We start from the raw sequence: 56,458 nt of genomic DNA, 5'->3' as shown, positions 1-56,458 counted from the left end.
TGTACCGGGTAGGTGCGGAACTTGTCACCCGACGAGAAGGTGCCGGTGATCATGTCGCGCGATACGTTGACGGTCTTGACCGTGCCCTCGTCGACCTTGTCGAGGAAGGTCGAATAGGCGACCGTGTTGCCCTGCGCGCCGCCGGTGCGACCGTCGAACATGGTCACGACTACCGCGAGTGCGAGCAGGATGCCTACCCAGATCAGCAGGCTTTTCATCCACGGGTTCGGACCGCCGGGATTGCCGCCGCCGTCACCGTTACCAGACTGCTTCTCGTTGTCGTTCATTCGGGAGCCTTTCGTCCACGAATATGTAAGTGCGCCGGGGTTAATGGCAATGGAACAAGACCACTCACGATGATCGACGCGGTCGCGCCTTGGCGAAGTGCCAGACCGGTTCGTCGCTCGCATCGCGTCGGGGACGACATAGCACCTCGCCGAGCGTAATCGTCGCGCCGCGCGCGAGCATACCGACCGCGTCCGCCACCGCCGCTCCGCGCGGATCGCTCGCCGGGTCGACCGCGGCGACGCAGCGCGCGACCAGGCGGCGTTGCAGGTCGAACGGCAATCCTGCAGGCGAGAGCGTCACGATCCCTTCCTCGGCCCGGCAGCGCTCGTGCCACAACTTGATCGCCGTCCAGTCGAGCGCCTCCTCCGCATCCGCGAGCGCGCGTGCGCTGCGCGACCAGCCTTCCGCCGCGATCCAGGCCGCGTCGCCGATCGCGCTGCGCAGCCGCGCGCGGTCGAAACGCGCGTCGCAGTTGCTCGGATCGTCGACCGGCACGATCCCGCACGCGATGACGATCTCGCGAAGCTCGGCGCGTCGCCACGCCAGCAGCGGCCTGACGGTGCCGTCGCCGCGCGCGCGAACGCCCGCGAGGCCCGCCAGACCCGCCCCGCGGTTGAGCCGCATCACCAGCGTCTCGACCTGATCATCGGCGTGGTGCGCGGTCGCGATCGCGGTGGCGCCGATCCGCTCGGCCTGCGCGCGGAGCAATGCGTAGCGCAGCGCGCGTGCGCGTGCCGACACGTTGCGCGTCCGCCCGTCTCGCTCGGGCAGCGTCCCCGTCAATACCGCGTGCGACACACCGAGCATCGCGCACAGCCGCGCGACCCACGCCGCCTCGCCCGCCGCCTCGGCGCGAAGGCCGTGATCGACCGTCGCCGCGACAGAGCGCGACCCCAGCGCCGCGCGCGCCAGCAGCAGCAGCGCGACGCTGTCAGGCCCACCCGACACCGCCACCAGCAGCGGGCCTTCCCCCGGCACCTTGACACGCGCGAGATCGGCGGCGAACCGCGCGACCGTCGCGGGGTCGGGCGCCAGCGGCGGCGTCAGCGCCCCGTTACTTGCATTTGGCGGTGACACGCGCCCTTGCGATATCGGCCTTCATGGTGGCGGAGATCTTGTCGCCGTACACGTCGGTCAGCTCGCCGTAGACCTTGCACGCGTCCGCGGGCTTGTTGAGCTTGGTCAGCGATTGCCCGAGATAATACAGGCTGTCGGGCGCGCGCTCGCCCTCAGGGAATTTCTTGTAATTGTCGTAGAATGCGATCGAGGCGAGGCTGGGCTTGCCCTCGTCGAGATAAGCGCGCCCGAGCAGATTCTGCGCGAAGCTGGCGCGACGATGCTTGGGGTAGGTCGCCACGACCTGCTTCAATTGCGCCTCGGCCTCGGGATATTTCTTCGCGGTGTAGAGGCGGTAGCCGTAGGTGTAGGCATCCTCGGCCGCGTCACCCGTGCTCGGCTTTTCGACGCCCGCCGCCGCGGCCGCCCGCACCGGTTCGCTCGCCTCGCCCCGCGCGTCTGCGGCCTTGCCCGGCGTCGTATCGCCCGCGGCACGGACCGCGCCACGGCTCGGCGGCGGGATCGCGGGGTCGCCGGCGTCCGCCGTCGCAGGCGGTGCAGCGGACAGCCGCGCGTCCGTCGCCTTCTTGTAAGCGGTGAACTGATCCTCGAGCTGGCGCAGGCGATATTGCGCCTGCTCGATCTGCCCGGTCATCGTCGCCATCTGCTGTTCCAGCGCGGTGACGCGATTGGTCAGATCGGCAACCGGACTGGTCGCGGGTACGCCGTTCGGTACCGAAGCCGCCGTCTCGGGCGCGATCTGCGGCTCCACCATCGCGGCCGCGCCGCCCGGGAACACCTTGCGCTGGACCGCGCGCATCTCGCTCTCGAGCTTGCCGACGCGCCCCTCGACGTTCGACTGCGCCACCGCGGGCGCCGCCGCACTCACGAGTGCCGCCGCGGCCAGCACTCCACCCGTCCCCAACCGATACCTGCTCATGCGTCGCCCCCGACCCTCGATCATCATGCGTCGTACCTCGTCGATCGCACCTGTCTACACGCTGAAGCGCATCACTGCGCCGCGGGCGTCGGCGCGGGTGCCGGCGTCGACGATGCCGCAGCGGCGCGGTTCGCGCCCGCGGCCTCGTCGGCGCTGCTGGTGGGTGACGCGAAGGCGCGCGGCAGCGCACGCCGCGGCGTGCGCGTTTCGCGGTTCGGGGTGGCAGGCGCGGCCACGCTCGGTGTCGGCGCGGCCACGGGTGCCGAACCGCTCGCGCGACCGGCGAGCGCGGCCGCGCTGATGCGGATGTCCTTGAGCGGGCGGCTGCCGTCGCCCAGCGGCGCGACCGCACGGTCGCCGACCGTGATGCGCAGCTTGTCGGGGCGGCCGACGTTGATCATCGGATCGTTGGCGTTCGCGGGCACCTCGAACCGCTCGCCCGCCTTCATGGTGCCGAGATACAGCGTCTTGTTGTCGGCGTCGTAGACGCGCAGCCAGACCTCGTCAGCTGCCGTCAGCACGACCGGGCCGGTCGCAGCCGCCGGTGTCGGCGCGACCGCGGGGGCGGGCACCGAGGCCGTCACCTGCGCGTTGCCGACGGGCTCGGACGCGCTGTCGCCGGTGCTGCGAAACACGCCGGTGGTGAACCACAGCAATGCCAGGATCAGCACCGCGAGCGCCAGCCCCAGCGCGACGATCACCACGCCGCGCGAGGGCCCGCGCGCGGGATCGGCAATCTCCTGCACGTGATGCTGCGGGCGCTGCACCGCGCCCGGCGCGTTCATCTCCTCGCGGATGTCGCGGCCGATGACGACGGGGTCGAGCCCGACCGCGCGCGCATAGGCCTTGGCGAAACCGACCGCGTAGGTCGACGATGGCAGATCCTCCAGCCGGCCGTTCTCGATCGCCTCGAGGAACCGCTGCGTCACGCGCGTACGGGTCGCGACCTCGGGCAACGACAATCCTTGCGCCTCGCGCGCGGCGCGTAGCCGCTGACCGACCGCCGCCGGTTTCGCGCCCGCCATCTCGCCCACGTCGCTGTCGCTCATTGTGTTCTCCAGCGCGCAGCCCTGCCCCGATCTGGCTGCGCTTTAGCGTAAGCGTCTTTCAAACGGGCCGGTGAGTGTCAACCGACGCGTCACGCCAGCGACCGCAGGATCACGCCAATTCGACGCCCTGCGCGCCCGCCCAATCGGCAAGCGCGGCACGAAAGTCCCGCGGCGGCCGTGCGAGCAGTTCAGTCATGTACCCCCGGAGCGCCGCGTGATCGAGCGAGCGGATCATCGCCTTCACCGGGCCGACCGCCGCGGGCGTGATCGACAGGCGATCGATGCCGAGCCCGATCAGCGCCATCGCCTCGAGCGGGCGTCCGCCCATCTCACCGCAGACCGCAACCGGCACGCCCGCGGCGCGCGCCTCGTCGGACACCAGCCGCACGAAACGAAGGATCGAGGTCGAGAGCCAGTCGTAGCGTTCGGCGAGCTTGGGATTGGCGCGGTCGGCGGCAAACAGGAACTGCGTCAGATCGTTGGTTCCGATCGAGATGAACTGCACCTTGGGCAGCAGCAGGTCGAGCTGATACGCGAGGCTCGGCACCTCGAGCATCGCGCCGTATCGTATCTCGATCGGCAGGCGGCGCCCGCGCGACGCGATCCAGTCGCGCTGCGCCTCGAACAACGCCTTCGCCTCTTCGAATTCCCACGCCTCGCTGACCATCGGGAACATGACGTTGAGCGTGCGGCCCGCCGCGGCCTCGAGCAGTGCGCGCGCCTGCGCCTTCATCAATCCGTCGCGTTCCAGCGCGAGCCGCAACGCGCGCCATCCCATCGCGGGGTTCTCCTCGTCGGGCGCGTCGGAAACGAGGTAGGGCAGTGCCTTGTCGCCGCCGATGTCGACGGTGCGGAACACGACCGGGCGGTCGCCGGCGGCATCGAGCACTTCGCGGTAGAGCCGCTGCTGCCGCTCGCGCTGCGGCAGGGTTGCCGAGACGAGGAACTGGAATTCGGTTCGAAACAGCCCGATGCCGTCCGCGCCGGTCACGTCGAGCGCCGCGACGTCGTCGCGCAGCCCGGCGTTCACCATCACGGTCACGCGGTGGCCGTCTCGCGTCTCGGGCGCGAGATCGCGCAGCGCAGCATAGGCCGCCTTGCGCCGTTGCCGCAGCACGAGTTTCGCGTCGAACGCTTCCTCCATCGGCAGCGTCGGGCGCACCAGCACCGAACCCTCGGTCACGTCGAGCAGCAGCAGGTCGCCTTCCGCGATCGTGCGGCGGACGTCGCGCACACGCCCCAGCACCGGCACCCCCATCGCTCGCGCGACGATGGTGACGTGCGCGGTCAGCGATCCTTCCTCCAGGATCACGCCCTTCAACCGGCGGCGGTCGTATTCGAGTAGTTCGGCCGGTCCAAGGTTGCGCGCGATCAGGATCGTGTCCTGCCTCAGCCCCAGTTGTGCCGCCGTCCCCATCTGCCCCGACACGATGCGCAGCAGCCGGTTGGACAGGTCCTCCAGATCGTGCATCCGGTCCTGCAACAGGGGATCGTCGATCTGGCGCATCCGCTGGCGCGTGCGCTGCTGCACGCGCTCGATCGCGGCCTCGGCGGTCAGACCTGAATCGATCGCCTCGTTGATCCGTCGCGCCCAACCCTCGTCGTAGGCGAACATCTTGTAGGTGGCGATCACCTCTTGATGCTCGTCGCCGACGCCGAACTCGGCCTCGCGCGCGATGCGGTCGATCTGCTCGCGCATCTTATCGAACGCAGCGTAGACGCGGTGGCGCTCAGCCTCGGTATCCTCGGCGACGGTATGCTCGATCGTGACGCGCGGCTGGTGGAACACCGCTGACCCCGCCGCCATGCCGTCGACCAGCTTCTGCCCCGCGATCCGCACCGTCGCGGTCGACTGTACTCGGTCCTTCGGCCCACCCTGGTCGATCAGTCCGGCGTTGGCGATCAGTTCGGACAGGACCATCGCCACCGTCTGCAACGCCTCGATCTCGATGTCGGCGTAGCGGCGCGGATCGGCGTGCTGCACCGCCAGCACCCCGACCGACCGCTCGCGCCGGACGATCGGGACGCCCGCGAAGCTGTGGTAGCGATCCTCGCCCGTCTCGGGCTTGTAGGCGAAATCGGGATGGCTCGCCGCCTCGTCGAGGTTCAATATCTCGTTCTGCTCGGCGATCGTGCCGACCAATCCCTCGCCCAGCGCCAGTTTCGTGACGTGCACCGCTTCCGGCGCGAGGCCACGGGTCGCGAACAATTCGAGCACGCCCTCGCGCAGCAGGTAGATCGAGCAGACCTCGCTATCCAGCGCCTCGCCGATGATCTCGACCACCTGGTTGAGCTTCGCCTGCGCCGGGCTGCGCGCCGCCATCACGTCGTGCAGGCGGGTCAGAATTTCGCGGGCGGAGGCGGCAGCGGAGACGGGCATGACGCGAAGGCTAACAGACGCGGGTGCCGGGTGCCACGCAACATATCGTTGGCGGCACCCAGACGCTCACGCGGCGTGCGGGGCGTCGTGGTCGAGCTTCGGCTTATGTGCGCCCTTCGGGCCTTTGCCCTTGTGGCCGGGCTTGGCCGGCTTCTTGCCCTTGGGCTTGTCGCGCTCCTCCAGCATGTAGACGCCTGCGGCAAGCGCTAGCGCGGCGGCGCCGATCCCGATCGCCGCGCCGATCGCGAGCGAACGATGATGATCCTCCTTGCCGGGGGTTCGCGCGACCGGGCGGTCGCTCGGCGCAGCGGCCGCGTGCGGATGCGGCGCCTCGTGGATCGGATAGGGTGACTGATTGTCCTTGGGCACGGGCGGCGTGTGCGAGTGCGACATGCGGGGCTCCTGAGATAGTAGAAGCGCTCAACGCAGCCGCGTCGGGTCGGCTCCGCGTGCCGACATTTCCGCGCTTCCCCGCGTTAATTGGCAGCATTTACGGGTGGGCGGGGCTGTACAATCCCCCGGCGGCGTGAATGATGGCGCGAAACCGGGGGGACATATCATGAAGTGGATCATCACCAGCGCCGCTTTGATCGCGAGCAGTTCGTCGCTCGCACAGCAGGGCAATCCGAGCTTTTGCGCTCGGTTGGCGCCGCAGATCGGTCTGCATCCGGCGGGCAAGCCCGGCCTTTACGAAGGGCGACTGATTTCCGGTCTCAAGGCCGCCTTTATCGGCGGATCGGCCTCGATCGCGTTCGGCGTGGAATCGGTCGGTGACGCGTCGCACGACGACGAGATCGCGCTGCGCAAGGCGTGCACCGTCACCAAGGCCGAATATCGCTGCGTCGTCGACCGCCCGATGGTGCTGACCGTATCCAGCAGCAAAGGCGATGGGCGCGTCGAGGCGACGCCGGGAGAGAAGGCGCTGGTGACGACGAAGGGCATGCGGGTGCGATGCGCAGACGGCGTCGTCAGCTGAGAATGCTTCGGCCGGCGCACGAATGTCGGCGATCCGCGCCCTTCGTGATCGGGCAGACGCCGACGGCACCGCCCCTCAGCCCGCTTCGAACAACCCGTCCTGGCTTCCCGCGGGTGGGTTAAGACCCAGGTGCTTCCAGCCCCCCGCATTCAGAAATCGCCCGCGCGCGGTGCGCGCGATCAGGCCGAGCTGGATCAGATACGGTTCGATCACCTCCTCGATCGTGTCGCGCGGCTCGGACAGGCCGGCGGCGAGCGTCTCCACCCCCACTGGGCCACCGCGGTACACATCAGCGATCATGTGGAGGTAGCGGCGGTCCATCGCATCCAGCCCGAGCTGGTCGACCTCGAGCCGGTTGAGCGCGCGGTCGGCAGCGTCGGCGTCGACCACGGCTGCGCCCGCGACACTCGCGAAATCGCGCACGCGGCGCAGCAGCCGCCCGGCGATGCGCGGCGTACCCCGCGAACGCCTGGCAACCTCCGCCGCGCCATCGGGTGAGATCGCCATGTCGAGCAGCCCGGCGGCACGCGTCACCACGCGGGTCAGTTCGTCGACCGAGTAGAATTGCAGGCGGAGCGGAATACCGAAGCGGTCGCGTAGCGGGGTCGTCAGCAACCCCTGCCGCGTCGTGGCGCCGACGAGGGTGAAGCGCGGCAGGTCGATCCTGACGCTCCTCGCCGACGGCCCCTCGCCGATCATCAGGTCGAGCGCGCGGTCTTCCATCGCCGGATAGAGCACCTCCTCGACCGCGGGCTGGAGCCGGTGGATCTCGTCGATGAACAGCACGTCGCCGTCCTCGAGATTGGTGAGCAGCGCGGCGAGATCGCCCGACTTGGCGATCACCGGACCCGAGGTGGCGCGGAACCCAACCCCCATCTCGCGCGCGACGATCTGCGCCAGCGTCGTCTTGCCCAGCCCCGGCGGCCCGAAGAACAGCACGTGGTCGAGCGCGTCGCCGCGGCTACGCGCCGCATCGATGAAGACCCGCAGATTTTCGCGCGCGGCCTTTTGCCCGACGAAATCGTCTAGGCTGCGCGGGCGCAGCGCCGCGTCGACATCCTCGGGGCGCCTGGCGGGGGTGAGCAGGCGTTCGGTGTCGGTCACTCGGGCACTTCCAGTTGTGCGGCGAGCGCGGTGAGGCTGTCGGCCTCAAAATCCCACGCCTGCCGCTGATCACGGTCGGGTGCGGTCGCGCCGCCATATTCCAGCGGGCGGTCGATATAGGCGGTCATCAGCCCCGCCTTGCGCGCGGCGGCCAGATCGCTGTGATGCGCGGCGACGAGGCAGAAGTCGTCCGGTTCCACCCCGCACGCCGCGGCGGTGGACAAATAGACGTCGCGCGACGGTTTGAACGCGCGCGCGTGCTCGGCGCCGAGGATCGCGTCCCATTCGAGCCCCGCGCGGCGCGACAGCTCGATCATCAACGCCACGTTACCGTTCGACAAGGTGACGACCGGGGCGAGCGCGCGCAACCGCGCCAGCCCCGCCACCGAATCGGGCCAGGGATCGAGCCGGTGCCACGCGTGCGCCCAGTCGGTGACGAGCGCGGGATCGAGCGCGTCCGCGTCGATGCCGTGGTGGTCGAGCAGGTCGACCAGCATCTCGCGGTGGAGCGTGTCGAGAATGACGAATTCGCGCCCGCCATCGCGCACCTTCGCCATCGCGGGCTGGTAGCGCGCGCGCCACCCGTCGGCGAAACGCGCGGCGTCGAGATCGCTGCGCCCGATCCGCGCGAGAAAACCGGCACTCTCCCGCGCGATGCTTGTCCGCCAGTCGACCACGGTGCCGAACACGTCGAAACCGAATGCCTTGGGCTGCCTCATTTCGCCGCCTTCCTGAGCGCGAGGCGCACCAATGCATCGAGGGACGCACCGTCGCCCAGTTCCTCCTCGGCGGCGGCGACCGCGGCGCTCGCCTCGGCCGGGCGGAAGCCCAGGTTGAGCAGCGCCGACACCGCGTCCGCGCCCGCACCCGCCGGCACGACCTGCGCCGCGGCAGCGGGGCCGATCGCGACGCCGCCGACCTTGTCCTTCAACTCGCGCACGATCCGCTCGGCGAGTTTCGGCCCGACGCCGTTGGCGCGCGCGACGGTCGCCTTGTCCTGCGCCATCACCGCGCGGCTGATGTCGTTGGGCTCGAGCGCGGAAAGGATCGCGAGCGCGACGCGCGCGCCCACGCCCTGCACGCCGGTCAGCAACCGGAACCAGTCGCGCTCTGCCGCGGTCGCGAAGCCGACCAGGCGCAGGAAATCCTCGCCGACGAGCAGGTCGGTGTGGAGCACGCACGCCTCGCCGACGGGGCCGAGCGCCGCCAGCGTGCGCGCGGAGGCACCGACGAGATAGCCGACGCCACCGACGTCGATCACCGCGTGTTCGACACCGGTCGATTCGAGCCGGCCTTTCAAATGTGCAATCATCGGGTGCGGGGCCGGGGTGCAGTCATGCGGCGGAACCTAACAGGAACGCGGTGGTAACGGGAGGGGGAATGCGCGTGGGCGTGTCGGGTATGAAGCGCGATCGCCGGCCGGGCTTTTGATGACGAAAGGGCATCTTCTCAGGCAAATCGCGCGGTCTCGCTACGTCGGCCAACTCTTACCTCGGACGCAACAATGACACGCAGATTTCCGCCTGCGCCTTCAAGCCGCGTGCTACGCCATCACCCTCGCCCGCCGCATCATGCCCTCCTGGCTCGCGAGGTGATGCGCGTGGGTGATCGCGACCGCGAGCGCGTCGGCGGCGTCCGGCCCGGCGAGCTTCGCGCCCGGCAACAGATGCCCGAGCATCGCCTGGATCTGGCGCTTCTCCGCGCCGCCGGTGCCGACCACCGCCTTCTTGACCGCGCTCGGGTGATATTCCCCGACGATCAGCCCCGAGGCGGCGGCAGCGAGCAGCACCGCACCGCGCGCCTGCCCGAGCTTGAGCGTCGACTGCGCGTTGCTGTTGCCCAGCACCTCCTCGACCGCCGAACTGTCGGGTTTCTCCGCGCGGATCACGTCGATCAGCGCGGAGTGGAGGTTCCACAACCGCCGAGCGAGCGGCATCGTCGTGTCGGTCTTGATCTGACCGTTGGCGACGTGCGTCAGCCGGTTGCCCTCGGCACGGATCACACCCCAGCCGGTGGTGCCGAGCCCGGGGTCCATGCCGAGGATGATGAGCGGTTGCGTCAGCCGAGCTTCTCCATGACGGCGTCTGACACCTCGTAATTGCCCCACACCGTCTGGACGTCGTCGTCGTCGTCGAGCGTGTCGATCAGCTTGAACAGCGTCGCCGCATCGGCCTCGCCGACCTCGACGTTGGTCTGCGGTCGCCACGCCAGCTTCGCGCCGGTCGATTCGCCCAACACCGGCTCCAGTGCCTTGGCGACCTCGTGCAGGTCACCCACTGCAGTCCAGATCTCGTGCCCGTCCTCGCCCGATGTGACGTCCTCGGCGCCAGCTTCCAGCGCCGCCTCGAACACCTTGTCGGCATCGCCCGCGCTCGCCGGATAGGTGATGAGGCCGACGCGGTCGAAGCCGTGGCTGACTGAGCCTGCGGTGCCGAGGTTGCCGCCGTTCTTCGACACCGCGGTGCGCACGTTGGTCGCGGTGCGGTTGCGATTGTCGGTCAGCGCCTCGATGATGAGGCTCACGCCGCCCGGACCGAAGCCTTCGTAGCGGATTTCCTCGTAGCTCTCGGTATCGCCCTTCGACGCCTTGTCGATCGAGCGCTGGATGTTGTCCTTGGGCATCGACTGCGCCTTTGCGGCGGCGATCGCGGCGCGCAGGCGCGGGTTCATGTCGGGGTCGGGCAAGCCCATTTTCGCGGCCACGGTGATTTCGCGGCTGAGCTTGGAGAACATGCTGGAGCGCTTCTTATCCTGCGCGCCCTTGCGGTGCATGATGTTCTTGAATTTGGAATGGCCGGCCATCGTAACCCTGCAAACTGAAACGTTGTCCGGTCCTTAGAGCGGCGCGCCTGTTCGCTCAACCATGCCCCCACGAGTCGCGGCCTTGCTCCCGCCACACGCGCCGGGCACAGGCACCGCCATGACGGTACGCGTGGACATGGGGCTCGACGAGCGTGGCTCGCCGGTCGCGATGGACCTTGAGGAATTGCTGGCGACGCGCCTGCTCGTGCAGGGCAATTCGGGGTCGGGAAAATCGCACCTGCTGCGCCGCCTGCTCGAACGCTCGGCGGGTCAGGTGCAACAGGTGGTGATCGATCCCGAGGGCGATTTCGTCACGTTGTCGGGCGCCTACGGCCATGTCGCGATCGAGGCGGCGGATTATTCGGTGCCCGAGATCGAGCGCTTCGCCGGGCGCCTGCGTGCGCATCGAACCTCGGTGGTGCTGAGTCTCGAGGGGCTGGAGGCGGAGGGGCAGATGCGCTGCGCCGCCGCGTTCCTGTCAGCGTTGTTCGATGCCCCGCGCGAGCATTGGTACCCCGCGCTCGTCGTCGTCGACGAGGCGCAATTGTTCGCGCCGACCACCGGCGGCGAGGTCGCGGAGGACGTGCGCCGCGCGAGCCTGTCGGCGATGACCAACCTGATGTGCCGCGGGCGCAAGCGCGGGCTCGCCGGGGTGATCGCCACGCAGCGGCTGGCGAAGCTGGCGAAAAACGTCGCGGCGGAGGCGTCCAACTTCCTGATGGGGCGCACTTTTCTCGACATCGACATGGCGCGCGCGGCCGACCTGCTCGGCATGGAGCGGCGGCAGGCGGAGGCGATCCGCGACCTGCCGCGCGGTACCTTCATGGCGCTCGGCCCCGCGGTGTCGCGCCGCCCGGTCAGCGTGCGCATCGGCGAGGTCGAGACCTCCGCGCGTTCGTCGAGCCCCAAGCTGGTCCCTTTGCCGAGCGCGAAGCCGCTCGAACTCGCCGACCTGATCGTCGAGCCGGTGGTCGACGCGCCCGAGCTGCCGATGGCGCACGTGCCGCGCCCGCGCCGCGTCCCCGCCAACGAAGTCACGTCCGACCTGTCGCGCTCCCCCGCCGCCAGCGTCGCCGCGACCGCGGGTCCGGAGCGCAGCGCGGACGAGATCGAGGCGATCTACGCCGAGGCGTTGCGCGGCGTCGTGTCCGATCCCGAGGCATTCGGGCGGCCCGCGTCGGTGCTGTTCCAGGATTTCCAGGTCCGCTGTCGCATGGCGGGATTGCCGCGCCCCGCGATGGACCTGACCGCGTTCACGCGGCGACTGAGCTGCGCGCGCGCGGGCATCTTCGACGTTGGCGCGGGGGAATGGGCCGACGCGCTGCGCCTGGCGGACACGCTGCCCGAGGACATGATGGGCGCGTTCCTGCTCGTCGCCCGCGCCGCGCGCGAAGGGCGGCCGTGCCCGTCGGACGAGGAACTGGCGCACACCTACGGCACCAGTTCGCTCGGCCGCGTGCGCAGGCTGATCGGCTATATCGAGAACCGCGAACTGTTCGTCAGCCGCGTCGATCTGTCGGGCAAACGTTCGATCACGATCCCGCATCTCGGCTGGACCACCGCGGCGGCGGAGGCTGCATAAACGCGAACGGCGGCACGTGATCGCTCACGCGCCGCCGTCTGGCCGGTTGGAGTGCCGTCCTTGTCTCGTCGTCGTCCCCGCCTCGGGCCGGTTCGACGAACGCGATCAGATCATGCCCAGCGCCTGCATGTACACTTCAAGGATCGCTTCCTCTTCCTGATATTCCTCGCGCTTCTTCTTGCGGATCGACATGATCTTGCGGATCGCCTTGGGATCGTAGCCGCGGCTCTTCGCCTCCGACATCACGTCCTTGATGTCGTCCTGAATACCCTTCTTCTCTTCTTCCAACCGCTCGGCGCGCTCGATCAGCAGCCGCAGCTCGTCCGCCGCGACGTGACCGCCGCCCATGCCCTCGCCCCGCTCTTCGACCATGTTGTTCGTCCTCGTGAAAGAATAGGCCGCGCGCCCTGCCGCGCGGGTGCGCAGCGGGGTTCGGCCGGTTAACCCTGATGGGTGTGGGCGCGGCGTCTAGGCGACCGCGCGCGCCCACTCAAGCGTTAGTCGATGACCGGTTTGGCAATGATCCCACGGTGCATGACGAAGTCGACGTGCTCGAGCCGGCGGACGTCCTCGAGCGGCGAGCCCGTCACCGCGATCACGTCGGCGCGCTTGCCCGGCTCAAGCGTTCCGATGTCGTCGCGACCGAGCAGGTCGGCGGCGGCGACCGTCGCGCTCGCGATCGCCTGCGCGGGCGTCATGCCGAGGTCGATCAGATACGCGAACTCGGTCGCGTTGTCGCCGTGCTTGGAGACGCCCGAATCGGTACCGAACGCGAACTTGACCCCTGCTGCCCACGCCTTCTTGTGGTTGGCGTGCATCGCCGCGGCCGCCGCCTCCGCCTTGGGGATCGTCGCCGGCGGCAGCGCGCCCGCGCGGGCCTGCGCCAGCGCGGCGACGGGCGCGATCTCGGTCGGGACCAGATACGCGCCCTTGGTCTTGAACAGGCGGATCGTCTCGTCGTCGAGGTAGCTCGCGTGCTCGATCGAATCACAACCCGCCTCGAGCGCGGCCTTGGTCCCTTCGGCGGCGTGGCTGTGCGCGGTCGCCTTGCGCCCCAGCGCGTGCGCGGTCTCGACGATCGCGCGCATCTCCTCGGGTGTCATCGCGCGCCCCAGCCCGCCCGAGACGTTGGAGAGAACGCCGCCGGTCGCGGCGAACTTGATCACCTGCGCGCCGAGGCCGACCTGCTGGCGCACTGCGCGGCGGCAATCGTCGGGCCCGTCGCAGACGTTGATCTGGTGCGCGTGGACCGCGTCGGCGAAGGTTTCGGCAAGGCCGTTGGTGCCGTCGCCGTGCCCGCCCGTCACCGAGATCATCGTGCCCGCGTTGATGATCGTCGGCCCCTCGACGTCGCCGCGCTCGACCGCGTCGCGCAGCGCGCGGATGCCGCGCGGATCGCCGCCCAGATCGCGCACGGTCGTGAAGCCCGCCTCGAGCGTCTTTCGCGCGTTCACCACCGCGACCATCATGTCGTCGGCCTGGTCCTGCGTCGCCTCGGCGAGCCGCGCGCGCATCGGGTCGCCGCCGATCCCCCAGAGATGGACGTGCATGTCGGTGAGACCGGGGAGCACGAAGCGGCGCGACAGGTCGATCAGCTTCGCGCCGGCGGGCGGCGCGACGAAACCGTCGCGTACTTCGACCACGCGGCCGTCGCGCACCACGATCGTGCTGTTCCCGCGCGGCGGCTTGCCCGGACGGTCGAGTAACTGTCCCGCGTGGATGTAGGTGACGGCGGGCGCCGGCGTGGTCGCGAGCGGCGAAGCGGGCGCCGTTGCGGGCGCTTGCGCCGACGCCGGGCATGCGAGAACCAGCGCGAGCGCGCTACCGACGAATTTCAACAATGGCCCAACTCCCCTGTTCGGCGCGCGGGCCTGCCCCGGCGCGCGTCACCCTTGTGCGCGTACCGTAGCGCGCGCCCGGATGCCGGCAAGGGGGACGCCGGCAGGGGAATGCCGGCAAGGGGGCGATCTTAGGCGTTCTTCTTCATGCTCTCCGCCATCCGCTCGAGCTGTTCGGGCGTCGCGTCGGCCTGGTGGTTCGCCTTCCACTCGGCATAGGGCATGCCGTAGATCGTCTCGCGCGCGTCGTCCTTGCTCATCCCCGACGCTTCCTGCGTCCAGTCGGACAGGCAGTTGCGACAGAAGCCCGCGAGCCCCATCAGGTCGACGTTCTGCGCGTCCTTGCGATGGCGCAGGTGGCGCACCAGCCGGCGGAAAGCGGCGGCGGCGGCCGCGTCGTCGAGGGTGTCGAGCCGGTCCATGTGTAACTCCGATGACGCGGTTGCGCGTCTAGTAGGTTGATCAGCCGCGGTTAGCGGTTAAGGCACGCACGCGCAAAGCAGGAAGCCTCCCCATGACCCACTCCTTCGCCCCTCGCTCGCGGAAGGTCCGCGTCCTCGCGACCCTCGGCCCGGCGAGCAACACGCCCGAGATGATCGCGAAGCTGTTCCAGGCCGGCGCCGACGCGTTCCGCATCAACATGAGCCACGGCGACCAGGCATCGAAGGTCGACGTGATCAAGGCGATCCGCCAACTGGAGCAGGAATTCGATCGCCCCTCCACGATCCTTGCCGATCTGCAGGGTCCCAAGCTGCGCGTCGGACGCTTCGCCGAGGGGCGCGTCGTGCTGGAAACGGGCAGCACCTTCGTGCTCGACCACGACGCGACGCCGGGCAATGCCTCACGCGTGCAATTGCCCCACCCCGAAATCTTCGCCGCGATGGAGGCGGGTGCGCGATTGCTGCTCGATGACGGCAAGCTCGTGCTGCGCGTGGTGGAGTGCGACCATGACCGGCTCATCACGCAGGTCGAGGTCGGCGGACCCTTGAGCAACAACAAGGGGTTGAACGTCCCCGACGTGGTGGTGCCGATGGCGGCGCTGACCGAGAAGGATCGCAGCGACCTCGCCTTCGCGATCGATCAGGGGGTCGACTGGATTGCGCTGTCGTTCGTGCAGCGCCCCGAGGATCTGTGGGAAGCGCGCAAGCTGATCGAGGGCAAGGCCGCGCTTCTTGCCAAGATCGAGAAGCCCGCGGCGATTGAGCGGCTGGAGGAGATCGTCGAGGCGTGCGACGGCGTGATGGTCGCGCGCGGCGACCTGGGTGTCGAACTGCCGCCGCAGTCGGTGCCGCCGTTGCAGAAGCGCATCGTTGAGACCTCGCGTCGTCTGGGACGCCCGGTCGTCGTCGCGACGCAGATGCTCGAATCGATGATCGTCAGCCCATCGCCGACCCGCGCCGAAGTGTCGGACGTCGCGACCGCGATCTACGACGGCGCCGACGCGATCATGCTGTCGGCGGAGAGCGCGGCGGGCCAGTGGCCGGTCGAATCGGTGTCGATGATGAACGCCATCGGCGACGCGGTGGAGCGCGACCCCGCGCACGGCGACCGCATCCATTTCACGGTCACGCGTCCCGATCCCACCACCGCCGACGCGCTGGCGGAAGCGGCGAAGAACATCGCCGAGACGGTGTCGGCATCGGCGATCATCTGCTTCACCACCTCGGGCTCGACCGCCAGGCGGATCGCGCGCGAGCGGCCGGGCGTGCCGATCCTGGTGCTCACCCCGCAGCTGGAGACCGCGCGTCGCCTGGGGCTCCTGTGGGGAACGCACAACGTCCACACCCGCGACGTCGCCTCGTTCGAGGAAATGGTCGCCAAGGCCAAGCGCATCGCGCTGCGCCAGGGTGTCGCCAAGGCAGGCGACAGCGTGATCGTGATGGCGGGCGTTCCCTTCCGCACGCCGGGCTCGACCAACGTCCTCCACGTCGTCCGCATCGTCGGCGACGAGCTCAAGAATTACGAGGCGGAGAAGGCGGCGCGCTGAGCGCCGCCTTTCACAATTCGGATATCACCGCAGCCCCAGCGCCTTGTGCGTCTGGAGCGACAGCCGCCAGCGCGGGCGCTCCATCACCATCGCGATCGCGGCGTCGACGTTCGCCTGTCCGCGCGCGTCGTCCATTGGTTGCAGCAGCAGGTGGCGGAAGTCCCAGCCCTCCATCGCCTCGACGTCGCTGCCCGGTTGCGGCCAGACGAGCTTCAATTCGTCGCCGAAACGCTGCACCGTCTCGCTGCCCGCCTTGGGGCTGATGCAGACCCAGTCGATGCCGGGATGGACGGCTATCGTCCCGTTGCTCTCGATCGCGATCTCGAACTGCGCGGCGTGGAGCGCGTCGACCAGCGCGTCGTCGACCTGCAACATCGGCTCGCCCCCGGTCAGCACAACGAAGCGGCGCTCCGTCTCCGGGCCCCAGAAGCCTGCAACGGCGGCGACCAGCGCGTCGGCGTCGGCGAACTTGCCCCCGCCCGCGCCATCGGTGCCGACGAAATCGGTGTCGCAGAAGCGGCAGATCGCACGCGCGCGATCCTGTTCGCGCCCGCTCCACAGATTGCACCCGGCGAAGCGCACGAACACCGCGCGGCGTCCGGCCTGCACCCCCTCGCCCTGGAGGGTGAGGAACATTTCCTTGACGGCGTAACTCATCAGGGCGCCGGCGGGGTCACCGCGTAATCGGTCGGATCGGCGACACCGGCGTCCTCGAATCCCTTGTGGCGCAACCGGCACGAATCGCACAGACCGCAATGCTGCTCCGCCGGGGTCGGATCGTAGCACGACCAGCTCAGCCCCATGTCGAGCCCGAGCCGCGCGCCCTCGCGGATGATGTCGGCCTTGGTCATGTGCTGCAGCGGCGCGTGGATGCGGAACGGTTCGCCCTCCACCCCCGCCTTGGTGGCGAGTTCGGCCAGCCGCTCGAAACCTTGAATGAATTCGGGCCGGCAGTCGGGATAGCCCGAGTAATCGAGCGCGTTGACGCCGACGAACAGGTCGCGCCCGCCCGCGGCCTCGGCCCAGCCGAGCGCGAGGCTCAGGAAGATCGTGTTGCGCGCGGGAACGTAGGTGACGGGGATCGCGCCCTCGTCGACGCCGTCCTTGGGCACCGCAATGCTCGCATCGGTCAGCGCCGAGCCGCCGAATGCCGACAGGTCGAGCGGCAGCACGACGTGACGCGTCGCCCCGACCGCCTTCGCGACGCGCGCGGCGGCGGCGAGTTCAATGCTGTGGCGCTGATTATAGTCGACCGAGAGCGCGAGTACCGGATAGCCCGCCTCGCGCGCCAAGGCGGCGGAGACCATCGAGTCGAGCCCGCCGGAGACGAGGACGACCGCAGGGGTTTGCTGTGTCATGATCCGCGCGCCGCTAGGCCGATCGATCGCGATGCGCAACCCTTTGACACCAAAAGCGCAGCCGCGCCGCGCGGCGCGCCGACACGAAAAGGGCCGCCCCGCCAAGCGGCACGCCCAGATGAAAAGGGCCGCCCCGTCGGGCGGCCCAGGGGTTGGCTCCGGAGAACCGCTTTCTTGGGAGAAAACATACCCGCGTAAACGAGTATGTCAGCGGCCCTACCCTTATTTCCTTACCATAGCCTTAACGTCGTCGGCCCGGTCACGCGATCAACCCAGTCACGCGGCGACATCGTCGGCGCGCAGCGGGAATACGGTCGCGCAGAACGCGCAGTCGACCGCGATCACGCCGTCCTCGTCCGCCATCTCCATCCGGTCGGCGAGCGGGAATTTGGCGAGCACCGAGCGGATATGCTCGGGCGTGCAGCGGCACCCGCGCGAGATCGCCGCCTGATCGAGCACGCGCACCTCGCTTTCCTCGTTGAACAGGCGCCAGACGAGCGTCTCGAGCGGGACAGTGGCGTCCGCCAGTTCGTCCGCGCCCATCGTGCTGCCGAGTGCCGCGACATGTTCCCATTCGGGGTGATCGAGCCGGACGTGCAGCCGCTCGCGACCGAGTTCGCCCTCGGGCAGATGCTGGAGCAGCAAGCCGCCCGCGATCGTGCGCCCGTCAGTGCCCTTCTTCACGCCGACGCGCAGCAGCGTCGGGATCTGCTCCGATTGGAAGAAATAGCTCTGCGCCGCGTCCGCGATCGTCTCGCCGTCGAGCGGCACGATCCCCTGATAACGCTCGCCGGTACTGGCGAGGTCGAAAGTGATCGCGAGATAGCCCTGCCCGAACAGCGCGAACAGGCTCGGCTCGTCACCCACGTCCGCCAGTTTCTCGGCGTCGAACTGGACGTAGCCGCGCAGCTCGCCGCCGCGATAATCGCACACCATCAGCGTGACGACGCCGTTCTGCGTCTGCGTCTGCATCGTCAATTGCCCGCTCGGGTCCTTGAGCGTCGAGCCGATCAGCGCGGTAAGCGTCAGCGCCTCGGCGAGCAGCCGCTCAATCACCGGCGGATAGGCGTGCGCGGCGAGGATCGTGTCGAGCGTCGGGCCGAGCCGCATCACGCGCCCGCGCGCGTGCCGGTCGGGGATCGCGAAACCGAGCGCGCGGTCGAGGTCGGCGTTGATCTGGTCGGTCAAGATAGGCGGCTCCGTCGTCGGATCGACAGCGACCGGCGCACCGCGAGGGCGGCGCGACGGGCCAGCATGTCGTGGAATGCCCCCTATCTGGGAGGCGACCCGCCGACGATCAACCGATCACCCGATCTGTCCGAAGCACCAGCGCAGGATCGCCTTTTGCGCGTGCAGCCGGTTCTCCGCCTCGGCCCAGATCAGCGACTGCGCGCCGTCGATCACCTCCGGCGTCACTTCCTCGCCGCGGTGCGCGGGCAGGCAGTGGAGGAATTTCGCGTCCGCCTTCGCATGCGCCATCAAGCCAGCGTCGACCTGATACGGCATCATCGCGGCGAGCTTGGTCTCCGCCTGCGCCTGCCCCATCGAGATCCAAGTGTCGGTGACGACGATGTCGGCGCCTTCGACCGCCTCGCGAGGGTCGGCCACGACGCGCGCGCGACCCGAGGCGCGGGTGATCGTCTCCTCCTCGGGCTGGAACCCCTGCGGACACGCGGCGACGACGTCGAAGTGCATCAGCCCGGCGGCCTCGACGATCGAGGCGAGCACGTTGTTGCCGTCGCCCAGCCACGCGACCTTCAGGCCCGGCAGCGACTTGCCGCTCTCGATGATCGTCAGCAGGTCCGCCATGATCTGGCACGGGTGCGACGCGTCGGTCAGTCCGTTGATGACGGGGACGCTCGCGTAATGCGCCATCTCCTCGACCTTCGCATGGTCGTCGGTGCGAATCATGATCGCGTCGACGTAGTTCGACAGCACGCGCGCGGTGTCGGCGACCGTTTCACCGCGACCGAGTTGCATCTGCCCGGCCTCCATCACGATCGACTGCCCGCCCAATTGGCGGATGGCCATGTCGAACGACACGCGCGTGCGGGTCGAATTCTTCTCAAAGATCATCGCGAGGACGCGGCCCGAAAGCGGCGCGTCGGCGTCGACCTTGCCCTTGGGCCAGCCGGCGCGGGCCTGTTTACGGGTCAGCGCGTCGTCGAGCATCGCCGCGATCGCATCCGCGCCCGCATCGGACAGGTTCAGGAAATGGCGCATCACTTTATCCTCCCCGGCACGGGGAGGGGGACCAGCGAAGCTGGTGGAGGGGGTTTCGCCCCACACGCACCGCTCATCCGCGATCCCCCTCCACCATGCTGCGCATGATGTGTGGGTGGAATTGCCCCCCCGGCAATTCCAGCCCTGTGCGGGGCACAGGGCGCCCCACACATCCCTCCCCGCGGAGCGGGGAAGATATTCAGGTCAATCGTCGGCGGCGGGCACGAACACTCGCGCGCCGTCGCTCAGTTTCTGAACGAACTCGTCGATATGCGCCTGCTCGATGATCAGCGGCGGCAGGATGCGCACGACGTTCTCGCCCGCCGATACCAAGAGCAGCCCGTGACGGTCGCGCAGGTGCGCGACGAACTGCCGCGCGTCTGCCTCGGGCTTGAGCTTGACCCCCGTCATCAATCCGATCCCGCGCAAGCCCGGCTCGAACAGGTGATCGTGGTTGGGGATCATCTGCTCGAGCGCGGAGCGCAGCCGCTCGCCCATCTCGGTGACATGGTCGAGGAACCCCTCGCCCTGGATCACGCCCAGCACCGCCTCGCCCGCCGCCATCGCCAGCGGGTTGCCACCATAGGTCGAGCCGTGGGTACCGAACACCATGCCCTTCGCGGCTTCCGCGGTCGCGAGGCACGCACCGAGCGGGAAGCCGCCGCCGATCCCTTTCGCGACCGACATGATGTCGGGGGTGATGCCGTAATGCTCGTACGCCCACATCTTGCCGGTGCGCCCGTAGCCGCACTGCACCTCGTCGAGCACCAGCAGCAGACCGCGCTCGTCGGCTGCCTTGCGCAAGCCCTGGATGAAGTCGCGCGTCGCCGCAGAGACGCCGCCCTCGCCCTGGATCGTCTCGACCATGAAGCCGGCGGTGTGTTCGTCGACCAATGCGAGCGCCGCGTCGAGGTCGTTGAACGGCGCATAGGCGAAGCCCGGCAGCAGCGGCTCGAACCCGTCGCGCATCTTCGCCTGGTTGGTGGCCGAGATCGCGCCCATCGTGCGACCGTGGAACGCATTGTTGAACGTGATCAGCGTGTGGCGCTCGGGGTTGCCGTTCGCGAAATGATAGCGGCGCGCGGTCTTGATCGCGCACTCGACCGCTTCGGTGCCCGAATTGGTGAAGAACAACGTGTCGGCGAACGACGCATCGACCAGCTTCTGCGCGAGCGCCTCGCCCTGCGGGCTGCCGTACAGGTTCGACACGTGCATCAGCGTTCCGGCCTGATCCGCGATCGCCTTCGACAGCGCCGGATGCGCGTGGCCGAGCGCATTGACCGCGATCCCGCTCGCGAAGTCGAGATATTGCTCGCCGCGCTCGCCGTAGAGGTACACCCCCTCGCCTCGGACCGGTCGCACGTCGCACCGCGGGTAGACGGGCATCAATGCGGGGATCGTCGCGGACGCGGACGTCGCAGAAGCGGACACGGGGCTTCTCCTCGTTCAAACAGCAAGGGCGACCAACGCGGTCGCCCGGATGCGCCTGATACCGGGGTAGGCACGCCCGAATCAACCCGGCTCCACGTTGCGCCGCCGCTGTGTCGGCGATACAATACACTGCCTGATCGAACGAGGAGCCTTTCATGCCCACCAGCCCCTGGTCGCACCTGCGCCGCGACGGCGTCGCCGACGACGTCGATTTCGAGATTAAGGGGCAGGAGCTGCAGTTCGTCGAGATCGAGCTCGACCCCGGCGAGAGCGCGGTGGCGGAGGCGGGCGCGATGGTGTGGAAGGACGCGAGCGTCGCGATGACCACCGTGTTCGGCGACGGCAGTTCGTCGGGCTCAGGCGGCGGCTTCATGGGGGCGCTGCTCGGTGCTGGCAAACGGCTGGTGACGGGCGAGAGCCTGTTCACGACCGTGTTCACGCATCAGGGGTCGGGCAAGGCGCGCGTCGCCTTCGCCTCGCCGACCCCCGGCTCGATCCTGCCGCTGCGCCTCGCCGAGCTGGGCGGCACGTTGATCTGCCAGAAAGACAGCTTCCTCGCCGCCGCCAAGGGCGTGCAGATCGGCGTCGCGTTCCAGCGCCGCGTCATGACCGGGCTGTTCGGCGGCGAAGGCTTCGTGATGCAGCAGCTGGACGGTGACGGCTGGGTATTCGTCCAGATGGGCGGCACCGTCGTGCAGCGCGAGTTGCGCGCGGGCGAGGAACTGCACGTCGATACCGGCTGCCTCGCCGCCTTTACGCCGTCGGTCGACTTCGATCTGGTGACGGTCGGCGGCGTGCGCACGATGTTCACCGGTGGCGAGGGCGCGTTCTTCGCACGGCTGCGCGGACCCGGCACCGTCTGGATCCAGTCGCTGCCGTTCGCGCGGCTCGCGGGGCGGATGCTCCAGGCCGCGGGCGGACGCGGCGGCAATCGCGGCGAAGGATCGGTGCTCGGCGGGTTCGGCGACTGGGTCGGCGGCAACGACTAAAGCTGCGTCGAACCCGCGCGCGTCACCCCGGGCGTGACGCGATCGGCGTGCGCCGCCTCAGCGCGTCTCGCGCCACTCGGCCAGCCCCGCGTCATAGTCCTCCTGCGCGCGGCGGCGGGTGCGTTCGAGGTCGGCGAGCGCCTGCTCGTGCCGCTCGGTCGCGTCGCGCCGTTCGCGATCGAGCGCGGCCTGCCTTGTCGCGAGATCGCGCTGCACCTTGCGCCAGTCGCGCTCGGCTGCGTCGACCGCGTCCTGCGCGGCATCGAGCGCATCGCGTGACGGCTTCGGCGCGGGCGTCGCGGCGGACCCGGGCTTGGTCGCCCGCGCCTTTGCCGCGCGCTTCGGCTTGGGCGCGTCAGCGGGGAGCGCCGCGAGCTGCTCCGCCGCGCTGCCGCGCGACCGCTTGATGACGTCGCCCGGATGCGCCAGCGGCTCCGTCATCAGCGCCGCGTCGGTCACCTCCTCGGCAGCGCCGCGCGCGAACAGGTCGCGTTCCGCACCCCAGGCGGCGAGCGCAGCCTTGCGGCTCGGCGCGGCGACGTACGCGTCGTGGAACCCTGCCGCCGTGCGGAACACCTTCAGCTTTCGTGCCATCGCCTTCCCGCCGATCACGCGTGCCAACGCAGCCGGCAACAAAAAGGCGCATCGCCGCCCTTTTCGCACCAGCGAAGCGCTGCTATCGCCCGCGGCGACCTTATTTTCAGGCCATCGTCGGCGCCCGCGCGGGTCCTCCCCCGCCTCCCCGAGCCCGCCGGTGCAACAGCAAAGGACGCCCCATGACCGCGATCGGCCACGACACGCTGAAGGCCCGCAAGACGCTCACCGCCGGCGGCAAGAGCTACGACTATTTCTCGCTCGACGTGGCCGCGGCCAAGTACGGCGACGTCAGCCGCCTGCCCTTCTCGCTGAAGGTGTTGCTCGAGAACATGCTCCGCTTCGAGGACGGCGTGACCGTGACCGAGGCCGACATCCAGGCGATCGTCGACTGGCAGAAGAACCCCAATTCGCCCGACCGCGAAATCCAGTATCGCCCCGCGCGCGTGCTGATGCAGGATTTCACCGGCGTTCCCTGCGTGGTCGACCTCGCGGCAATGCGCGACGCGATCACCAAGCTCGGCGGCAACCCGGCGAAGATCAACCCGCAGGTGCCCGTCCACCTCGTCATCGACCACTCGGTGATGGTCGACGAGTTCGGCACGCCCAAGGCGTTCGACGACAACGTCGAGCTCGAATATCAGCGCAACGGCGAGCGCTACGAATTCCTCAAGTGGGGCTCGAAGGCGCTCGATAATTTCAAGGTCGTACCGCCGGGCACCGGCATCTGCCACCAGGTGAACCTCGAGTACGTGTCCCAGGCGATCTGGTCCTCGACCGAGACGGGCGATCACGCGCAGGGCGAGACCGCGATCGCCTATCCCGACACGTTGGTCGGCACCGACAGCCACACCACGATGGTCAATGGTCTCGGCGTGCTTGGCTGGGGCGTCGGTGGGATCGAGGCGGAGGCGGCGATGCTCGGCCAGCCCGTCTCGATGCTGATCCCCGAGGTCGTCGGCTTCAAGCTGACCGGCAGCCTGCGCGAGGGCATCACCGCGACCGACCTCGTGCTGACCGTCACGCAGATGCTGCGCAAGAAGGGCGTCGTCGGCCGCTTCGTCGAATTCTACGGCCCCGGCCTCGACCAGATGACGCTCGCCGACCGCGCGACGATCGCCAACATGGCACCCGAATACGGCGCGACCTGCGGCTTCTTCCCGGTGGACGACAAGACGCTCGACTACATGCGCCTGACCGCGCGCTCGGAAGAGACGGTCGCGCTGACCGAGGCCTATGCGAAGGCGAACGGCTTCTGGCGTGCCGCCGACGCGCCCGATCCGATCTTCACCGACACGCTCGAACTCGACATGGGCTCGGTCGTCCCCAGCCTCGCGGGGCCGAAGCGTCCGCAGGACAAGGTCAGCCTCGACAGCGTCGACGAGGTGTTCAACGGCGACCTCCACAAGATCTACCACAAGGAGCGCCCCGCGCGCGTCGCGGTCGAGGAGCGTGACCACGACATCGGCGACGGCGACGTGGTGATCGCGGCGATTACCAGCTGCACCAACACGTCGAACCCGTCGGTGCTGGTCGCCGCCGGCCTCGTCGCGCGCAAGGCACGCGAGAAGGGCCTGACGCCGAAGCCGTGGGTCAAGACCTCGCTCGCCCCCGGATCGCAGGTCGTCACCGACTATCTCGACAAGGCCGGGCTGTCGGCCGACCTCGACGCGATGGGGTTCAACCTCGTCGGCTACGGCTGCACCACCTGCATCGGCAACTCGGGTCCGCTCGCCGCCCCGATCAGCAAGGCGATCAACGAGAACGACCTCGTCGCCGCGTCGGTGCTGTCGGGCAACCGCAACTTCGAGGGTCGCGTGTCGCCGGACGTGCGCGCGAACTTCCTCGCCTCTCCCCCGCTCGTCGTCGCCTACGCGCTGAAGGGTACCGTCACCACCGACATGAACGACACGCCGATCGGTGAAGGCACCGACGGCCCGGTGTACCTGAAGGACATCTGGCCGACCAACCAGGAGGTCGCCGACCTCATGGCCGCCAACATCGACGATAACATGTTCCGCACGCGCTACGGCAACGTCTACGCCGGCGACACCAAGTGGCAGGGCATCTCGGTCGAGGGCACCGACACCTACGCCTGGCCGCCCGCGTCGACCTACATCGCCAACCCGCCCTATTTCGAGGGCATGGAGATGACGCCGAAGCCCGTCACCGACATCATCGAGGCGAAGCCGCTCGCGATCCTGGGCGACTCGATCACCACCGACCACATCAGCCCCGCGGGCTCGATCAAGGCGGACAGCCCGGCGGGCAAGTGGTTGCAGGAGCGCCAGGTCAGCCGCGCCGACTTCAACAGCTACGGCGCGCGTCGCGGCAACGACAACGTGATGGTGCGTGGCACCTTCGCCAATATCCGGATCAAGAACGAGATGGTCCCCGGCGTCGAGGGCGGCATGAGCCGCTATGACGGCGAGGTCATGCCGATCTACGACGCGGCGATGCGCCACAAGGCCGACGGCACGCCGCTGGTCGTTGTCGCGGGCAAGGAATACGGCACCGGCTCGTCGCGCGACTGGGCGGCGAAGGGCACCAACCTGCTCGGCGTGCGCGCGGTAATCGCGGAAAGCTTCGAGCGTATCCACCGCTCGAACCTCGTCGGCATGGGCGTGCTGCCGCTCCAGTTCGCCGCGGGCACCGACCGCGCGACGCTGAACCTGACCGGCGATGAAACCTTCACGATCGAGAATGTCGCAGGCCTCCGCCCGCGTCAGGACGTGACGGTCAAGCTGACCCGCGCCGACGGCTCGCAGGAGACGTTCCAGGCACGCTGCCGCATCGATACGGTCAACGAGCTGGAATATTTCCTCAACGGCGGCATCCTCCAGTACGTGCTGCGCAAGCTCGCCGCCTGATCGGCGTTGCCGACCGAATGAAAGAAGCCCGCGTCGTGGTGAACGACGCGGGCTTTTTCGTGCCTGCCGCGGTGGGCGGGAACGACCCCCGCCCCGGCCCTGCCTGACCCCGCCTAGTCGAGCATCGCGCCCGCGCGGCGGCGACCCCACGCGAAATAGAGCACCAGCCCGCCCGCGTTCCACAGCAGGAAATAGAGCTGCGTCCGGCTCGGCAGGCTGAAGAACAGGTACAGGCACCCCAGGATGCCGACGATCCCGACCGGCCACGCCGCCGGGGTGCGGAACGTGCGCGGTGCGTCGGGCGCACGCCGGCGCATCACCAGCATCGCAACGCATACCGCGGTGAACGCGGCGAGCGTTCCCGCATTCGCCAACGCCGCGATCGCGTCGATCGGCATGACCCCGGCGATGATCGACACGAGCACCGCGGTCATCACCGTGATCCTGACCGGCGTACCGCGCGCCGATACCTTGGCGAGCGCCTGCGGCAGCAACCCGTCGCGCGCCATAACGAAGAAGATGCGGCTCTGCCCGAACAGGAAGCCGAGCAGCACCGTCGGCAGCGCGATCACCGCGCTGACCGCGAGGAAGGTCGCGAACCCCGGCTGCCCGATCCCGCGCAGGATCAGCGCGAGCGGCTCGGGCGAATCGGCGAAGCGCGTGAAGGACAGCGCCCCCACCGCCGCCACCGCGACGAGCATGTAGATGATGACGCACGCGACCATCGACCCGACGATCCCGATCGCGAGGTCGCGCCCCGGATTCTTCGTCTCCTCCGCCGCGGTCGAGATCGCGTCGAACCCGTAAAAGGCGAAAAAGATGATCGCCGCCGCCGCCATCACGCCGCGCTCGACCCCGTCGGGTGACACCGACTTGGCGAAACCGAACGGTATGAACGGCTCGAAATTGGCGCCGTCGAAATGCGGCAGCGCGACCGCGACGAACACCGCCAGCGCGATCAGCTTCACGACCACCAGCACCGCATTCAGCGTCGCGCTCTCCTTCGTCCCGATGCTGAGCAGCGCGGCGACGACCGCGATGATGAAGATCGCGGGCACGTTGACGATCCCGCCCAATTCCGGGCCGCGCGTCCACCCGATCGGGAAGTGCAGCTTCATCAGCAGCGGCGCGGCATAGCCCGACCATCCGACCGCGACGGTCGACACTACCAGCGAATATTCGAGGATCAGCGACCAGCCGATGATCCAGGCGATCATCTCACCCAGTACGACGTAGCTATAGGTATAGGCGCTGCCCGAGGTCGGGATCATCGTCGCCATCTCGGCATAAGCGAGCGCGGCGCACGCGCAGATCGCACCAGCGATGACGAAGCTCAGGATCACCGCCGGCCCGGCGCGGTCTGCCCCGACCCCGATGAGCGTCAGGATCCCGGTGCCGACGATCGCGCCGACGCCCAGTGCCACCAGATGCGGCCACGACAAGGTGCGCGCGAGCACGTGGCCGTGCGCGTCGGGCGCGGGCGGCGCCATCGGCTTGCGACGCAAAAGACTGGACATTCGACGACCCCCGTTTTCGTTCGCGGACGATCGTAACAGATGCGACCGCCTGGAAAAGGGGCAGGCGCGCGGGATGACTTCGCGCGGTCAGGTGGCGGGCAACGCCCGCGGCCGGCTATTTGGCGAGTTCGCGCGTCTTGTAACCGCCGACGCCGCCGCGCGTGCTGACCGACACGCCCGCCATCCCGCCACCGACCAGGAAGGGGCTCAGATCGTCGATCGGCGTCGTGCGATGCAGCATCGCCGCACGCTCGAACAGGACGTCGTCGACGCGGTTGCCGTTGTCGCCGCCGACGAACGGAACGCGAAACCGATCGGCCTGCCGGCGCCCGCACACCGTCACGTCGGTCGTATCGGGGGTGATCACGCAGCGGTGCTCGACACTGGTGCGCGCACGATACGTCGCCATCGCGTCATCGGCACCGGCGAGCAGCAGCAGAAGCGGGATCATGGTGGGAGAGGATGCGCCCGGCGGCACCGCTCGGCAAGTGGGGGTGGAAGGAATGACGGGGTGGCCCGGAAAAGGGCCGCGGACGTGACCTCACCCTAGCGCGCCTCCCCTCATTAAGGCTCGTTCGCGATGGAGTATTTGACGGGCGACGTGGACGGACATGCCGGCACGGACCCATCAGCAAGCGGAGAGCAACGCTCGCATTCCGACGCCCGTTTCTAAGGCAAGTCCCCGCCAAGTCAGCCCTCGATCCGCGCCACCCCCAGACGCGGAATGTCGATCGCGGGGCAGCGGTCCATGACCACCTTCAACCCAGCGGCCTCGGCGCGCGCCGCCGCGGCGGCGTCGATCACGCCCAATTGCATCCAGATCGATTTCGCGCCGATCGCGATCGCTTCGTCCACCACCTCGCCGACCGCGTCGGAGCGGCGGAAGACGTCGACCATGTCGATCGGGTCGCCCAATTGCGCGAGTTCGCGGAAGACGAACTCGCCGTGGACATGCTCGCCGGTAATCTGCGGGTTGACCGGAATCGTGCGGTATCCGTGGTCCTGCAGCGTCTTCATGACGCGAAACGACGGCCGGTCGGGGCGATCGGACGCGCCCACGACCGCGATCGTACGCGTTTCCTCCAGCAGGGCCTTGATCTCGTCATCGGTCGTCAGCGGCATGGCAAGCGCTCCTTTGCAGGAGGAACGCCGGCCCGCCCGGTCAGTTGCGCGCCAGCCAGTCCGCCACCTGCGCCGCGATCGGGCCGAAGACGCGGTCGTCCGCGGCGGCGGCGGGTGGCTCGCCCGCGTCCGACGCGGTACGGATCGCGATGTCGAGCGGTACGCGACCGAGGAACGGGATGCCCGCGTCGCGCGCCGCCGCCTCCGCGCCGCCGCGGCCGAACGGATCGGACACCTCGCCGCAATGCGGGCAGGCATAACCCGCCATGTTCTCGACCAGCCCGATGATCGGCACGCCCGCCTTGTCGAACAGGTCGATCGCGCGGCGCGCGTCGATCAGCGCGAGGTCCTGCGGCGTCGACACGATCACCGCCCCCGCCGGGCGATGTTTCTGCACCATCGTCAATTGCACGTCCCCGGTGCCGGGCGGCAGGTCGACCACCAACGTATCGGCGATGCCCCATTCGGCATCGACCATCTGCCCCAGCGCACCCGCGGTCATCGGCCCGCGCCACGCGAGCGCGCGCCCGGGCTCGACCAATTGCCCCATCGACAGGAGCGGCACGCCATAGGGGGTCGCGACCGGCATCAGCACCTTGTCGCGCGACTCCGGTCGGATACCCTCGACCGCCATCAATCGCGGTTGCGACGGGCCGTAGATGTCGGCGTCGACCAGCCCGACGCGCCGCCCGCCGCGGGCGAGCGCGATCGAAAGGTTCGCCGACAGCGTCGACTTGCCGACGCCGCCCTTGCCGCTCGCCACCGCGATCAGCCGGCGTGCCGGGCGCTCAGCGGTGACCACCACGCGCAGATCGGCACCCGGCACCCCCGCCGCCATGCGCACGCCCGCTTCCAGCGCGTCGCGCGCCTGGTTGTCGAGCCCGCTCGCGTCGATCACCACGCCGATACGGTTGCCGTCGATCCTGACCGTCGCGCGCGTACCCGCGACCGCGGCGACGGCGCCTTTTACCTGTTCTGCGTCCATAGCAACGAGGCGTTACGCCCGTCGTGGCCGCTTGCCACTGTTTTTCGCGCGCGCGGCTCCTATAAAGACTGTCATGACGACCTTGCCGCGCCGCCTCTGGCGCCTTCGCCGCCCGCCCGTCCTGTCTGCCGAGAACAATGGCCCGTGGGGCAATGGGGGTGGTGGCGATGCCGGTGGCGACCGCAGCGGCCCGCGCAATCCGTGGTCGGTCCCGCCCGGCGGCGGCAATCGCGGCGGCGGCAACAAGCCCACCGCGCTCGACGAATTCCTGAAGCGCGCGCGCGGCTCAGGCGGTGGCGGCGGTGGTGGCGCGGGCCCCAATCTGCCGATCGGCGCCAATCCGCGCGCGCTCTGGCTGATCGGCATCGCGCTGCTCGCCGCGGTGTGGGTGTTGTTCACGTCGTTTCACCAGATCGGCCCGCAGCAGCGCGGCGTGGTCACCTTCTTCGGGCGTTATTCGGGCATGCTCGAACCCGGCATCCGACTGACGCTGCCCGCCCCGTTCACGCGCGTGACCAAGGTCGATGTCGAGCAGGTCCGTACCGACGAATTCCCGCGTGAGGGCGGGGAGAACGTGCTGACGGGCGATCAGAACATCATCGACCTCGCCTATACCGTGCGCTGGCGCGTGTCCGATCCGCGCAACTACGTATTCGAGATCAAGGACCCGCAGGAAACCGTCCGCGCGACCGCGGAGAGCGCGATGCGCGCAGTGCTCGCCACCACGACGCTCGAACAAGCGATCGGCGCGGGCCGTACCGAGATCGAGGCGCGCGTTGCGCAGGGCATGCAGGAAATCCTCGACAGCTATCAGGCCGGCGTCCGCATTCAGGGCGTGTCGATCAAGCAGGCGTCCGCGCCCGCCAGCCTCGTCGACGATTTCAACGCGGTCACCGCCGCGCAGCAGGAGGCGGTCGGCAATCTCAACAACGCGCGCTCCTACGCGCAGCAGGTGATCGCGCGCGCGCAGGGCGAGGCCGCGGCGTTCGACAAGGTGTACGAGCAATATCGCCTCGCCCCCGAGGTCACGCGCCGCCGCATGTATTACGAGACGATGGAGGCCATACTGGCCAATACCGACAAGACGATCGTGGAGCCGAACGGCGTGACCCCGTACCTGCCGCTCGAGCGCGCCAAGCGGCTGCGCGAGCCAGGTGAGGAAGCCCCCGCCGCGCCCGCGGCCTCGGCCCCGACGGAAGGAGCACGCTGATGCGCGCGCTGCTCCAGCATCCGATCGCGGCGGTGTTCGCACTGCTCGCCGGCGTGATCATCGCGGTGATGACCTTCGCGATCGTTCCTGAAACGCAACAGGCGGTCGTGCTCCGGCTCAACAACCCGCAGCGCGTCGTCAACCAGTGGCAGTCGGGGCAGGCGATCGGCAATTCGGGCGCGGGGCTGATCGCGCGCGTGCCATTGATCGACAGCATCGTCTGGCTCGACAAGCGCGTGCTCGACGCCGATCTCGACAACACGCTGGTGCTGTCGACCGATCAGCTGCGGCTGAACGTCGACGCGTTCGCGCGCTTCCGCATCGTCGACCCGCTCCGCGCGGTCACCTCAACGGGTAGCACGTCCAATACCGAGGAGCGCGTGGCCGACCAGTTGCGCCCGCTGCTCGGCACGGCGCTGCGCAACGAACTCGGCAAGGTGCCGTTCTCGATCCTGCTCAGCCCCGAGCGCGGACGCGTGATGGATGCGATCCAGAACTCGCTTCAGCGCGACGCGCGGCAGTACGGCGTCGAGATCGTCGACGTCCGCATCAAGCACGCCGATCTGCCCGACGGCAGCCCGCTCGAGAGCGCGTTGCAGCGGATGCGGACCGCGCGTCAGCAGGAGGCGAACACGATCCGTGCGCAGGGGCAGAAGCAGGCGCAGATCGTGCGCGCCGAGGCGGACGCCAACGCCGCGCGCATCTACGCAGACGCGTTCAGCAAGGACGCGACCTTCTACGATTTCTACCGCGCGATGCAGTCGTACCGCCACACCTTCGGCGCCGACGGCGGGCCGAAGCCGGAAGGGTCGACCAACATCATCATGAGCCCGGGCAATTCATACCTGCGCGAGTTCGAGGGGCGCGCGGCCGGGCGGTGACGCGAGGCTGCGCGATGAAGCGAATAAAGGGGATCGGACATCCGCGAACGGGGCCGAACCACGTTGTCGAGCGTTCATATTCAAACGTCGTTCATCGCACACGTGCATGATCGACCGGTATTTCTCCCCTTTTTGTAGATGGGTGATCGAGAGGACATGAACAAAGTGCGTTACGCCTACGCCCTCACCGGCGCGCTCCTCCTTGGCGGGACGGCGGCGTCGCTGACCTTGCAGAACCCCGCAACCGCGCAGACCGCGCAGAACGAGCCCGGCACGATCAGCGCGCAGGCACCGCGCGCGGGTGCGCCGGCGAGCTTCGCCGACATGGTCGCGCGGCTGCAGCCCGCGGTGGTCAACATCTCGACCACGCAGAAGGTGACGGTGCAGCAGCAGGCGAACCCGTTCGCGGGCACGCCGTTCGGCGACCTGTTCGGCCAGATGGGCGGCGGCCAGGGCGGTGCACCGGTCACGCGCGAGGGTCAGTCGCTCGGCTCGGGCTTCCTGATCTCGGCCGACGGCTACGTCGTCACCAACAACCACGTCATCGCCCCCGCGGGCCGCGGCGCGACCGTTGAGTCGATCAAGGTGACCTTGCAGGACCGCAAGGAATATACCGCCAAGCTGATCGGGCGCGACCCGACCTCGGACCTCGCGCTGCTCAAGATCAGCGCGCCGACCGCGCTGCCGTTCGTCCGCTTCGGCAATTCGTCGAACTCGCGCGTCGGCGACTGGGTCGTCGCGATCGGACAGCCGTTCGGGCTCGGCGGCACGGTGACCGCGGGCATCATCTCGGCGGTGCACCGCTCGACCGGGCAGACTGGTCCGTTCGACAGCTTCATCCAGACCGATGCCGCGATCAACCAGGGCAATTCGGGCGGCCCGATGTTCGACATGAACGGCAACGTCATCGGCATCAACAGCCAGATCTACTCGCAGTCGGGCGGTAACATCGGCATCGGCTTCGCGATCCCCGCGTCGGAGGCAAAGCCGATCATCGACACGCTGATGAAGGGCCAGTCGATCAAGCGCGGCTATCTGGGCGTCAGCATCCAGCCGGTGACCGACGACATCGCCGCCGCACTCGGCCTGCAGAAGAACCAGGGTGAGATCATCGGCCGGGTCGAACCGGGCGGCCCGGGCGCGAAGGCGGGCTTGCGCGCGGGCGACGTCGTGACCGCGGTCGGCGGCACGCCCGTCACCCCCGACAAGACCCTGTCCTACCTCGTCGCCAACACCGCGCCGGGTACCTCGACCCGGCTCGACGTGATCCGCGATGGCCGCCCGACGACGGTCAACGCGACCGTCGCGGTGCGCCCGGCCGACGATCAGCTCGCCGCGCTCCAGGGTGCGGGCGGTGACGACGACGACGACGGCATCCCCGGCAGCGACAGCGCGACCGCGCCCGCGTCGAGCTCGCTCGGCGTGACCGTCCAGCCGCTGACGCCGCAGATCGCGCGCTCGATCGGCGTCGACTCGACCGTTCAGGGCGTCGTGGTCGCGGCGACCGATCCCTCGTCGGACGCGGCGCAGAAGCTGAAGCGCGGCGACGTGATCTCCGCGGTCAATTCGACCCCGGTCCGCACCGCCGCCGATGTCGCGCGGACGGTCGCCGCCGCCAAGGCCGCCGGTCGCCCGCAGGTGCTGCTGCAGATTACCCGCCAGCGCACCAGCGGCGTCTTCATCCCGGTGAAGATCAAGTAAGCCGACGCCTCGATACGATCGGGGCCGCTGCGGAGCGATCCGCGGCGGCCCCGTTCGTTTTCGCGCCGCTCCATCGCCGGCAGGTGCCCGCTTCCCTGCCCCCGTCACCGGTCCGGGCGCAACCGTGACACGCGAACCGCCGCGGATGATCGTCGCTTTTGCCCGCCATCGCGCTTGGGCCCGCGCGCGGATCGCACTATGACGCTTCACCCCTCTTCGGACGCACCCGGAACGCGCATGACCGAGACCTCCCCCACGTCCGCCTCCGGCATCTTCATCGGCGCCGACGCCGGCGGCGCGCATCCGCAGCGGCTCGACCTGCGCCGCGCCAACCGCCATGGCCTGATCGCGGGTGCGACCGGCACCGGCAAGACGGTGACGCTGCAAGGCATCATCGAGGGCTTCTCCTACGCGGGCGTGCCGTGCTTCGTCGCCGACGTGAAGGGTGACCTCGCCGGGCTCGCGATGCCCGGATCGCCGACCGCGAAGATGCACGAGACGCTGAAAGCGCGCGCGGCCGAGATCGGCGACGCCGACTGGCGCTACGCCGCGGTGCCGGTGCAATTCTGGGATCTGTTCGGCGAACAGGGCCACCCGATCCGCGCCACCGTGTCGGAGCTGGGCCCCGTCCTGCTCGCGCGGTTGATGGATCTGAACGAGGTGCAGGAGGGCGTGCTGACGATTGCCTTCCACGTCGCCGACAAGGAGGGGCTACTGCTCCTCGACATCGACGACCTCCAGGCGATGCTGGCGCACTGTGCCGAGCGCGCGGCCGAATTGACGACGCAGTACGGCAACGTGTCGAAGCAGTCGATCGGCGCGATCCAGCGCGCGCTGCTGCAACTGCGCACCCAGGGCGCCGAGCATTTCTTCGGCGAGCCCGCGCTCGAGATGCGCGATCTGATCGCGCTCGATCACGAGGGCCGCGGCGTCGTCAACGTGCTCGCCGCCGACAGACTGATGCAGAGCCCCAAGCTCTACTCGACCTTCCTGCTCTGGCTGTTGTCCGAATTGTTCGAGACGCTGCCCGAGATCGGCGACCCCGACAAACCCAGATTGTGCTTCTTCTTCGACGAAGCGCACCTGTTGTTCGACGACACCCCCAAGGCCTTGCTCGACAAGATCGAGCAGGTAGTGCGGCTGATCCGGTCGAAGGGGGTCGGCGTGTATTTCATCACGCAGAACCCGATCGACGTGCCCGAGACGGTTGCGGGGCAGCTCAACAACCGCGTCCAGCACAAGCTGAACGCCTTCACCCCGCGCGACCAGAAAGCGGTCAACGCCGCCGCGCAGACGTTCCGCACCAGCCCCGGCGTCGACGTCGCCGCCGCGATCACCGAGCTGAAGGTCGGTGAGGCACTCGTCTCGCTCCTACAGCCCGACGGCGCCCCCGCGCCAGTCACGCGCACGCTGATCAAGCCGCCCGGCAGCCGGCTCGGCCCGCTGACTCCAGAGGAGCGTCGCGTGCTGATCGAGACCGACGCGATCGGCGACAAATACGACGAGCCGATCGACCGCGAGTCGGCGGAAGAAATCCTGTCGGCGAAGACGCAGGCCGCCGCCGCCGGGGTCGCCGCCGCGCGTGCGGAGGACGATGCGGCACGCGACGCCGCGCTGCAGGCGAAGGATCAGGCGCGTGCCGAGCGTGACGCCGCACGCGCGCGCGCCGCCGACGAACGCGCGCAACGCGCCGCGGCACGCGAGGCGGCGAACTCGCCGTGGAACAAGATGGCGACATCGGCGATGCGATCCGCGTCGTCATCGGTCGGAAGGCAGGTCGGAAATGAAATCAGCAAGGCGGTATTCGGGTCGTCGCGTCGCGGTTCGGGCGGGGGCGGCCTGCTCGCCAACGTCGTGCGCAACGTGCTCGGCGGGTTGATGCGGCGATGACGATCTTCACTGCGATCACGCACGCCGATCTGGTCACGCAGGTCCGCACGCTCGCCGACGCGCTCGCCGCCGAAACGTGGCGCCCGGCGCATCTGATTGGGATCGGGCGCGGCGGGCTGATCCCCGCGGTCTATCTCAGCCACGCGAGCGGACTGCCGATGCTCGCGGTCGATTACAGCTCGCAGGCCGAGGATCTCGCCGCCGACGCGATCGCACGCCTCGCCGAACGCACCCGCGCGGGCGAGCAGTTGCTGTTCATCGACGACATCAACGACAGTGGTCGCACCATCGGTCACCTGCGCGACATGCTCGCGCGCGCGGGTGCGGTGCCGGGCAGCGTGCGTTTCGCGACGCTGATCGACAATACGGGTTCGGCACAGACGGTCGATTATCGCGCGCGCACGATCGACCGCGCGGTGACGAAGGACTGGTTCGTGTTTCCGTGGGAAGCGATGGCCCCCGACAGCGCGATCCGCGCTGATGCGGACGAGGTGCCCGAACGGATCGCCTGACGAGAAAGCCCCTCCCCACCGGGAGGGGACGCGGGGCTAGTTCGAGACAATCCCCGTCACGCGGACCGCGCCGCCGCGATTGATGATGCGCCCCGACAGGATGCCGCTCATCTCGACCACCGCGCCGTCCTCGACGATCAGATCGCCGCTGACGATCCCGCTCACCTCGGCACGGCACCCGGCAGCAACCGTCACGGTGCCGCCGACGATGCCGTCGACGTCGCCGTCACGCTCGACGCGCAGGTCGCCGCTCGTGATCCCGCCGCGGCGCGTCATTTCTTGATCAGCCCGATCTCGACCAGCCGCTGCATCAGGTAATCCTGCGCGGTGATCGGCTCGGGATAGCGGTTCGGGTTCTCCGCGGTGATCGTCTGCGGCAGCGTCTGGATCAGAAAATCGGGCGCGGGGTGGAGGAAGAACGGCATCGAGTAGCGCGAATGGCCGCGGCGCTCGGGCGGCGGGTTGATGACGCGGTGCGTGGTCGACGGCAGGACGTGGTTGGTCAACCGCTGCAGCATGTCGCCGACGTTGACCACCATCGCCCCCTCGGGCGGCTTGATCGCGAGCCAGCGCCCCGACTGACGGTCGAGCAGTTCGAGCCCGGCTTCCTCGGCGCCCAGCAGCAGCGTGATGAGGTTGATGTCCTCGTGCGCGCCCGCCCGCACGCCCTCTGCATCGACCGGGATCGGCGGATAGTGGAGCAGGCGCAGCACCGAATTGCCGTCGCGCACCGCGGGGTCGAACCAATTTGCATCGAGCCCGAGGTGGAGCGCGATCGCGGACAGCAGCTTGTCGCCCGCGGTGTCGAACGCACTGAACAGTTCGACGAACGTGTCGCGGAACCCCTCGGGGCGCGTCGGCCAGATGTTGGGCGCCATCTCGCCCGCGAAGCGGTGCCCCTCGGGCAGTTCGCGCCCGACGTGCCAGAATTCCTTAAGGTCGACGTGCTTGGCATCCTTCGCGATCTCGGTCTTGAACGGCGTGTAACCGCGCGCGCCGCCCGCACCCTCGACGAAATAGCCGCGCTTCTCCTCCTCGGGCAGCGCGAACAATTGCTGCGTCTCGTCCCAGGCGCGGTCGATCAGGTCCTGCGGCACGCCGTGGTCGGCCACGATCGCGAAGCCGAACCGTTCGAACGACCCGCCGAGCGCGGCGGCGAACCCTTGCGGATCGCGCGCCTGATCGGCGAGGCTGAGCGTCGGAACCTGGGCGGAGGGCGTGTCGAGCATGGGGTCAATCGTCCGGTTGATCGTTGCCGCCGACATAGGCCCTCACGCCGTCGATCGCCACCCCGGCGTCAACCGATCCGGACCACGCCCGCGCTCTGCCCGCCTTGGGGCGACAGGTCGATCGTGAACGTCTCGTCGTCGTCCTTGCCGGTCAGCGCGTTGCCGTCGACCTTCACCGACGTGCCCGCCTTCGCGAACTGATCGGCGAACCAGCCGCGGACGATTGCGGGGTCGGCCGGGCTGGTGAAGCGGACGGTCACCTTGTCCTTGCCCGTTCCGTCGACATTGACCGACGCGATCTTGCTGTCGGGATAGAGATGGACGCCGTTGATGTCGAAATTCTCGGCGGTCAGGTTGATCTGCGGCAGCTTGAACGCGCCCTTGAACGCGGGCGTGTCGATCTTGACGTCGCCGTCCTTCCCCATCGCGCCGCCGCTGCCGTTGGCGGTGATCGCGATCTGCGTCCCCTCCCCGCCGCGGTCGCACGCGGCGAGCGACAGCGCGAGTACGCCCGCGAGCAGGATGGTCGAACAGCGCATATCCACCTCCGTGTTATTGAAGCAATACACTATGCGCGATGCCGGTCCGCGGTCAAGGGCGGAACCGCGCGCGCGGCTGCGCCGTTCGCGCGGTGGAATGATTGAGGAGGCGAACATGGGCGGTCATCAGGTTACCAGCCACGGATCGGGCGACGACGGTTACGACGAGGACGGATACGACGAATCGCAGCGCGCCGAAATCCTGGAGGCGACGCGCGACGGGCCGAGCGACGGCACGATCATGACCGACATCGATCCCGACCTCGGCGTCGAGGAGGATGACGAGGACATGGAAAGCGCCGACGATCTGCAGATGACCGACGCCGAGGTCGGCGAGCAGGACGACGACGCCGACGAGGACGAGGCCGACATCGCCGAGGACGAGGCGCAGGACGATTTCGACGACGGCACGCTCGCCGAGGACGGCGATCTGGACGACGGCCACGACAAAGCGCTGAGGCCGTAAATCGACGCCCGATCGATGTGCGGAGCAAAAGCTCCGCACGAGATGCGCCACGCACGTGGCGCCGTCGACCGGCCAGCGCGACGAAGCCGGCGCACAAGGCGCGGCTTCGCCGCGTCTGACGCGCCGGCGGGCGGAAATCCCTCGACCGAGGAGGCAACACGCCGCGTCAGGGCGGGGACATGACCCGTCCCTCTCCACCCACCGATCAGTGATCGAACGCGTTGAGCAGCCCCGCGACATCGGCGGCATTTACAGGCGCACCCGTTACGTCGGTCAAGTCGCCGGCATTCGTCGCCACCGCAGCGGGGGCACTAGTGTCCGGCGCGGCACCAGCGATGCCATACGCGAACCATAAAACGCTCCCCGCCCACCAGAGTGCGGCCCAGCGGCTACGAAAAAGGCGCGAGAAGTTCACGCGCGCAACGATAAGCGCCCAGCGTTAGCGGAGTGTTGACGCGAGCAGACGCGCGGCGCACGCTCTCGTCCCGATGCTGCTGATCGCCCTTGCCGTCCAGGCGGCCACCGCCGCGCCGCTCGCGACGCCACCCGCCGACGTACCGGAGCGGATCTCGATCCTGGTGCCCGTAACGGACGAGCGCTGCGTGCGGCATCCGGGCGACGACGTCGTCGTCTGCGCCAACGCGCTGCCGTCGCAGGCCCTGCCGCTACCTGCCGAGGCGGTGTCGGACAAGCCGGTGCCGATCAACGGCTATCTGACCGGGCGCGGCGCGCTGAACGCGGAAGGAGCGCCCTGCGCGGCGGTGCAACGCGGGTGTACGACGGGGGTCGACGTGATCGGCGGCGGCGTCGCGCTGATCCGCGGCATCCAGAAACTCGTCGCGCCGAACAGTTGCTGCGAGGACCCCGGTGAGTCGACCAGCGGCGGGCAGCTCGCGCGCGACGTTGTCGGCGGTGTCGGTCGCATGTTCCGCGGCAAACCCGACAAGAGCGGGCGGGTGGCGATCCCGCTCGACGACGCGCCGCCCGCGACGAGCCGCGTTCTGCCGTGATGCGATCGTCGCGGGGCCATCGCATCACGTCGACGGGGCCGCGGTAGCAGCGTCCCGATCCGCTTTCCGGGGGACGCCCAACCGCAACCTCGCCGCGCCAGCGCTATTCCTCGGCGCAATCCCCCGTCCGCTTCGCGGTGATGCGCGTCACCATGCCACCCGCCTGCGCCGCAACGCCGCCGCGACGCACGGTCGCGGTCAGATCGACCGCGTTCGGCGAATAATGCCCCTTCTGGCTGACGGTCAGCGTCTCGCCCCCCGCGTTGCGGCATACCATTTCGGCGTCGAGTTGCTCGCCCTTGAGCGTGAAGCGGCGAAAGCGGCAGTTCGCGCCCGCCGCGGTCGACAGATCGCCGAACAACGGCTTGGCAGCCTCCTCCTCGGTCAGGCACGCCTCGGTGATGCTGGTGTCGCCGACCTGATCGCGCATCGCCGCCGCCATCGGCGTCTTGTCCGCGCCCGCATCGAAACTGACCAGTCGCGTGTCGGTCTTCCACTGCCCCGCCGCGGGCTTCTCGAGGCTGGCGGTCGCGCTCGCCACCTCCTCGATCGAGGCGTTGGTCAGATCGATGTCGCCGCTGCACGCCGCCAGCGGCAGCACGGCGGCGATGAGCAGGATGCGCGCGCTCACGAGCCGGTTCCCACGGCCGCCGAGCCCGGTTTCATCAGGTCGAGCACCGCCGCGGTCATCGCGATCGCGCTGGTGGTGATCGCAGGCTCGGGGGCGATGCGGAATTCGGGCGAATGGTGCGACCCGATCTTGGGGCCGCCGCGCGCCGCCGCGTCGATCTCGGCGCGGGTCGACCCGCCGACCGCGAAATAATAGCCTTTCACGCGGGCGTCGGGCTGGACGTAATAGGCGAAATCCTCCGCCCCCATGCCTTCCTGCGTGAAGGCGGGCACGTTCTTCGCCCCCAGCGTCTGTACCATCACCCCGTTCAGCCGATGCGCGAGCGCGGCATCGTTGATCGTCGTCGGCGTTCCTTCGCTGACGGTTACCACCGGCATCTTGTCCTTGGGCATCCCGTTCATCACGCCGACGCCGTAGGCGACGCGTCTGATCCCCTCGAGCAATTTGGCACGCTCGGCCTCGTTGTTCGCGCGCACCGTCACCTGCAGTTTTGCCATGTCGGAGATGATGTTGTGCTTCAATCCAGCGTGGAACGAGCCGACGGTGATGACGCCGGGATCGAGCGGCTGGCGCTCGCGGCTGATCAGCCCTTGCAGCGCGATGACGATCTGCGACGCCATGTAGACGGGGTCCTTGCCCTCGTTCGGGCTCGCGCCGTGCGCGCCGATGCCGGGCACGGCGATGTTGACCGAGTCGGACGACGAATATTGGATGCCCTCGGACGCCGACACGGTGCCTGCCTCCATCCCGGCGGCGACGTGGAAGGCGAGCGCGTAGTCGGGCTTGGGGAAGCGCGTGTAGAGCCCGTCGGCGAGCATCGCCTTCGCGCCGCCGACGCGTTCCTCGGCGGGCTGGACGACGAACACCACCGTCCCCGACCAGCGGTCCTTCAACGCGGCGAGGCGCCGCGCGGTCGCGACCATCGCGGTGATGTGCGTATCATGGCCGCACGCGTGCATGACGGGCGCCTCGACCCCGTCGACCCCGACTTGGCGGACGTGGCTGGCATTGGCGAGCCCCGATTTTTCCTCGACCGGCAACCCGTCCATGTCGGCACGCAGCAGCACGACCGGGCCCGCACCGTTCTTCAGCACGCCCACGACCCCGGTCTGCCCGACCTTCTCGGTCACGACCATGCCGGGCACCGCGCGCAGTGCCGCCGCCATCTTCGCCGCGGTGCGCGTTTCGCGGAACGACAGTTCGGGGTTGCGGTGAAAATCGTCCCACATCGCGCCCAGGTCGCGCTTGTAGTCGGCGCGGACCGCGGCGGCGTAATCGGGCTCGGCGAACGCAGATGTCGACGCAAGCGTCGCGGCGAGCGTGCCGGCGGCCGCCAGCAGGTGGAACAGGCGCATCAATTTCCCCTCTTTTGCCGCAACCATAACCGCGCGCGGGCGAATGGCGAGAGGGATCGCGCACGCTTGCCCCCGCGCGAGCGATCCGGCACGTGGACGCGCATGTTCGACCTCGACGCCTATCTCGCCCGCATCGACATGCCCGCACGCCCGACCAACGATGTCGAGGGGCTCGCGCGGATGCAGCGCGCGCACCGGCTCGCGATCCCGTTCGAGAATCTCGACGTGCGGCTGGGGCGCGGCATCCCCATCGACTCGGCTTCGGTCTTTGCCAAGCTCGTGGGCGCACGGCGCGGCGGTTACTGCTTCGAGCACAACCGCCTGTTCCTCGACGCGCTGGCGGCGGCCGGCTTCGTCGCGCGCCCGCTGCTCGCGCGCGTGTGGCTGGGCGCGAGCGACGTGCCGCCGCTGACCCACACGCTGTCGCTGGTGACGATCGGCGACGAACAATGGATCGCCGATCCGGGCTTCGGCGGCAGCTATGCGCCCGTGATGCGGCTGGCGGAGGGCGAGACGGCGGAGGCGCCCGATGGCGCGCGCTTCACGCTCACCCGCGACGACGCGCACGGCTGGCTGCTGTCACGCGACGGCGACACGGCCACCACCGACGGGCGCGGTGCCGGGACAGGCTGGCAGCGGCAATACAGCTTCACGCTCGGCGACGTACACGACAGCGACCTCGCGATGGGCAATCTTTGGGCGTCGACCGCGCCCGCCAGCCGCTTCACCAACGTGACGGTGGTGTCGATCATCCTGCCGCACGGGTTCGCGACGCTGACCGACCGCGACTATCGCCGCCGCGCCGCCAGCACCGACAGCGCGGGCGAGGTCACCGACCCGCGCGTCTATCGCATGCGCCTGTCGATGATGTTCGGCATCGACCTGTCGAAGGACGAGGTCGCGGCGCTCGACCTGTTCTGACGCCGCGCCGGCCCGGTCAGCCGACGAACGCGCGCTCGATCACGTAGGTACCGGGCGCAGCGTTCGAACCCTCGACGAAGCCCAGCGTCTCCAAGGTCTTCGCGGTGTCGCGGATCATGTCCATCGATCCGCACATCATGATCCGGTCGGTTTCCGGGTTGAAGCATTTGTCGCCGGTAATCGGGTCGCCGAACATGCGGCCGTTCTCCATCAGCGCGTCGATGCGGCCGGTGGTGTGGAACGGTTCGCGCGTGACGGTCGGGATGTAGTGGAACTGCTGCGCCGCCTCGTCCGCCACCAGCGGATCGTCCGCCAACCGCGCGGCGAGTTCGTCGTGATAGGCCAGATCACTGACGCGGCGCACCGAATGGACCACGATCACCTGGTCGAACATCGTGTACACATCGGGATCGCGCGCGAGGCTGAGGAACGGCGCGAGCCCGGTGCCCGTCGAGAGCATGAACAGCCGCTTGCCCGGCAGCAGCGCGTCGGTGACGAGCGTGCCGGTGGGCTTGCGTCCCAAATAGATTTCGTCGCCCGGCACGATCTGCTGCAGCCGCCCGGTCAGCGGGCCGTTCTCGACCTTGATCGACAGGAACTCCAATTCCTCTGCGTAATGCTGGCTCGCGACCGAATAAGCGCGCATGATCGGCTTGCCCGCGGCGCCGTCCGCACCCTCCTCGCCCGGCAGCCCGATCATCACGAATTCGCCCGAGCGGAAACGGAAGCTCGACGGCCGTTCGACCGCGAAGCTGAAGAGATGCTCGTTCCAGTGGCGGACCCAGTTCACCTTGACGCTGGCGAAGGCCTTGCTCTCGGGGATGCTGATGGGTGCGCGGACGTCGGTCATGCCTGATCTTCCTCGAACCGCGCCCGAACGGCACGGCATCTGTCTGTCGGTCTGATGGCGAGCGCCGCGCAATATGGGTCATGCGCGTCTCGGTCAACCAAGCCGCGCTTCTCGCGACCCAAGCTCCTTCAAGTGACCCACCCCAGCGCCCATATTGCGCGATATGTCGATCCAGATCCGTACCAGCCTGGCCGAACCCGAAACGGGCGACGATTTCGTCCCCCACCGCCCGCAACGCCCGCCCAAGGTCGAGGGCGGGAAGCCGTTCAAGCTCGTCAGCGATTACCAGCCCTCGGGCGACCAGCCGACCGCGATCCGCGACCTGGTCGAGACCGCGCGCGCGGGCGAGAAGGATCAGGTGCTGCTGGGTGTCACCGGCTCGGGCAAGACCTTCACGATGGCCAAGGTGATCGAGCAGATGCAGCGCCCGGCGCTAATCCTCGCGCCCAACAAGATCCTCGCAGCCCAGCTCTACGGCGAGTTCAAGTCGTTCTTTCCTGACAACGCGGTCGAGTATTTCGTCAGCTACTACGATTATTATCAGCCCGAGGCGTACGTGCCGCGGTCGGACACCTACATCGAGAAGGAAAGCTCGGTGAACGAGGCGATCGACCGGATGCGCCACTCGGCCACCCGCTCGCTTCTGGAGCGCGACGACGTGCTGATCGTCGCCTCGGTGTCGTGCCTCTACGGCATCGGCTCGGTCGAGACCTATTCGGCGATGATCTTCGACCTCAAAAAAGGTCAGAGCGTCGATCAGCGCGAGATCATCCGCAAGCTCGTCGCACTGCAGTACAAGCGCAACGACGCTGCGTTCCAGCGCGGCAACTTCCGCGTCAAGGGCGACAATCTCGAGATCTTCCCTTCGCACTACGAGGACAGCGCGTGGCGCGTCTCGTTCTTCGGCGACGAGATCGAGGAAATCGTCGAGTTCGATCCGCTGACCGGCAAGAAGTCGGCCTCGCTCAACTCGATCCGCATCTACGCCAATTCGCACTATGTCACGCCCGGTCCGACGATGAAGCAGGCCGCCGACGCGATCCGCCACGAATTGACCGAGCGACTGAAGGAGCTGGAGATCGAGGGCAAGCTGCTCGAGCGGCAGCGGCTGGAGCAGCGCACCAATTTCGACCTCGAGATGATCGCCGCCACGGGGTCGTGCAACGGGATCGAGAATTACAGCCGCTTCCTGACCGGCCGCCTGCCGGGCGAGCCGCCGCCGACGCTGTTCGAATATCTGCCCGAGAACGCGCTGCTGTTCGTCGACGAGAGCCATCAGACGATCGGCCAGATCAACGGCATGTCGCGCGGCGATCACCGCCGCAAGATCACGCTCGCCGAATACGGGTTCCGCCTGCCGAGCGCGATCGACAACCGCCCCTTACGCTTCAACGAATGGGACGCGATGCGCCCACAGACCGTTTGCGTCTCCGCGACTCCGGGCACGTGGGAGATGGAACAGGCGGCGGGCGTCTTCGCCGAACAGGTGATCCGCCCGACCGGCCTCATCGACCCGCCGATCGAGATCAAGCCGGTCGAGGAGCAGGTGCAGGACCTGATCGTCGAGGCGAAGAAGACCGCCGAGCTTGGTTATCGCACGCTGGTCACCACGCTGACCAAGCGGATGGCGGAGGACCTGACCGAATATATGCACGAAGCGGGGATCAAGGTCCGCTACATGCACTCCGACGTCGAGACGCTGGAGCGTATCGAGCTGATCCGCGATTTGCGGCTGGGCGTGTACGACGTGCTGATCGGCATCAACCTGCTGCGCGAGGGGCTGGACATCCCCGAATGTGGATTGGTCGCGATCCTAGACGCGGACAAGGAAGGCTTCCTGCGCTCCGAGACCTCGCTCATTCAGACGATCGGGCGCGCGGCGCGCAACGTCGACGGGCGCGTGATTCTCTACGCCGACCGCATCACGGGCTCGATGGAGCGCGCGATGAACGAGACGCAGCGCCGCCGCGAGAAGCAGCAGGCGTACAATCTCGAACACGGCATCACGCCGACGACGATCCGCCGCAACATCGGCGACATCATCGCGCACGTCAGCCAGGGCGACCAGGTCACCGTCGAGATTGACGAGGACCGGCCGCACATGGTCGGCCACAATCTGCGCGCCTATATCGAGGAGCTGGAGAAAAAGATGCGCAAGGCCGCGTCCGACCTCGAATTCGAGGAAGCCGGGCGCCTGCGCGACGAGATCCGCCAGTTGGAGCAGGAGGAACTGGGGCTCCCGGTCGAACAGCAGAAGGCCCCGATCATGGGCCGCTCGAACGAGGGCAAGCCCGGCACGCGCAAGACCCGCTTCGGCAAGCAGCAGCAGATGCGGATGAACAAGCGCCGGTGACGGGGGGTGCGGCTCCCCCGCCGTTCTGCCGTCCGACCACGTGACTGACGGCGCAACGTGGACGGGAGGAGGCGGGGTTGTGCCGCGCTAGCACGACGTGCGTCGCGAGCCGTCGCCCCTTCTCCGCCCCGGTCACCTCGTCATCCCGGCCTCGAGCCAAGATCCCGCTACCGTTGCCGTCAGCGGTCGGAAGCATGCGGGCCCTCGGATTAGGTCGGGGGTTATAAGCTCACAAACGATTGGGCATCGAGATTCCGCCGGTGATGCCCCTGTCCTACATGCAGAACAGGTGACACACCGGCGTCCGCTCTTTGACACCTCATCATCCGGGCGCGCCCGCGCGCGCAATGGGTGCGACCTTTGTGACCTTCCGGCACGCCCGCCGCCGTTCAGCCACTCGCGGTTCAGCCACGCGTGCCTACATCGTTGCGCATGTACGCACAGCCTCGCCAGGAACGCTTCGGAGCCGCCGCCGCCGCGCTGGCCGTGACGGGCGCGCTCGGCTGGGCGCTGCTGACCGGGCTCGCCGGCGCCGCGATCCGCCAGCGCGTCGATGAAGGGTTGCGGCTGTTCGACCTCGCGCCGCCGCCTCCCCCGCCACCGGCGAAGACGGTACCGCGTCCGAAAGTGAGCAAGCGCGCCGAGGGTCGTGCGGCACCACCCAACATCCGCTCCAAGGCGACGCAGGTGGTCGCGCCCAAGCCGGTCGTCGTCATCCCCCTGCCCCCGCCGCCGATCGTCGTCGCGACCAAGGCGTTCGAGGGCAATCAGGCGACGCAGGGCGCCGCGCCGCGCGTCGGGCCCGGCACCGGCGCTGGCGGGGTCGGCGACGGCACGGGATCCGGCGGCTGGGGTGACGGCGACGGCGATGGTGGCGACGAGACACCGCCGGTCCAGCGCCGCGGGCGGATCACCGACGGCGATTTCCCGTCCGATATCCGCGATCTGGCGGAGACAGGGTTCGAGGGCACGGTATCGGTCCGCTTCCTGGTGCAGACCAACGGCCGCGTCGGTGAGTGCCGGGTGACACGGTCGAGCGGCTACCGCTCGCTCGACGACGCGACGTGCCGGCTGATCCAGCAGCGCTTCCGCTACGATCCCTCCCGCGACGCCGACGGTCGCCCGGTCCCGGCATGGATATTGGAGAACCATATCTGGTCGGTCGAGGGCGACCGGCGCTAGCGCCCGGTCGAGGACGCACCTGCGGCTCGCCGCCGATGGTTCATCGAAGTCGAACCGCCGCTCGCTGGACGAAGGCCGAAAAAGAAAAGGGCGGCGCCTCGCTCGGCACCGCCCCATCATGTTGGCTGATCGCGAACCTGCCTCAGCGCGCGTCCTTGTCCGGCCGTGCCGGCTCCGCGTCGATCGTCTGCGGCGGACGGTCATTGCCCTTGCCGGGCGAATCGGGGTCCTCGACCAGTTCCTCGACCGCTTTCTGGACGTCGTTTTCCTTGTCCGACATCGGCTCAGTCCTTCATGCTGGCGGGCACGGTACCGCCGTTCTTTTCCAGCTCGCGCATCACCGCCTTGTGGAGCCAGATATTCATCTCGGCCGAGCCGTCCTTCGCGCCACTGTAGCCCAACTCGGTTGCGAGCTCCTTGCGGTTATCAAGGCTCGAATCGAGATCGAGCAGCTTCATCAGATCGACGATCGACGTGCGCCAGTTGAGGTTCGGATTGCCCTTCTGCGACGCGATATTAGTCAGCACCTGCTCGACATCGACGTGCTGCGCGGGCGCCGGGGCAGGAGTGGCCGGCGCCTGTGCCGGGGCGGCCTGCGGCTGCTGCTGGGGATGCGGGGCGGCGCCCGTTGGCGCCGGAGCCGGTGCGGGCGCCGCATCCTTCTTGCCGCCGAACTGGCCGCCGAGCGGGCCGTTGTGGCCGAAGATCGCGTCCTTGATCTTGCCGAAAATGCTCATCGTGACAGGTCCTTCTTCGTTCAACCGTTGGCGAGGTTCTCAGCGGGCACTTCGTAGTAACGCGCCACGCTGTCGGCGTAGGATTGGTTGAAGACCGGCGGATTGTTCGCCCAGCTCGGCCCGCCCTCCAGCATGCGGCGATCGATCGTGACGACGTACAGGTCGCGCACCGCGTCGAGCGAGAGGAGCTGGAACGGCATCGGGTAGAAGCTCTTCCCCATTCCCAGGAACCCGCCGAGGCTGAGCACCGCGTGGGTCACGCGTCCCGAACCCTTGTGCACCATGAAGGCGTGGACGCTGCCCAGATGATCGCCGTCGCGACTGTCGACCCGCATCGAATCGGAAAGGGTCGAGCGGACCAGAAGCTGGGTGGGCTCGCCGGTTGGTGAAGATGCGGCGTCGGTGTCGGACATGTGGCTTCCCTGTAGTTGCGCCAGAGCGATTGCGCCGGAACAACCGTCCGCCGCGGCAGCGGGTTCCAGTCGCGGTTGAGCCGCCGATCCGCATCCGGCATAGCGGGGCGGATGACGGTTTCGCGCTTCTCCACCCGCTCGCTGCTCCGCGTCCTGCCCACGACTGCGCTGCTGTGCGCCGCGGGCTGCGTCGCGCCGCCGCGGGCACCGACACCGGTCGACGTTCCGCGCCCGACGCCGACGGTGTCATTGCCCGCCCCCGCCCCCGTCGACTGGCAGGATTGGCCCCGGACGCCCGGCACCTGGACCTATCAGCGCGACGCGCGCGGCAGTCGCGCGCTGTTCGGCACCGCGGGCCAAGGTGCGCTGGCGGTGCTGCGCTGCGACGAGGGCGAGCGGCGGATATTCCTGTCGCGTCCCGGCAGCGCGACCGCGCCGTTCACGATCCGCACGACCTCGACGACGCGCAGCGTGCCGGTGCAACCGACCGGCGGCACCCCGCCCTATGTCGCGACCGCATTCGCGCCCGGCGATCCTCTGCTTGACGCGATCGCGTTCAGCCGCGGCCGCTTCGTGATCGAACAGGCGGGATCGAGCGCGCTGGTGCTGCCGCCCTACGCGGAGATCGGCCGCGTGATCGAGGATTGCCGCGGCTGACGCCTCGCTATCCCCCTCGCTGCGGCGGCGGATGCTCGATCAGACGAAGCGTGAATACAAGTCTTGTATATCACCGCCGGTGACGACACATTGGTCATGCGATCAACGCAGGTCGCACGTGTCTTTAACCAGCGAAAGGAGGTGATCCGATGTCTCATGGTTCAGCAGTGGGTTCGGTTCAGTTCGTTCGGGGGACTCGCTTCTAAGATTTGTCGGCGGGTCGGGGGATATTGCTCCCCAATCAACGGCCCGACGCAGGTTTGTTGAAGCGTTCATGGTCTCCCGGGCTGGAGCTCTCCGGCCGCTGACCATGTCTAGGGGCTGTCGGGTACGTCGAAAGACGGCCCGGCAGCCTCTTCTCATTTCCGGGCTGGTGGATGGGCGCGGGACATCCGTGCCACGCACCGCGGAAGGTCACAAAAGTCGCACCTAACGTGTGCGCGCGCGCAGGCGCGTGGGCGGATTATAGCGTTATCAAAGACGCGGCCGGCGTATCGTGAATGATCGTTGTAGGACAGAGGCCCCGCAAGCGCGCCCATCGCCGCACGTCGCTCAGGCGCCCTGCGGCATCCGCAGATACGGCAGCAGGTGCGCGCAATAATCGGCCTTGCCCAGTTCGATGCCCTGCGCGCGCAGGATCGCGTAGGCGGTGACGACGTGGAAATAGAACTGCGGCAGCGCCCAGTCGCGGGCGTAGATCGTCGCGGTGACGTCGAGCACCATGCCGTTGGGCAAGGCGTGGGCGAGCGGCGCATCGCCGTCGAGCACGAACCCCTCGGCCGCCGCCGCCTCGACCACCGCCAGCGTATCGGTGATCCGCCGCCGCGCGTCGTCGAACGTCCCGGGCCGTTCACCCCCGCTGCGCGCCTCATCGAGCAGCGCCTGCAGCTCGGGCGGAAAGTCACGCCCCTGTAGGCGGAACACCGCCTCCTGCGCCTGGCGACAGGCGAAGCCGATCTGAGTCGAGAGCGGGAACATGTCGGGTGCGAGCCGCGCCGCCAGCAGCGTCGCGGCCGCGTCGCCGCGCGCCGCCTCCGCCTCCGCCTTGTCGAGCCACGCCGACATCGTGCCAAGCATCTGGGTGTAGGTCGGCAGCAACAGGTCGGACAGGGTCATGGGTTCGCTCGCATGATGGGGTGGACCGCGCGACCGTCACCCATTGCGCCGGTCCGGGCGTCAATCCGCGCGGGGTAGCGGGTGCGGCGGGAGCAACTGCAACGCCACACACCCGGTCATGCCGGCTGGAGCAACCCCTTGCGCGCGATTTTCTCGCGCCAGACGAGCGGCGCGAGCTGGTGGACGTTCTGACCCTCGGCGTCGACCGCGACCGTGACCGGGAAGTCGCTGACCTCGAACTCGTAGATCGCCTCCATCCCCAGATCCTCGAACCCGACGACCTTCGATCCCTTGATCGCGCGCGCGACGAGATAGGCCGCACCGCCGACCGCCATCAGATACGCCGACTTCGCCTCGCGGATCGCCTCGGTCGCCGCCGGCCCGCGCTCGGCCTTGCCGACCATCGCGAGCAGCCCCTGGTCGAGCATCATGCGCGTGAACTTGTCCATCCGCGTCGCGGTGGTCGGACCCGCCGGCCCGACGACTTCTTCGCCGACCGGATCGACCGGACCGACGTAATAGATCACGCGTCCCCGGAAGCTGACCGGCAGTTCCTCACCGCGTGCCAGCATGTCCGCGATCCGCTTGTGCGCGGCGTCGCGCCCGGTCAGCATCTTGCCGTTCAAGAGCAGGCGGTCGCCGTGCTTCCACTGCGCCACGACCTCGGGCGTCAGCGTGTCGAGATCGACGCGGATCGCTGCCTGGTCGGGCTTCCAGTCGACGTCCGGCCATTCGTCGAGCTTGGGCGCCTCGAGATAGGCGGGGCCACTGCCGTCTAGCGTGAAATGCGCGTGGCGCGTCGCCGCGCAATTCGGGATCATCGCCACCGGCTTGCCCGCGGCATGGCACGGCGCGTCCTTGATCTTGACGTCGAGGATCGTGGACAGCCCGCCCAGCCCCTGCGCCCCGATGCCGAGCGCGTTGACGCGGTCGAAGATCTCGATGCGAAGCGCCTCGATGTCGTTGCGCGGACCGCGCGCCTTCAGCGGCCCCATGTCGATCGGCTCCATCAGCGCCTGCTTCGCGAGCAGCACGCAATGTTCCGCGGTGCCGCCGATGCCGATGCCAAGCATGCCGGGCGGGCACCAGCCCGCGCCCATTTGGGGCAGCATCTCGATCACCCAGTCGACGATCGAGTCGGACGGGTTCATCATCTTGAACTTCGACTTGTTCTCTGACCCGCCGCCCTTCGCCGCGACGTCGACCGAGACGGTGTTGCCCGGCACCATGTCGACGTGGAGCACGCACGGCGTGTTGTCGCGCGTGTTGCGGCGCGTGAACGCCGGGTCGGCAAGCACGGAAGCGCGCAGCTTGTTTTCGGGGTGGAGGTAGGCGCGGCGCACACCCTCGTCGACGACCTCCTGCAGCGAGCGCGACGTGTCGTCCAACCGACAGTCCATGCCCCACTTGACGAATACGTTGACGATGCCGGTATCCTGGCAGATCGGGCGATGCCCCTCCGCGCACATCCGGCTGTTGGTCAGGATCTGCGCGATCGCATCCTTCGCCGCCGGGCTCGCCTCCGCCTCATACGCCTCGCCCAGCGCGCGGATGTAATCCATCGGGTGATAGTAACTGATGAACTGGAGTGCGTCGGCCACGCTCTCGATCAGATCGGCTTCGCGGATCACGGTCGTCATGGCGGAACCCTGTAGGACGCGGCAGCCCTGCTCGCAACCATGCGCCCCCTCGAGCGCAGCACGTCGCGGGACCGGTTAGCGGCGCATTAAGCATGCGCGCTAAAGCTTCGACAAAGCCGCCCGCGCTATGTCACCCTTTATGGGTAAGCCGCGTCCGTCAGACACCGAAATCGCCGAAACCACGCTGAACGCCGCGGACGAGCCGCGACCATCGTTGCTGGCGAGCCTTGGGTTGACGGGAAGCGACGAGGAACGCGTCGGCGACGACCGCGATGCGGCGCTCGCGCGTGTCGCGGACCTGTGGTCGGTCGCGGGGATCGCGATGTTCGCCGCGCCGTTGCTGCTGATCGTCGCGGCGCTGGTCGCGGGCGTGGGCGGTGCGGCGGCGACGCTCGCGCTCGTCGCGCTGCCCGCGTTGGTCGCGGCGCCGGCAGTGTTCGTGCTGCTGCGCTTCGTGGTGGCGCAGCAGCTCGCCCCGCATCAGCGGACGCTGCTGCTCGCCGCGGTCATCGCGATGGGCGCGCTGTCGCTGTTCGCGCTCGTCGGCGTCGCCGGCGGGCTCGTCGATCGCGGCCTGCATATCGCCGCCGTCGTCGCGGTGTTCGGCACGCTAATTATCGTCGCCGTCGTCATCCAGCCCGTCGCCGCCGCGACGATCGCCTTCGCGCTCGCGCTGGCCGGCGCGACGATCGTCCAGCAGGGAGCATCGTGGGCGAGCGGTTTCGCGCTGATCCTGACGGCGCTGCTCGCCTACGGCGTGATCGGCAACAGCCGCGAGCATTTCGCCGCCCTGGCGCAAGAAGAGGAAGCCGAGGGCGCCGAACTGCTCGCCAGCCGGCTGGTTTCCGAATTCGAGACGCACGGGTCGGGCTGGTTCTGGCAGACCGATCGCGGCGGGCGGCTGACCTATCTTAGCGACAAGGTCGCGCGCGAGGTCGCGAGCTTCGGCATCAAGGCCAAGGGCGAGGCGCTGACGCGCGTGTTCCGCGTCGACACCGCACTCGCCGAGACCGAGCGGACGCTGACGTTCCACCTGTCGAGCCGGACGTCCTTTTCCGACTATTCGGTCCGCCCCGCGCCCGAGGAAGCGCCCGAGCGCTGGTGGTCGATCTCGGGCCGGCCGCTGCTCGACCAGTTCGGGCGTTTCCAGGGCTTCATCGGTTCGGGCTCCGACCTGACCGAGAAGCGCCGCGCGGAGGCGGAGATCACGCGGCTGGCGTTGTTCGACAGCCTGACCGGGCTCGCCAACCGCCAGCGGATGCGGCTGTCGCTCGAACAGATGCTGTCGCCGCAGCAGCAGACGCAGGGGGCGAACACGCTGTTCCTGCTCGACCTCGACCGGTTCAAGGCGGTCAACGACACGCTCGGCCATCAGGTCGGCGACGAATTGCTCAAACAGGTCGCGGGGCGATTGCAGAAGACCGTCGGCGATGCCGGCATGGTCGGGCGGCTGGGCGGCGACGAATTCAAGGTCATCGTGCCGCGCGAAGGCAATCGCGACCGGCTGGCGACGCTCGCCGACGCGATCATCACCGCGCTGTCGCGGCCGTATTACATCGACGGCGCGACGATCTCGATCGGCTGCTCGATCGGCATCGCGATCGCGCCCGAGCATGGCGACAATCCCGAGGCACTGGTGCGCAATGCGGACCTAGCACTCTACGCGGCGAAGGGCGACGGGCGCGGCGTGCATCGCTTCTATCGCGACGAACTGCTTGAGGGCGCGCAATATCGCCGCCAGCTCGAGGACGATTTGCGCCAGGCGTTGAAGCAGAACCAGCTCCACCTCGCCTATCAGGCCGTGGTGTCGACCACCGACGAGCGGATCGTCGGCTACGAGGCGTTGCTGCGCTGGAGCCACCCGACACGCGGGCTGGTCAGCCCCGCCGAGTTCATCCCGGTCGCGGAGGAATGCGGGATGATCGAGGCGATCGGCGAGTGGGTGATGCGCACCGCCTGTGCCGAGGCGGCGACCTGGCCCGCGCATGTCCGCGTCGCGGTCAACGTGTCGCCGATCCAGTTCGCCAATCCTGCGCTCCCCAGCCTCGTCACCAGCGCGCTCGCGACCTCGGGCCTGCCGCCGCGCCGGCTCGAGCTCGAGATCACCGAGGGCGTATTCCTGAACGAGGACGCCTCGTCCGAGCGGATGTTCGCGGCGTTGAAGCGGATCGGCGTGCGCCTCGCGCTCGATGATTTCGGCACTGGCTATTCGTCGCTCGGTTATCTGAAGAAGGCGCCGTTCGACAAGATCAAGATCGACCAGAGCTTCGTGCGCGGCGCGATCAACGAGAGCAACCGCAACGCCGCGATCATCAAGGCGATCGTGACGCTCGCCGACACGCTGGGGATGGAGACGACCGCGGAGGGCGTCGAGCAGCAGGACGAAATCGCGCTGATCCGCGAGCTCGGATGCAGCCACATCCAGGGCTATGTCTACGGCAAACCCGCGGCGGCGGCGGCGGTGCACGAGCAGCTCGCCCAGCCCGAGGGCAAGGCAATCGCAGTCGGCTTCAAGACCAGCCGGGCGCAGCGGCACAAGGTGCTGCGCGCGGCGCGCGCGATGATGGCGGGTGAGACGGCCGAGGTGCGCATCCGCGACGTCTCGACCGGCGGCGTGCTGATCGAAGGCGTCGACCTGCCGCCCGAGGCGGTCGGGTTCGAGATGAAGATCGAATTGTTCGAAGGGCAGATGACGACCGCGACGATCCGCTGGATCGACGACGGGCGCGCAGGGCTGCAATTCGCCTATCCGATCGACGTCGACCAGTTAATCCAGTCGACCCAGCGCCGCGCGGCCTGATCGCGCACGCCTGCTGGAGCGTCCGTCGGGCGGCGATCGTCGTGACGATCCAGCCGCCCCGGGCGCATGCAGCGGCTGCGCGAGCGGTCAAACGATCCACCGAAAAGTTTTTTCGCAGGCGTGTTTCTGCTTGTACTTGGCGAACCCCGCAGAAATCCACGCGTCGCGTCACACCGATGGCCTGATGCCGCGCCGATGCACGATGAACCACCGCCACGTCCACGCATTACCTACTTGCCCGCCGCATCGGTTTGGCACAATCTGTAGGGGTAAGTTTCAGCGCTCAACGCAACCACTGGTGTGACAAGTCGCTCTATCAAGAGCGGCGCCGACGACCACTCCGGCATGATCCAGTGCCGGTTTCGCGCGGCCGGACACCTGCGGCAGACGTCTGGGCCTTTACGTCGGGGAGTAATCCCCGTTAGAACGCAACAAGAACAAAGGAGCCGCAGCATGAACTTCGGGGACGCCGGCAGCGAGTCGATGATGGATCTGATGGAGCGCGTCGTGACGCCGACGCCCGATGCGAATGCGGCGCCCGAGCCCAAGGCTGAGCGGGGCGCCCCCGGCATGTCGGCGGCGTCCGAACGGGCGCCGACGAAGAAAGCGGCATCGCGCGATTTCAAGGTAAAGAGCGACGCGTCGCGTGACGCGCTCCTGACCGACTTCGGCAAGGAAACGCTCAACGACCGCTATCTGCTGCCGGGTGAGAGCTATCAGGATCTGTTCGTCCGCGTCGCCTCGGCCTATGCCGACGACGAGGCGCACGCGCAGCGCATCTACGATTACATCTCGCGGCTGTGGTTCATGCCCGCGACGCCGGTGCTGTCGAACGGCGGCACCGGGCGCGGTCTGCCGATCTCCTGCTACCTGAACTCGGTGCCCGACAGCCTGAACGGCATCGTCGACACGTGGAACGAGAACGTCTGGCTCGCATCGCGCGGCGGCGGCATCGGCACCTATTGGGGCAACGTCCGCGGCATCGGTGAGCCGGTCGGCCTCAACGGCAAAACCAGCGGCATCATCCCGTTCGTCCGCGTGATGGACTCGCTGACGCTCGCGATCTCGCAAGGCTCGCTGCGGCGCGGTTCTGCCGCCTGCTACCTCGACGTCAGCCATCCCGAGATCGAGGAGTTCCTGGAAATCCGTAAACCCTCGGGCGACTTCAACCGCAAGGCGCTCAATCTTCACCACGGCGTGCTGATCCCCGACGCCTTCATGGAAGCTGTACGCGACGGCGCGGAGTGGGAGCTGAAGAGCCCCAAGGACGGCGCGGTGCGCGGCAAGGTCGACGCGCGGGCGCTGTTCCAGAAGCTGGTCGAAACCCGCCTCGCGACGGGCGAGCCGTATATCGTCTTCGCCGACCACGTGAATTCGAACATGCCCAAGCATCACCGCGAATTGGGCCTGAAGGTGTCGACCTCGAACCTATGCAGCGAGATCACGCTGCCGACGGGGCGCGACCACCTGGGCAACGATCGCACCGCGGTCTGCTGCCTGTCGTCGCTCAACCTCGAGACGTGGGACGAGTGGAAGGACGACAAGACCTTCATCGAGGACGTGATGCGTTTCCTCGACAACGTGCTGCAAGATTATATCGACCGCCACGAGCCGGGGATGGAGCGCGCTGCCTATTCCGCCGCGCGCGAGCGTTCGGTGGGGCTGGGCGTCATGGGCTTCCACTCCTTCCTCCAGGCGCGCGGGCTGCCGTTCGAAGGCGCGATGGCGAAGTCGTGGAACCTCAGGATCTTCCGCCACATCCACACCCAGGTCAGCCAAGCGTCGATGCAGTTGGCGGTCGAGCGTGGCCCCTGCCCCGACGCGGCCGACGTCGGCGTGATGGAACGGTTCAGCTGCAAGATGGCGATCGCGCCGACCGCGTCGATCTCGATCATCTGCGGTGGCACCAGCGCGTGCATCGAGCCGATCCCGGCGAACATCTACACGCACAAGACGCTGTCGGGCAGCTTCTCGGTCAAGAACCCGTATCTGAAGAAGCTGCTGGCGGAGAAGTCGAAGGATTCGGAGGCGATCTGGAGCTCGATCCTCGAGCACGGCGGATCGGTGCAGCACCTCGACTTCCTCGATCAGGACGAGAAGGACTGCTACAAGACCAGCTTCGAGATCGACCAGCGCTGGCTGCTCGAGCTGGCGGGTGACCGCACGCCCTATATCGATCAGGCGCAGTCGCTGAACCTGTTCATCCCAGCCGATGTCGAGAAGTGGGACCTGCTGATGCTCCACTTCCGCGCGTGGGAGCTGGGCATCAAGTCGCTCTATTATCTGCGCTCCAAGTCGGTGCAGCGCGCGGGCTTCGCGGGCGGGGTCGAGAACGACAACACGATCGAGAAGCCGAAATACGAGTTCGGCGAGACGACCGACTATGACGAGTGCCTCGCCTGTCAGTGAGGCCCGAGACCCATACCAAGAGCGGCTATCTCATCGCTTATCGAACCCCGGCCGCTGCGCCGGGGTTTTTGTTTGTTGCCCTGGCCTGTCTCGGTGGCTGGTAATGTGGCGGGTTGGGCGTCTAAGCCGTGAAGAAGCGTCGATCGAGTTAATGGCTCGCTCCGACCAAGTGTTTGAGTAACATGACTGGCTGAAAGCAGCGATGGATTTGCGCTACCCAGGCCGCAATCTTAACGCGTAGGCAGGTGAGGATCGAGCTTCTCGCGGCCGATCGTATCCGCTAATCGCGAGTTACAACTCAGACTTTTCAACTGCGAAAATATCCCTTTGCTGAGGGAGGCACTGACTGAAGTGATCTGATGCCTACTGCGTTTGTATTACATCTCTCAAATAAAGTGTCCGCGACTGTCATATGACGTTTGATTAGCGGCAGAATACGGCACGCATCACTCCGCGCCCATCTAGCTCCGCGTGTGACGAAAAGGCCCCATGCTTGAACGAGCGGTCCATGCCTTGAGCATGGGCAGAACTGCCGCTGTTGGCCTTGTCAGGGGTGTTACGCTAGCTCTCGAGAGAGGTCTCGTGCGAAGACCGAGGGGTAGCCGAGATGGTGTCGAGCCTGGTGATGCGGTTGGCGCGAGCGCTGCCGCACCGCGGCGCTGTGGTGGACCACCCCGGCGCAAGTGTCGGCGTCACCGTATGGCCGTACGCGTAAAGGCCCCGGTACCTTGCAGCCTAGGGCTATTGTGTGTGTGTTGTGTATGGTTGCGGGGGCTGGATTTGAACCAGCGACCTTCAGGTTATGAGCCTGACGAGCTACCGGGCTGCTCCACCCCGCGACAGGTAGCCTTGGCTGCACGGTGTT

Annotated in this window: 53 protein-coding genes and 1 tRNA gene (1 of these 54 cut by a window edge); 18 read left to right on the top strand and 36 right to left on the bottom strand. The window is 68.3% G+C overall.

The features are described from left to right. The 6 genes from ftsH to KZ810_RS00245 form a co-directional block, all read right to left on the bottom strand. On the bottom strand, positions 1–287 hold the beginning of the coding sequence (gene ftsH, locus KZ810_RS00270; RefSeq protein ID WP_258044239.1) for an ATP-dependent zinc metalloprotease FtsH. The gene continues 1,693 nt to the left of window position 1, outside the view; only the first 287 of its 1,980 coding nucleotides appear in the window; its start codon is at positions 285–287; the stop codon falls past the left edge of the window. Between the two features lie 64 nt (positions 288–351). After that, positions 352–1,365, bottom strand: a complete 1,014-nt coding sequence (tilS, locus tag KZ810_RS00265) for a tRNA lysidine(34) synthetase TilS (protein ID WP_219767021.1) — start codon at positions 1,363–1,365, stop codon at positions 352–354. Then, positions 1,343–2,284 (bottom strand): tetratricopeptide repeat protein, encoded by a 942-nt coding sequence (locus tag KZ810_RS00260; RefSeq protein WP_219767020.1) that lies wholly within the window; start codon positions 2,282–2,284, stop codon positions 1,343–1,345. The genes tilS and KZ810_RS00260 overlap by 23 nt, the downstream gene beginning before the upstream one ends. A 71-nt stretch (positions 2,285–2,355) precedes the next feature. After that, the gene (locus KZ810_RS00255; protein WP_219767019.1) at positions 2,356–3,333 is read right to left on the bottom strand and encodes a helix-turn-helix domain-containing protein; all 978 of its coding nucleotides are present in this window, start codon (positions 3,331–3,333) and stop codon (positions 2,356–2,358) included. A gap of 109 nt (positions 3,334–3,442) precedes the next feature. Next, positions 3,443–5,713 carry a phosphoenolpyruvate--protein phosphotransferase gene (gene ptsP, locus KZ810_RS00250; protein WP_219767018.1) on the bottom strand — a complete coding sequence of 757 codons (2,271 nt, stop codon included), beginning with the start codon at positions 5,711–5,713 and terminating at the stop codon, positions 3,443–3,445. Between the two features lie 66 nt (positions 5,714–5,779). Then, positions 5,780–6,106, bottom strand: a complete 327-nt coding sequence (locus KZ810_RS00245) for a hypothetical protein (RefSeq protein ID WP_219767017.1) — start codon at positions 6,104–6,106, stop codon at positions 5,780–5,782. Positions 6,107–6,272: 166 nt separating this feature from the next. Between KZ810_RS00245 and KZ810_RS00240 the strand changes: the two genes are divergently transcribed. Next, positions 6,273–6,689 carry a hypothetical protein gene (locus KZ810_RS00240; protein ID WP_219767016.1) on the top strand — a complete coding sequence of 139 codons (417 nt, stop codon included), beginning with the start codon at positions 6,273–6,275 and terminating at the stop codon, positions 6,687–6,689. Positions 6,690–6,764: 75 nt separating this feature from the next. Here the strand turns inward: KZ810_RS00240 and ruvB are convergent, their stop codons facing one another. The 5 genes from ruvB to KZ810_RS00215 form a co-directional block, all read right to left on the bottom strand. Then, the gene (gene ruvB, locus KZ810_RS00235) at positions 6,765–7,793 is read right to left on the bottom strand and encodes a Holliday junction branch migration DNA helicase RuvB (RefSeq protein ID WP_219767015.1); all 1,029 of its coding nucleotides are present in this window, start codon (positions 7,791–7,793) and stop codon (positions 6,765–6,767) included. Further along, positions 7,790–8,512 carry a haloacid dehalogenase type II gene (locus KZ810_RS00230; RefSeq protein WP_219767014.1) on the bottom strand — a complete coding sequence of 241 codons (723 nt, stop codon included), beginning with the start codon at positions 8,510–8,512 and terminating at the stop codon, positions 7,790–7,792. Before KZ810_RS00230 ends, ruvB begins: the two co-directional genes overlap by 4 nt. Next, positions 8,509–9,105 (bottom strand): Holliday junction branch migration protein RuvA, encoded by a 597-nt coding sequence (ruvA, locus tag KZ810_RS00225; RefSeq protein ID WP_219767013.1) that lies wholly within the window; start codon positions 9,103–9,105, stop codon positions 8,509–8,511. Before ruvA ends, KZ810_RS00230 begins: the two co-directional genes overlap by 4 nt. A gap of 231 nt (positions 9,106–9,336) precedes the next feature. Then, positions 9,337–9,828 carry a crossover junction endodeoxyribonuclease RuvC gene (gene ruvC, locus KZ810_RS00220; RefSeq protein WP_219767012.1) on the bottom strand — a complete coding sequence of 164 codons (492 nt, stop codon included), beginning with the start codon at positions 9,826–9,828 and terminating at the stop codon, positions 9,337–9,339. A 23-nt stretch (positions 9,829–9,851) separates the two neighbouring features. Next, positions 9,852–10,595: a YebC/PmpR family DNA-binding transcriptional regulator gene (locus KZ810_RS00215; protein ID WP_219767011.1), complete on the bottom strand. Its 744-nt coding sequence runs from the start codon at positions 10,593–10,595 to the stop codon at positions 9,852–9,854. Positions 10,596–10,713: 118 nt separating this feature from the next. Between KZ810_RS00215 and KZ810_RS00210 the strand changes: the two genes are divergently transcribed. After that, the gene (locus KZ810_RS00210) at positions 10,714–12,177 is read left to right on the top strand and encodes an ATP-binding protein (RefSeq protein ID WP_219767010.1); all 1,464 of its coding nucleotides are present in this window, start codon (positions 10,714–10,716) and stop codon (positions 12,175–12,177) included. Positions 12,178–12,282: 105 nt separating this feature from the next. Here the strand turns inward: KZ810_RS00210 and KZ810_RS00205 are convergent, their stop codons facing one another. From KZ810_RS00205 to KZ810_RS00195, 3 genes are all read right to left on the bottom strand, one after another. After that, on the bottom strand, positions 12,283–12,549 hold the full coding sequence (locus tag KZ810_RS00205) for a DUF2312 domain-containing protein (RefSeq protein ID WP_373369117.1): 267 nt from the start codon (positions 12,547–12,549) through the stop codon (positions 12,283–12,285). Positions 12,550–12,674: 125 nt separating this feature from the next. After that, positions 12,675–14,018 carry a metal-dependent hydrolase family protein gene (locus tag KZ810_RS00200; protein WP_219767009.1) on the bottom strand — a complete coding sequence of 448 codons (1,344 nt, stop codon included), beginning with the start codon at positions 14,016–14,018 and terminating at the stop codon, positions 12,675–12,677. A 128-nt stretch (positions 14,019–14,146) separates the two neighbouring features. After that, positions 14,147–14,437: a DUF1244 domain-containing protein gene (locus KZ810_RS00195; protein WP_219767008.1), complete on the bottom strand. Its 291-nt coding sequence runs from the start codon at positions 14,435–14,437 to the stop codon at positions 14,147–14,149. Positions 14,438–14,529: 92 nt separating this feature from the next. Between KZ810_RS00195 and pyk the strand changes: the two genes are divergently transcribed. Beyond that, the gene (pyk, locus tag KZ810_RS00190) at positions 14,530–16,002 is read left to right on the top strand and encodes a pyruvate kinase (protein WP_219767007.1); all 1,473 of its coding nucleotides are present in this window, start codon (positions 14,530–14,532) and stop codon (positions 16,000–16,002) included. Between the two features lie 24 nt (positions 16,003–16,026). On the opposite strand, the gene queE is transcribed toward pyk, so the two are convergent. The 5 genes from queE to KZ810_RS00165 form a co-directional block, all read right to left on the bottom strand. Continuing rightward, positions 16,027–16,659: a 7-carboxy-7-deazaguanine synthase gene (queE, locus tag KZ810_RS00185; RefSeq protein WP_219767006.1), complete on the bottom strand. Its 633-nt coding sequence runs from the start codon at positions 16,657–16,659 to the stop codon at positions 16,027–16,029. Further along, on the bottom strand, positions 16,659–17,360 hold the full coding sequence (gene queC, locus KZ810_RS00180) for a 7-cyano-7-deazaguanine synthase QueC (protein WP_219767005.1): 702 nt from the start codon (positions 17,358–17,360) through the stop codon (positions 16,659–16,661). The genes queE and queC overlap by 1 nt, the downstream gene beginning before the upstream one ends. Before the next feature lie 276 nt (positions 17,361–17,636). Beyond that, positions 17,637–18,548, bottom strand: coding sequence for an Hsp33 family molecular chaperone HslO (hslO, locus tag KZ810_RS00175; protein WP_219767004.1), 912 nt, complete (start codon positions 18,546–18,548; stop codon positions 17,637–17,639). 117 nt (positions 18,549–18,665) lie between these two features. Continuing rightward, entirely contained in the window at positions 18,666–19,583 is a 918-nt protein-coding gene (gene argF / locus KZ810_RS00170) for an ornithine carbamoyltransferase (protein ID WP_219767003.1), read from the bottom strand. A 204-nt stretch (positions 19,584–19,787) separates the two neighbouring features. Continuing rightward, positions 19,788–20,981: an aspartate aminotransferase family protein gene (locus tag KZ810_RS00165; RefSeq protein WP_373369135.1), complete on the bottom strand. Its 1,194-nt coding sequence runs from the start codon at positions 20,979–20,981 to the stop codon at positions 19,788–19,790. Positions 20,982–21,169: 188 nt separating this feature from the next. Here KZ810_RS00165 and KZ810_RS00160 point away from each other — a divergent pair, with 188 nt between their 5' ends. Then, positions 21,170–22,003 (top strand): TIGR00266 family protein, encoded by an 834-nt coding sequence (locus KZ810_RS00160; RefSeq protein ID WP_219767002.1) that lies wholly within the window; start codon positions 21,170–21,172, stop codon positions 22,001–22,003. A 57-nt stretch (positions 22,004–22,060) separates the two neighbouring features. Here KZ810_RS00160 and KZ810_RS00155 read toward each other — a convergent pair whose 3' ends face one another. Next, complete coding sequence (locus tag KZ810_RS00155) at positions 22,061–22,597, bottom strand: hypothetical protein (protein ID WP_219767001.1); 537 nt, start codon at positions 22,595–22,597, stop codon at positions 22,061–22,063. Between the two features lie 182 nt (positions 22,598–22,779). Between KZ810_RS00155 and acnA the strand changes: the two genes are divergently transcribed. After that, positions 22,780–25,467, top strand: coding sequence for an aconitate hydratase AcnA (gene acnA / locus KZ810_RS00150; protein WP_219767000.1), 2,688 nt, complete (start codon positions 22,780–22,782; stop codon positions 25,465–25,467). A 113-nt stretch (positions 25,468–25,580) separates the two neighbouring features. On the opposite strand, the gene KZ810_RS00145 is transcribed toward acnA, so the two are convergent. The 4 genes from KZ810_RS00145 to KZ810_RS00130 all read right to left on the bottom strand — a co-directional run bounded on the left by KZ810_RS00145 (position 25,581) and on the right by KZ810_RS00130 (position 29,091). Continuing rightward, a complete protein-coding gene (locus tag KZ810_RS00145; protein ID WP_219766999.1) occupies positions 25,581–26,984 on the bottom strand; it encodes an amino acid permease in 1,404 nt (467 codons plus the stop codon). A 115-nt stretch (positions 26,985–27,099) separates the two neighbouring features. Continuing rightward, entirely contained in the window at positions 27,100–27,435 is a 336-nt protein-coding gene (locus tag KZ810_RS00140) for a hypothetical protein (RefSeq protein ID WP_219766998.1), read from the bottom strand. 239 nt (positions 27,436–27,674) lie between these two features. Then, positions 27,675–28,106, bottom strand: coding sequence for a CoA-binding protein (locus KZ810_RS00135; RefSeq protein WP_219766997.1), 432 nt, complete (start codon positions 28,104–28,106; stop codon positions 27,675–27,677). A gap of 40 nt (positions 28,107–28,146) precedes the next feature. Next, positions 28,147–29,091, bottom strand: coding sequence for an Mrp/NBP35 family ATP-binding protein (locus KZ810_RS00130; protein ID WP_219766996.1), 945 nt, complete (start codon positions 29,089–29,091; stop codon positions 28,147–28,149). A gap of 73 nt (positions 29,092–29,164) precedes the next feature. On the opposite strand from KZ810_RS00130, the gene hflK reads away from it, so the two are divergent. The 5 genes from hflK (at position 29,165) to KZ810_RS00105 (ending at position 35,285) form a co-directional block, all read left to right on the top strand. Next, entirely contained in the window at positions 29,165–30,301 is a 1,137-nt protein-coding gene (gene hflK, locus KZ810_RS00125; RefSeq protein WP_219766995.1) for a protease modulator HflK, read from the top strand. Continuing rightward, positions 30,301–31,182, top strand: a complete 882-nt coding sequence (gene hflC / locus KZ810_RS00120) for a protease modulator HflC (protein ID WP_219766994.1) — start codon at positions 30,301–30,303, stop codon at positions 31,180–31,182. Before hflK ends, hflC begins: the two co-directional genes overlap by 1 nt. A gap of 165 nt (positions 31,183–31,347) precedes the next feature. After that, the gene (locus KZ810_RS00115) at positions 31,348–32,883 is read left to right on the top strand and encodes a Do family serine endopeptidase (protein ID WP_219767668.1); all 1,536 of its coding nucleotides are present in this window, start codon (positions 31,348–31,350) and stop codon (positions 32,881–32,883) included. Positions 32,884–33,120: 237 nt separating this feature from the next. Continuing rightward, positions 33,121–34,773 (top strand): helicase HerA-like domain-containing protein, encoded by a 1,653-nt coding sequence (locus KZ810_RS00110; RefSeq protein ID WP_219766993.1) that lies wholly within the window; start codon positions 33,121–33,123, stop codon positions 34,771–34,773. Continuing rightward, positions 34,770–35,285, top strand: coding sequence for a phosphoribosyltransferase (locus KZ810_RS00105; protein WP_219766992.1), 516 nt, complete (start codon positions 34,770–34,772; stop codon positions 35,283–35,285). The genes KZ810_RS00110 and KZ810_RS00105 overlap by 4 nt, the downstream gene beginning before the upstream one ends. A gap of 36 nt (positions 35,286–35,321) precedes the next feature. Here the strand turns inward: KZ810_RS00105 and KZ810_RS00100 are convergent, their stop codons facing one another. The 3 genes from KZ810_RS00100 to KZ810_RS00090 form a co-directional block, all read right to left on the bottom strand. Then, positions 35,322–35,561, bottom strand: coding sequence for a hypothetical protein (locus KZ810_RS00100; RefSeq protein ID WP_219766991.1), 240 nt, complete (start codon positions 35,559–35,561; stop codon positions 35,322–35,324). Continuing rightward, complete coding sequence (locus tag KZ810_RS00095) at positions 35,558–36,514, bottom strand: isopenicillin N synthase family dioxygenase (protein ID WP_219766990.1); 957 nt, start codon at positions 36,512–36,514, stop codon at positions 35,558–35,560. The genes KZ810_RS00100 and KZ810_RS00095 overlap by 4 nt, the downstream gene beginning before the upstream one ends. 68 nt (positions 36,515–36,582) lie before the next feature. Next, positions 36,583–37,053: a hypothetical protein gene (locus KZ810_RS00090; RefSeq protein ID WP_219766989.1), complete on the bottom strand. Its 471-nt coding sequence runs from the start codon at positions 37,051–37,053 to the stop codon at positions 36,583–36,585. 115 nt (positions 37,054–37,168) lie between these two features. On the opposite strand from KZ810_RS00090, the gene KZ810_RS00085 reads away from it, so the two are divergent. Together KZ810_RS00085 and KZ810_RS00080 are read left to right on the top strand one after the other, a co-directional pair. Further along, on the top strand, positions 37,169–37,519 hold the full coding sequence (locus KZ810_RS00085; RefSeq protein ID WP_219766988.1) for a DNA primase: 351 nt from the start codon (positions 37,169–37,171) through the stop codon (positions 37,517–37,519). A 488-nt stretch (positions 37,520–38,007) separates the two neighbouring features. Beyond that, the gene (locus tag KZ810_RS00080; protein ID WP_219766987.1) at positions 38,008–38,529 is read left to right on the top strand and encodes a hypothetical protein; all 522 of its coding nucleotides are present in this window, start codon (positions 38,008–38,010) and stop codon (positions 38,527–38,529) included. Between the two features lie 103 nt (positions 38,530–38,632). Here KZ810_RS00080 and KZ810_RS00075 read toward each other — a convergent pair whose 3' ends face one another. Further along, positions 38,633–39,160, bottom strand: a complete 528-nt coding sequence (locus tag KZ810_RS00075) for a DUF3617 domain-containing protein (protein WP_219766986.1) — start codon at positions 39,158–39,160, stop codon at positions 38,633–38,635. After that, complete coding sequence (locus KZ810_RS00070; protein ID WP_258044234.1) at positions 39,157–40,515, bottom strand: amidohydrolase; 1,359 nt, start codon at positions 40,513–40,515, stop codon at positions 39,157–39,159. The genes KZ810_RS00075 and KZ810_RS00070 overlap by 4 nt, the downstream gene beginning before the upstream one ends. A gap of 102 nt (positions 40,516–40,617) precedes the next feature. Between KZ810_RS00070 and KZ810_RS00065 the strand changes: the two genes are divergently transcribed. Next, positions 40,618–41,436: an arylamine N-acetyltransferase family protein gene (locus tag KZ810_RS00065; RefSeq protein ID WP_219766984.1), complete on the top strand. Its 819-nt coding sequence runs from the start codon at positions 40,618–40,620 to the stop codon at positions 41,434–41,436. 16 nt (positions 41,437–41,452) lie between these two features. On the opposite strand, the gene KZ810_RS00060 is transcribed toward KZ810_RS00065, so the two are convergent. Continuing rightward, positions 41,453–42,286, bottom strand: coding sequence for a ferredoxin--NADP reductase (locus KZ810_RS00060; RefSeq protein ID WP_219766983.1), 834 nt, complete (start codon positions 42,284–42,286; stop codon positions 41,453–41,455). A 163-nt stretch (positions 42,287–42,449) separates the two neighbouring features. On the opposite strand from KZ810_RS00060, the gene uvrB reads away from it, so the two are divergent. Further along, a complete protein-coding gene (uvrB, locus tag KZ810_RS00055) occupies positions 42,450–44,639 on the top strand; it encodes an excinuclease ABC subunit UvrB (RefSeq protein WP_219766982.1) in 2,190 nt (729 codons plus the stop codon). Between the two features lie 432 nt (positions 44,640–45,071). Beyond that, positions 45,072–45,821 (top strand): energy transducer TonB, encoded by a 750-nt coding sequence (locus tag KZ810_RS00050; RefSeq protein ID WP_258044233.1) that lies wholly within the window; start codon positions 45,072–45,074, stop codon positions 45,819–45,821. 142 nt (positions 45,822–45,963) lie between these two features. On the opposite strand, the gene KZ810_RS00045 is transcribed toward KZ810_RS00050, so the two are convergent. Genes KZ810_RS00045 through KZ810_RS00035 form a run of 3 tightly spaced genes read right to left on the bottom strand, consistent with a single transcriptional unit; the run spans position 45,964 to position 46,971 of the window. Further along, a complete protein-coding gene (locus KZ810_RS00045) occupies positions 45,964–46,101 on the bottom strand; it encodes a hypothetical protein (RefSeq protein WP_219766981.1) in 138 nt (45 codons plus the stop codon). 4 nt (positions 46,102–46,105) lie between these two features. Further along, entirely contained in the window at positions 46,106–46,558 is a 453-nt protein-coding gene (locus KZ810_RS00040) for a DUF3597 domain-containing protein (protein ID WP_219766980.1), read from the bottom strand. A gap of 20 nt (positions 46,559–46,578) precedes the next feature. Continuing rightward, positions 46,579–46,971 carry a PRC-barrel domain-containing protein gene (locus tag KZ810_RS00035; RefSeq protein ID WP_219766979.1) on the bottom strand — a complete coding sequence of 131 codons (393 nt, stop codon included), beginning with the start codon at positions 46,969–46,971 and terminating at the stop codon, positions 46,579–46,581. Between the two features lie 111 nt (positions 46,972–47,082). On the opposite strand from KZ810_RS00035, the gene KZ810_RS00030 reads away from it, so the two are divergent. Next, on the top strand, positions 47,083–47,628 hold the full coding sequence (locus KZ810_RS00030) for a hypothetical protein (RefSeq protein WP_219766978.1): 546 nt from the start codon (positions 47,083–47,085) through the stop codon (positions 47,626–47,628). Between the two features lie 552 nt (positions 47,629–48,180). Here the strand turns inward: KZ810_RS00030 and KZ810_RS00025 are convergent. Beyond that, the gene (locus KZ810_RS00025; protein ID WP_219766977.1) at positions 48,181–48,744 is read right to left on the bottom strand and encodes a DUF1993 family protein; all 564 of its coding nucleotides are present in this window, start codon (positions 48,742–48,744) and stop codon (positions 48,181–48,183) included. A gap of 116 nt (positions 48,745–48,860) precedes the next feature. Further along, a complete protein-coding gene (locus KZ810_RS00020) occupies positions 48,861–50,384 on the bottom strand; it encodes a fumarate hydratase (RefSeq protein WP_219766976.1) in 1,524 nt (507 codons plus the stop codon). A gap of 139 nt (positions 50,385–50,523) precedes the next feature. On the opposite strand from KZ810_RS00020, the gene KZ810_RS00015 reads away from it, so the two are divergent. Together KZ810_RS00015 and KZ810_RS00010 are read left to right on the top strand one after the other, a co-directional pair. Further along, the gene (locus KZ810_RS00015) at positions 50,524–53,184 is read left to right on the top strand and encodes an EAL domain-containing protein (protein WP_219766975.1); all 2,661 of its coding nucleotides are present in this window, start codon (positions 50,524–50,526) and stop codon (positions 53,182–53,184) included. Positions 53,185–53,637: 453 nt separating this feature from the next. Beyond that, complete coding sequence (locus KZ810_RS00010) at positions 53,638–55,593, top strand: ribonucleoside-diphosphate reductase subunit alpha (protein ID WP_219766974.1); 1,956 nt, start codon at positions 53,638–53,640, stop codon at positions 55,591–55,593. 762 nt (positions 55,594–56,355) lie between these two features. Here KZ810_RS00010 and KZ810_RS00005 read toward each other — a convergent pair. Then, a tRNA-Met gene (locus KZ810_RS00005) sits at positions 56,356–56,432 on the bottom strand. Between the last annotated feature and the right edge of the window lie 26 nt (positions 56,433–56,458).

This window comes from Sphingomonas citricola, assembly GCF_019429535.1.
Lineage (GTDB): Bacteria > Pseudomonadota > Alphaproteobacteria > Sphingomonadales > Sphingomonadaceae > Sphingomonas > Sphingomonas citricola.
This window is presented reverse-complemented; position numbering and strand designations above follow the sequence as displayed.

Bases quoted from the DNA above. Each gene is read 5' to 3' on its own strand.
- KZ810_RS00260 (WP_219767020.1), bottom strand. From the start codon at position 2,284: ATGAGCAGGTATCGGTTGGGGACGGGTGGAGTGCTGGCCGCGGCGGCA.
- KZ810_RS00255 (WP_219767019.1), bottom strand. From the start codon at position 3,333: ATGAGCGACAGCGACGTGGGCGAGATGGCGGGCGCGAAACCGGCGGCG.
- ptsP (WP_219767018.1), bottom strand. From the start codon at position 5,713: ATGCCCGTCTCCGCTGCCGCCTCCGCCCGCGAAATTCTGACCCGCCTG.
- KZ810_RS00245 (WP_219767017.1), bottom strand. From the start codon at position 6,106: ATGTCGCACTCGCACACGCCGCCCGTGCCCAAGGACAATCAGTCACCC.
- KZ810_RS00240 (WP_219767016.1), top strand. From the start codon at position 6,273: ATGAAGTGGATCATCACCAGCGCCGCTTTGATCGCGAGCAGTTCGTCG.
- KZ810_RS00230 (WP_219767014.1), bottom strand. From the start codon at position 8,512: ATGAGGCAGCCCAAGGCATTCGGTTTCGACGTGTTCGGCACCGTGGTC.
- ruvA (WP_219767013.1), bottom strand. From the start codon at position 9,105: ATGATTGCACATTTGAAAGGCCGGCTCGAATCGACCGGTGTCGAACAC.
- ruvC (WP_219767012.1), bottom strand. From the start codon at position 9,828: ATGGACCCCGGGCTCGGCACCACCGGCTGGGGTGTGATCCGTGCCGAG.
- KZ810_RS00215 (WP_219767011.1), bottom strand. From the start codon at position 10,595: ATGGCCGGCCATTCCAAATTCAAGAACATCATGCACCGCAAGGGCGCG.
- KZ810_RS00210 (WP_219767010.1), top strand. From the start codon at position 10,714: ATGACGGTACGCGTGGACATGGGGCTCGACGAGCGTGGCTCGCCGGTC.
- KZ810_RS00205 (WP_373369117.1), bottom strand. From the start codon at position 12,549: ATGGTCGAAGAGCGGGGCGAGGGCATGGGCGGCGGTCACGTCGCGGCG.
- KZ810_RS00195 (WP_219767008.1), bottom strand. From the start codon at position 14,437: ATGGACCGGCTCGACACCCTCGACGACGCGGCCGCCGCCGCCGCTTTC.
- pyk (WP_219767007.1), top strand. From the start codon at position 14,530: ATGACCCACTCCTTCGCCCCTCGCTCGCGGAAGGTCCGCGTCCTCGCG.
- queE (WP_219767006.1), bottom strand. From the start codon at position 16,659: ATGAGTTACGCCGTCAAGGAAATGTTCCTCACCCTCCAGGGCGAGGGG.
- queC (WP_219767005.1), bottom strand. From the start codon at position 17,360: ATGACACAGCAAACCCCTGCGGTCGTCCTCGTCTCCGGCGGGCTCGAC.
- argF (WP_219767003.1), bottom strand. From the start codon at position 19,583: ATGCGCCATTTCCTGAACCTGTCCGATGCGGGCGCGGATGCGATCGCG.
- KZ810_RS00160 (WP_219767002.1), top strand. From the start codon at position 21,170: ATGCCCACCAGCCCCTGGTCGCACCTGCGCCGCGACGGCGTCGCCGAC.
- KZ810_RS00155 (WP_219767001.1), bottom strand. From the start codon at position 22,597: ATGGCACGAAAGCTGAAGGTGTTCCGCACGGCGGCAGGGTTCCACGAC.
- acnA (WP_219767000.1), top strand. From the start codon at position 22,780: ATGACCGCGATCGGCCACGACACGCTGAAGGCCCGCAAGACGCTCACC.
- KZ810_RS00145 (WP_219766999.1), bottom strand. From the start codon at position 26,984: ATGTCCAGTCTTTTGCGTCGCAAGCCGATGGCGCCGCCCGCGCCCGAC.
- KZ810_RS00140 (WP_219766998.1), bottom strand. From the start codon at position 27,435: ATGATCCCGCTTCTGCTGCTGCTCGCCGGTGCCGATGACGCGATGGCG.
- KZ810_RS00135 (WP_219766997.1), bottom strand. From the start codon at position 28,106: ATGCCGCTGACGACCGATGACGAGATCAAGGCCCTGCTGGAGGAAACG.
- KZ810_RS00130 (WP_219766996.1), bottom strand. From the start codon at position 29,091: ATGGACGCAGAACAGGTAAAAGGCGCCGTCGCCGCGGTCGCGGGTACG.
- hflK (WP_219766995.1), top strand. From the start codon at position 29,165: ATGACGACCTTGCCGCGCCGCCTCTGGCGCCTTCGCCGCCCGCCCGTC.
- hflC (WP_219766994.1), top strand. From the start codon at position 30,301: ATGCGCGCGCTGCTCCAGCATCCGATCGCGGCGGTGTTCGCACTGCTC.
- KZ810_RS00110 (WP_219766993.1), top strand. From the start codon at position 33,121: ATGACCGAGACCTCCCCCACGTCCGCCTCCGGCATCTTCATCGGCGCC.
- KZ810_RS00105 (WP_219766992.1), top strand. From the start codon at position 34,770: ATGACGATCTTCACTGCGATCACGCACGCCGATCTGGTCACGCAGGTC.
- KZ810_RS00100 (WP_219766991.1), bottom strand. From the start codon at position 35,561: ATGACGCGCCGCGGCGGGATCACGAGCGGCGACCTGCGCGTCGAGCGT.
- KZ810_RS00095 (WP_219766990.1), bottom strand. From the start codon at position 36,514: ATGCTCGACACGCCCTCCGCCCAGGTTCCGACGCTCAGCCTCGCCGAT.
- KZ810_RS00090 (WP_219766989.1), bottom strand. From the start codon at position 37,053: ATGCGCTGTTCGACCATCCTGCTCGCGGGCGTACTCGCGCTGTCGCTC.
- KZ810_RS00085 (WP_219766988.1), top strand. From the start codon at position 37,169: ATGGGCGGTCATCAGGTTACCAGCCACGGATCGGGCGACGACGGTTAC.
- KZ810_RS00080 (WP_219766987.1), top strand. From the start codon at position 38,008: ATGCTGCTGATCGCCCTTGCCGTCCAGGCGGCCACCGCCGCGCCGCTC.
- KZ810_RS00070 (WP_258044234.1), bottom strand. From the start codon at position 40,515: ATGCGCCTGTTCCACCTGCTGGCGGCCGCCGGCACGCTCGCCGCGACG.
- KZ810_RS00065 (WP_219766984.1), top strand. From the start codon at position 40,618: ATGTTCGACCTCGACGCCTATCTCGCCCGCATCGACATGCCCGCACGC.
- KZ810_RS00060 (WP_219766983.1), bottom strand. From the start codon at position 42,286: ATGACCGACGTCCGCGCACCCATCAGCATCCCCGAGAGCAAGGCCTTC.
- uvrB (WP_219766982.1), top strand. From the start codon at position 42,450: ATGTCGATCCAGATCCGTACCAGCCTGGCCGAACCCGAAACGGGCGAC.
- KZ810_RS00050 (WP_258044233.1), top strand. From the start codon at position 45,072: ATGTACGCACAGCCTCGCCAGGAACGCTTCGGAGCCGCCGCCGCCGCG.
- KZ810_RS00045 (WP_219766981.1), bottom strand. From the start codon at position 46,101: ATGTCGGACAAGGAAAACGACGTCCAGAAAGCGGTCGAGGAACTGGTC.
- KZ810_RS00040 (WP_219766980.1), bottom strand. From the start codon at position 46,558: ATGAGCATTTTCGGCAAGATCAAGGACGCGATCTTCGGCCACAACGGC.
- KZ810_RS00035 (WP_219766979.1), bottom strand. From the start codon at position 46,971: ATGTCCGACACCGACGCCGCATCTTCACCAACCGGCGAGCCCACCCAG.
- KZ810_RS00030 (WP_219766978.1), top strand. From the start codon at position 47,083: ATGACGGTTTCGCGCTTCTCCACCCGCTCGCTGCTCCGCGTCCTGCCC.
- KZ810_RS00025 (WP_219766977.1), bottom strand. From the start codon at position 48,744: ATGACCCTGTCCGACCTGTTGCTGCCGACCTACACCCAGATGCTTGGC.
- KZ810_RS00020 (WP_219766976.1), bottom strand. From the start codon at position 50,384: ATGACGACCGTGATCCGCGAAGCCGATCTGATCGAGAGCGTGGCCGAC.
- KZ810_RS00015 (WP_219766975.1), top strand. From the start codon at position 50,524: ATGGGTAAGCCGCGTCCGTCAGACACCGAAATCGCCGAAACCACGCTG.
- KZ810_RS00010 (WP_219766974.1), top strand. From the start codon at position 53,638: ATGAACTTCGGGGACGCCGGCAGCGAGTCGATGATGGATCTGATGGAG.